Annotated in this window: 55 protein-coding genes, 1 tRNA gene and 1 pseudogene (1 of these 57 cut by a window edge); 18 read left to right on the forward strand and 39 right to left on the reverse strand. The window is 63.0% G+C overall.

What is annotated here, in order from left to right; genetic code table 11:
• Positions 1-26: 26 nt before the first annotated feature.
• The gene (locus CXY70_RS15305; protein WP_158250994.1) at positions 27-1109 is read right to left on the reverse strand and encodes an ATP-binding protein; all 1083 of its coding nucleotides are present in this window, start codon (positions 1107-1109) and stop codon (positions 27-29) included.
• A 568-nt stretch (positions 1110-1677) separates the two neighbouring features.
• Positions 1678-1881 (reverse strand): hypothetical protein, encoded by a 204-nt coding sequence (locus tag CXY70_RS15310; protein WP_233193068.1) that lies wholly within the window; start codon positions 1879-1881, stop codon positions 1678-1680.
• Positions 1882-2575: 694 nt separating this feature from the next.
• Here CXY70_RS15310 and CXY70_RS15315 point away from each other — a divergent pair.
• The 6 genes and pseudogenes from CXY70_RS15315 (at position 2576) to CXY70_RS15340 (ending at position 9221) form a co-directional block, all read left to right on the forward strand.
• The gene (locus CXY70_RS15315; protein ID WP_158251185.1) at positions 2576-3283 is read left to right on the forward strand and encodes a S8 family serine peptidase; all 708 of its coding nucleotides are present in this window, start codon (positions 2576-2578) and stop codon (positions 3281-3283) included.
• Positions 3280-4119, forward strand: a complete 840-nt coding sequence (locus CXY70_RS15320; RefSeq protein ID WP_104082778.1) for a hypothetical protein — start codon at positions 3280-3282, stop codon at positions 4117-4119. The genes CXY70_RS15315 and CXY70_RS15320 overlap by 4 nt, the downstream gene beginning before the upstream one ends.
• Positions 4119-4751, forward strand: a complete 633-nt coding sequence (locus tag CXY70_RS15325) for a hypothetical protein (protein ID WP_092452073.1) — start codon at positions 4119-4121, stop codon at positions 4749-4751. Before CXY70_RS15320 ends, CXY70_RS15325 begins: the two co-directional genes overlap by 1 nt.
• A 533-nt stretch (positions 4752-5284) precedes the next feature.
• Positions 5285-5857: pseudogene (locus CXY70_RS15330) on the forward strand (recombinase family protein); the annotation flags it as partial.
• Between the two features lie 278 nt (positions 5858-6135).
• Positions 6136-8106 carry an AAA family ATPase gene (locus CXY70_RS15335; protein WP_146066152.1) on the forward strand — a complete coding sequence of 657 codons (1971 nt, stop codon included), beginning with the start codon at positions 6136-6138 and terminating at the stop codon, positions 8104-8106.
• Positions 8107-8354: 248 nt separating this feature from the next.
• A complete protein-coding gene (locus CXY70_RS15340) occupies positions 8355-9221 on the forward strand; it encodes a DNA/RNA non-specific endonuclease (RefSeq protein ID WP_104193221.1) in 867 nt (288 codons plus the stop codon).
• Positions 9222-9247: 26 nt separating this feature from the next.
• Here the strand turns inward: CXY70_RS15340 and CXY70_RS15345 are convergent, their stop codons facing one another.
• The 15 genes from CXY70_RS15345 to CXY70_RS15410 form a co-directional block, all read right to left on the reverse strand.
• Positions 9248-9808 (reverse strand): recombinase family protein, encoded by a 561-nt coding sequence (locus CXY70_RS15345; protein WP_104193222.1) that lies wholly within the window; start codon positions 9806-9808, stop codon positions 9248-9250.
• Between the two features lie 454 nt (positions 9809-10262).
• Positions 10263-11027, reverse strand: a complete 765-nt coding sequence (istB, locus tag CXY70_RS15350; RefSeq protein ID WP_104193223.1) for an IS21-like element helper ATPase IstB — start codon at positions 11025-11027, stop codon at positions 10263-10265.
• 191 nt (positions 11028-11218) lie between these two features.
• On the reverse strand, positions 11219-12265 hold the full coding sequence (locus CXY70_RS15355; RefSeq protein WP_199183460.1) for a helix-turn-helix domain-containing protein: 1047 nt from the start codon (positions 12263-12265) through the stop codon (positions 11219-11221).
• A 620-nt stretch (positions 12266-12885) separates the two neighbouring features.
• Complete coding sequence (locus CXY70_RS15360; protein WP_369852850.1) at positions 12886-13251, reverse strand: type II toxin-antitoxin system death-on-curing family toxin; 366 nt, start codon at positions 13249-13251, stop codon at positions 12886-12888.
• A 47-nt stretch (positions 13252-13298) separates the two neighbouring features.
• Positions 13299-13535, reverse strand: a complete 237-nt coding sequence (locus CXY70_RS17625; RefSeq protein WP_134479253.1) for a hypothetical protein — start codon at positions 13533-13535, stop codon at positions 13299-13301.
• A 425-nt stretch (positions 13536-13960) separates the two neighbouring features.
• Complete coding sequence (locus CXY70_RS15365) at positions 13961-14335, reverse strand: hypothetical protein (protein WP_104193225.1); 375 nt, start codon at positions 14333-14335, stop codon at positions 13961-13963.
• A 131-nt stretch (positions 14336-14466) separates the two neighbouring features.
• On the reverse strand, positions 14467-15120 hold the full coding sequence (locus CXY70_RS15370; RefSeq protein ID WP_104193226.1) for a hypothetical protein: 654 nt from the start codon (positions 15118-15120) through the stop codon (positions 14467-14469).
• 416 nt (positions 15121-15536) lie between these two features.
• Complete coding sequence (locus tag CXY70_RS15375; protein WP_104193227.1) at positions 15537-15779, reverse strand: glutaredoxin family protein; 243 nt, start codon at positions 15777-15779, stop codon at positions 15537-15539.
• 256 nt (positions 15780-16035) lie between these two features.
• The gene (locus CXY70_RS15380; RefSeq protein ID WP_233205977.1) at positions 16036-17106 is read right to left on the reverse strand and encodes a hypothetical protein; all 1071 of its coding nucleotides are present in this window, start codon (positions 17104-17106) and stop codon (positions 16036-16038) included.
• A gap of 4 nt (positions 17107-17110) precedes the next feature.
• Positions 17111-18583, reverse strand: a complete 1473-nt coding sequence (locus tag CXY70_RS15385) for an ATP/GTP-binding protein (protein WP_104193228.1) — start codon at positions 18581-18583, stop codon at positions 17111-17113.
• Positions 18580-20250: a hypothetical protein gene (locus tag CXY70_RS15390; protein WP_104193229.1), complete on the reverse strand. Its 1671-nt coding sequence runs from the start codon at positions 20248-20250 to the stop codon at positions 18580-18582. The genes CXY70_RS15385 and CXY70_RS15390 overlap by 4 nt, the downstream gene beginning before the upstream one ends.
• Entirely contained in the window at positions 20247-21695 is a 1449-nt protein-coding gene (locus CXY70_RS17630) for a hypothetical protein (RefSeq protein WP_146066153.1), read from the reverse strand. Before CXY70_RS17630 ends, CXY70_RS15390 begins: the two co-directional genes overlap by 4 nt.
• A gap of 11 nt (positions 21696-21706) precedes the next feature.
• Complete coding sequence (locus CXY70_RS15400; protein ID WP_104193230.1) at positions 21707-22402, reverse strand: hypothetical protein; 696 nt, start codon at positions 22400-22402, stop codon at positions 21707-21709.
• 8 nt (positions 22403-22410) lie between these two features.
• A complete protein-coding gene (locus CXY70_RS15405) occupies positions 22411-22740 on the reverse strand; it encodes a pilin (RefSeq protein WP_233193175.1) in 330 nt (109 codons plus the stop codon).
• Between the two features lie 19 nt (positions 22741-22759).
• Positions 22760-23887: a hypothetical protein gene (locus CXY70_RS15410; RefSeq protein WP_104193231.1), complete on the reverse strand. Its 1128-nt coding sequence runs from the start codon at positions 23885-23887 to the stop codon at positions 22760-22762.
• A 674-nt stretch (positions 23888-24561) separates the two neighbouring features.
• On the opposite strand from CXY70_RS15410, the gene CXY70_RS15415 reads away from it, so the two are divergent.
• The gene (locus tag CXY70_RS15415) at positions 24562-25497 is read left to right on the forward strand and encodes a DNA-processing protein DprA (RefSeq protein WP_104193232.1); all 936 of its coding nucleotides are present in this window, start codon (positions 24562-24564) and stop codon (positions 25495-25497) included.
• A 27-nt stretch (positions 25498-25524) separates the two neighbouring features.
• On the opposite strand, the gene CXY70_RS15420 is transcribed toward CXY70_RS15415, so the two are convergent.
• The 3 genes from CXY70_RS15420 to CXY70_RS17870 all read right to left on the reverse strand — a co-directional run bounded on the left by CXY70_RS15420 (position 25525) and on the right by CXY70_RS17870 (position 28616).
• A complete protein-coding gene (locus CXY70_RS15420; RefSeq protein ID WP_104193233.1) occupies positions 25525-27438 on the reverse strand; it encodes a hypothetical protein in 1914 nt (637 codons plus the stop codon).
• Positions 27435-28175 (reverse strand): hypothetical protein, encoded by a 741-nt coding sequence (locus CXY70_RS15425; RefSeq protein WP_158250996.1) that lies wholly within the window; start codon positions 28173-28175, stop codon positions 27435-27437. Before CXY70_RS15425 ends, CXY70_RS15420 begins: the two co-directional genes overlap by 4 nt.
• A gap of 108 nt (positions 28176-28283) precedes the next feature.
• A complete protein-coding gene (locus CXY70_RS17870) occupies positions 28284-28616 on the reverse strand; it encodes a hypothetical protein (protein ID WP_158250997.1) in 333 nt (110 codons plus the stop codon).
• 205 nt (positions 28617-28821) lie between these two features.
• Between CXY70_RS17870 and CXY70_RS15435 the strand changes: the two genes are divergently transcribed.
• Positions 28822-29445 (forward strand): hypothetical protein, encoded by a 624-nt coding sequence (locus CXY70_RS15435; protein WP_146066154.1) that lies wholly within the window; start codon positions 28822-28824, stop codon positions 29443-29445.
• A gap of 110 nt (positions 29446-29555) precedes the next feature.
• On the opposite strand, the gene CXY70_RS15440 is transcribed toward CXY70_RS15435, so the two are convergent.
• The 4 genes from CXY70_RS15440 to CXY70_RS15455 form a co-directional block, all read right to left on the reverse strand.
• Positions 29556-29918, reverse strand: a complete 363-nt coding sequence (locus CXY70_RS15440) for a hypothetical protein (protein WP_104193237.1) — start codon at positions 29916-29918, stop codon at positions 29556-29558.
• A 60-nt stretch (positions 29919-29978) separates the two neighbouring features.
• A complete protein-coding gene (locus CXY70_RS15445) occupies positions 29979-30341 on the reverse strand; it encodes a single-stranded DNA-binding protein (protein WP_104193238.1) in 363 nt (120 codons plus the stop codon).
• Positions 30342-30775: 434 nt separating this feature from the next.
• Positions 30776-31189, reverse strand: a complete 414-nt coding sequence (locus CXY70_RS15450; protein ID WP_146066155.1) for a hypothetical protein — start codon at positions 31187-31189, stop codon at positions 30776-30778.
• 178 nt (positions 31190-31367) lie between these two features.
• The gene (locus CXY70_RS15455; protein WP_104193240.1) at positions 31368-31577 is read right to left on the reverse strand and encodes an AlpA family transcriptional regulator; all 210 of its coding nucleotides are present in this window, start codon (positions 31575-31577) and stop codon (positions 31368-31370) included.
• 104 nt (positions 31578-31681) lie between these two features.
• Between CXY70_RS15455 and CXY70_RS15460 the strand changes: the two genes are divergently transcribed.
• The 3 genes from CXY70_RS15460 (at position 31682) to CXY70_RS15470 (ending at position 34205) form a co-directional block, all read left to right on the forward strand.
• A complete protein-coding gene (locus CXY70_RS15460; RefSeq protein ID WP_104193241.1) occupies positions 31682-32281 on the forward strand; it encodes a helix-turn-helix domain-containing protein in 600 nt (199 codons plus the stop codon).
• Positions 32282-32359: 78 nt separating this feature from the next.
• Entirely contained in the window at positions 32360-32782 is a 423-nt protein-coding gene (locus CXY70_RS15465; RefSeq protein ID WP_104193242.1) for a helix-turn-helix domain-containing protein, read from the forward strand.
• Between the two features lie 250 nt (positions 32783-33032).
• A complete protein-coding gene (locus CXY70_RS15470; protein ID WP_104193243.1) occupies positions 33033-34205 on the forward strand; it encodes a tyrosine-type recombinase/integrase in 1173 nt (390 codons plus the stop codon).
• On the opposite strand, the gene CXY70_RS15475 is transcribed toward CXY70_RS15470, so the two are convergent.
• The 4 genes from CXY70_RS15475 to CXY70_RS15490 form a co-directional block, all read right to left on the reverse strand.
• Positions 34206-34281: transfer RNA gene (locus tag CXY70_RS15475), tRNA-Thr, on the reverse strand.
• 186 nt (positions 34282-34467) lie between these two features.
• Positions 34468-34692 (reverse strand): hypothetical protein, encoded by a 225-nt coding sequence (locus CXY70_RS15480; RefSeq protein WP_104193244.1) that lies wholly within the window; start codon positions 34690-34692, stop codon positions 34468-34470.
• A 70-nt stretch (positions 34693-34762) separates the two neighbouring features.
• Positions 34763-36298, reverse strand: a complete 1536-nt coding sequence (locus CXY70_RS15485; protein WP_104193245.1) for an alpha/beta hydrolase — start codon at positions 36296-36298, stop codon at positions 34763-34765.
• A 93-nt stretch (positions 36299-36391) separates the two neighbouring features.
• The gene (locus CXY70_RS15490; protein ID WP_104193246.1) at positions 36392-37579 is read right to left on the reverse strand and encodes a DNA polymerase III subunit delta'; all 1188 of its coding nucleotides are present in this window, start codon (positions 37577-37579) and stop codon (positions 36392-36394) included.
• Positions 37580-37815: 236 nt separating this feature from the next.
• Here CXY70_RS15490 and CXY70_RS15495 point away from each other — a divergent pair, with 236 nt between their 5' ends.
• From CXY70_RS15495 to CXY70_RS15505, 3 genes are all read left to right on the forward strand, one after another.
• On the forward strand, positions 37816-38157 hold the full coding sequence (locus tag CXY70_RS15495) for a hypothetical protein (protein ID WP_104193247.1): 342 nt from the start codon (positions 37816-37818) through the stop codon (positions 38155-38157).
• Positions 38135-39379: a phosphotransferase family protein gene (locus CXY70_RS15500; RefSeq protein WP_158250998.1), complete on the forward strand. Its 1245-nt coding sequence runs from the start codon at positions 38135-38137 to the stop codon at positions 39377-39379. Before CXY70_RS15495 ends, CXY70_RS15500 begins: the two co-directional genes overlap by 23 nt.
• A gap of 131 nt (positions 39380-39510) precedes the next feature.
• Complete coding sequence (locus tag CXY70_RS15505; RefSeq protein WP_104193249.1) at positions 39511-39900, forward strand: hypothetical protein; 390 nt, start codon at positions 39511-39513, stop codon at positions 39898-39900.
• 86 nt (positions 39901-39986) lie between these two features.
• On the opposite strand, the gene CXY70_RS15510 is transcribed toward CXY70_RS15505, so the two are convergent.
• From CXY70_RS15510 to topA, 4 genes are read right to left on the reverse strand one after another with little or no spacing between them, the layout of a single operon-like run.
• A complete protein-coding gene (locus tag CXY70_RS15510) occupies positions 39987-40643 on the reverse strand; it encodes a response regulator transcription factor (protein ID WP_104193250.1) in 657 nt (218 codons plus the stop codon).
• Entirely contained in the window at positions 40640-42115 is a 1476-nt protein-coding gene (locus tag CXY70_RS15515) for a cell wall metabolism sensor histidine kinase WalK (RefSeq protein WP_104193251.1), read from the reverse strand. Before CXY70_RS15515 ends, CXY70_RS15510 begins: the two co-directional genes overlap by 4 nt.
• Before the next feature lie 54 nt (positions 42116-42169).
• Positions 42170-42787 carry a dTMP kinase gene (tmk, locus tag CXY70_RS15520; RefSeq protein ID WP_233205978.1) on the reverse strand — a complete coding sequence of 206 codons (618 nt, stop codon included), beginning with the start codon at positions 42785-42787 and terminating at the stop codon, positions 42170-42172.
• Positions 42784-45807 (reverse strand): type I DNA topoisomerase, encoded by a 3024-nt coding sequence (gene topA, locus CXY70_RS15525; RefSeq protein ID WP_104193253.1) that lies wholly within the window; start codon positions 45805-45807, stop codon positions 42784-42786. Before topA ends, tmk begins: the two co-directional genes overlap by 4 nt.
• 206 nt (positions 45808-46013) lie before the next feature.
• Here topA and CXY70_RS15530 point away from each other — a divergent pair, with 206 nt between their 5' ends.
• Positions 46014-46250: a hypothetical protein gene (locus CXY70_RS15530; RefSeq protein ID WP_104193254.1), complete on the forward strand. Its 237-nt coding sequence runs from the start codon at positions 46014-46016 to the stop codon at positions 46248-46250.
• Positions 46251-46281: 31 nt separating this feature from the next.
• On the opposite strand, the gene CXY70_RS15535 is transcribed toward CXY70_RS15530, so the two are convergent.
• From CXY70_RS15535 to CXY70_RS15555, 5 genes are all read right to left on the reverse strand, one after another.
• Positions 46282-46659 (reverse strand): Rv3654c family TadE-like protein, encoded by a 378-nt coding sequence (locus tag CXY70_RS15535; RefSeq protein ID WP_158250999.1) that lies wholly within the window; start codon positions 46657-46659, stop codon positions 46282-46284.
• Positions 46656-47006: a TadE family type IV pilus minor pilin gene (locus tag CXY70_RS15540; protein WP_233205979.1), complete on the reverse strand. Its 351-nt coding sequence runs from the start codon at positions 47004-47006 to the stop codon at positions 46656-46658. Before CXY70_RS15540 ends, CXY70_RS15535 begins: the two co-directional genes overlap by 4 nt.
• Positions 46987-47190, reverse strand: coding sequence for a DUF4244 domain-containing protein (locus CXY70_RS15545; protein WP_104193256.1), 204 nt, complete (start codon positions 47188-47190; stop codon positions 46987-46989). Before CXY70_RS15545 ends, CXY70_RS15540 begins: the two co-directional genes overlap by 20 nt.
• An 85-nt stretch (positions 47191-47275) precedes the next feature.
• Positions 47276-48475, reverse strand: coding sequence for a type II secretion system F family protein (locus tag CXY70_RS15550; protein ID WP_104193257.1), 1200 nt, complete (start codon positions 48473-48475; stop codon positions 47276-47278).
• A gap of 42 nt (positions 48476-48517) precedes the next feature.
• Positions 48518-49711, reverse strand: a complete 1194-nt coding sequence (locus tag CXY70_RS15555) for a TadA family conjugal transfer-associated ATPase (RefSeq protein ID WP_104193258.1) — start codon at positions 49709-49711, stop codon at positions 48518-48520.
• Positions 49712-50151: 440 nt separating this feature from the next.
• On the opposite strand from CXY70_RS15555, the gene acs reads away from it, so the two are divergent.
• Entirely contained in the window at positions 50152-52125 is a 1974-nt protein-coding gene (acs, locus tag CXY70_RS15560) for an acetate--CoA ligase (protein ID WP_104193259.1), read from the forward strand.
• A 207-nt stretch (positions 52126-52332) separates the two neighbouring features.
• Complete coding sequence (locus tag CXY70_RS15565) at positions 52333-53559, forward strand: acyltransferase (protein WP_158251000.1); 1227 nt, start codon at positions 52333-52335, stop codon at positions 53557-53559.
• Positions 53560-53570: 11 nt separating this feature from the next.
• Here the strand turns inward: CXY70_RS15565 and CXY70_RS15570 are convergent, their stop codons facing one another.
• Positions 53571-54041 (reverse strand): RidA family protein, encoded by a 471-nt coding sequence (locus CXY70_RS15570; protein WP_104193261.1) that lies wholly within the window; start codon positions 54039-54041, stop codon positions 53571-53573.
• Between the two features lie 2 nt (positions 54042-54043).
• Entirely contained in the window at positions 54044-54211 is a 168-nt protein-coding gene (locus tag CXY70_RS18055) for a hypothetical protein (protein WP_166806342.1), read from the reverse strand.
• Between the two features lie 71 nt (positions 54212-54282).
• On the opposite strand from CXY70_RS18055, the gene CXY70_RS15575 reads away from it, so the two are divergent.
• Positions 54283-56680, forward strand: partial view of a transglycosylase domain-containing protein gene (locus tag CXY70_RS15575; RefSeq protein WP_233205980.1) — the 5' portion only. 212 nt of this gene lie beyond the right edge of the window; only the first 2398 of its 2610 coding nucleotides appear in the window; its start codon is at positions 54283-54285; its stop codon lies off the right edge, out of view.

Consider the following 56680-nt stretch of genomic DNA (forward strand, 5'->3'; position numbering starts at 1 on the left):
TGATGATTCCTGATTCTCGCCCTACGTCAAACGGCGGACTTGCTGTTAGCTACTGGCCTCACCCAACCCTGGCACGTAGGGGGGTGGAGAGCCGTCTCGGGCTCCTCCACTGCGATGATGACGCCCCGTCGCCACTCATCCGTTTCTTCATATCCTCGCTCAACTTCCGCCCGAAAGAAGCTCAAGAGAACCAGTCTGCGTGTCCCGCTGCCACGCTTCGCAAGGGGAACATCGTTCTCGTCGACAAATTGTAGGGACGAGAATGCCTTCTGCCATACGGGGTCTAGGTTGGCCGGAATCAGCTTGGCCGCAAGATTTGGTGCGAATTCCTCCAATTTCCCAACGACTTCCAGGAGAAGTTCTGAAATCTCAGCCTTAACATCGCTCGTAAGCTTCGTGAGTTCAGCCGTATGGCGATCGAGCACGGCCTTGACTATGAGCTTGGCTGGGTCTTGGGCAACCTCATCGGACTCCGCCCCCAGCCGGTCAGCTTGAAAGAGGTGGAACAGGGGAAAGACACTCTCCAGAGCACTGGCAACGTGCTTCCCGTCCTCTGAGTTCAACGGGATGATCGTCGGTTGCAGCGACGAGAGCCCCTTGGCTTCCCAGGCGCGCCAGATCGCCTGCCTATAGTTCAGGTTCACGCGTCGATCCTCCAGCTCCGCGACAACATCAAGAGTCGAGGCGAGGGATTTGAGTTGCGCGTGCTTCAGGCCGATAAGCGTTGGGCCGCCATCGACGACCGGGTGTAGAGCATGCGCCAAAATCTCGGGGTTGGCTCGCCCCCTGGTCCAGGTCTTGCTAATCACCAAGTGGCCGTTAGCGTCGAGGAGTTTCTCATCCTGGAGGGTCGTCACCGCAGTCTGGTCGATGACCAGCTCAGGGGGAAGGTCAGCGAATGTGCACGTGATGCGAATCGTTCCATGCCCATGAACCGAATAGTCAGAGACGTCCGGCTTTCCCTTGTCCAGGAACAGCCTCATAGCTTCCAGGATGCTGCTCTTTCCAGCGTCATTCTTGCCGGCAAACACAGTCAACGTATCGATCGACACGTAACTCGATGTCAGATATCCGCGAAAACCCTCTAGCTCAATACCCACAATGCGCATTTGTCCCCCTCGACAACAACTTGACATTCAAGTGCCAAGGCTGAGCCTGCCGGATTTGGGCCGACTCCGCAAAAGCGGACTGGTCAAGGCGCAACATGAAGCAGCGCGGCGACCAGCGATGCTAATCACCTCCGAAATAGCACCGACATCAGGCATGAGAGTGAGACACGCGTGGGAGGCAACTCGTGCGTTCCATCGTTCGGATTGTCCTTCCGAATGGAATCTATCGCCTCTACGCACCCGGCATAGCCCTAACCAATCGCCAGCAGGGTCACGCCCACAAGAATGAATGTCAAGGATGTGTCGAGATTAATCTGGGAATTGATTGAGTGTTAGCGCTTAGTGGCGGCGTTCTGTGATCGCTGTTTGGCGCATCGACCCGGTTCTCTGCGTTGCGTCAAAGGGCAGTCAGGGTCTTGTATCTCGTGCGATACGAAACAGGTCAGTTATGAGACACCACAGTCGTGAGAACTGGGGCAGCCTGGTCGACCTGGAACAGGCATTTCTATGTGTGGAAGACTCGAGAGTAGAGGGGATCTCCATGGGTGCGGGCAGCCTTGAGAGCGCATCAGGTCAGTCCCGGTTCGGAGTATTCTTCGTGCGAGATCGCACGGAGGATGCGGATGGTGCCGTCCAGGCTAGTGCCTGCACGGGTGCTGGTCTTGGCAAGTTGGCGAGGGGCTTCCAGCACTGGGAGCGACGTCGTTGTGCTCCGGCTGACCCGGGTTACTCCGCCAGTGCGGGCAGTGAGGTAGCCCTCGGATTCAAGCACTTTGTACGCCTTAGCGACGGTGCCAGGAGCGACATCGAGATCCTCCGCGAGCTGACGAACCAAGGGACGGCGCCCCTCGGCGTGCCCACAAGCGCGCAGTGGAACCTTCTCAGTCGGAGCTGCTCGTCCCCGTCCCTTTGACGATTTGGAGTAGTTGGACCCGCTCGTCGGGCGTCAGGGTTTCGCCCACTGAATGACGAGATGGTCGGATCTGTAGAAGTCGGCATGGCTGTAAATGACAGACTGTCGCGCACGGTCGAGGGACTGATACCGGTAGGTGCTGAACCGCACGATTGAGTGGGTGCTCAAGTCCTCAAATACTCAGTACTCACCGACATCGAAAAAAGAGAGATGCCCATGCTGGGCGAGGACGGAACTCAAATAGCCGCTTAATCGTCGCCCACATGAAAATTCCGTTGACTATTTCCGGATGGAGTTGACGCCGCGAGTTATCTCCGCCAATCTGAGTTTCACACGACATCTGGTTCGTGAGCATCGGGGGGAAAATGATGTTTCGAAAATGGGCGGGTGGATCGTATCGCCTGCGAGACCAGCCATTTAATGAACCGCTGCCCGGGGTAATTGTTCCGCGCGTGAAGTCAACGCAACGCATGTTTTGACCTCTCTCCGAGGGGGTCCCCGCAGACGCCCCGCGTTCCTTTCGACGTCAATCATTGTCGTCACAGCCCTTCTGTTGATAGGTTGCTCATCGGCATCGATCACGCCGGCGGTTCGAGACACAGTCGCGATCGCTCTCGTCGATAGCGGCCTCAACGATGAAAACGTCGACTTTAGCTGTTTTCATGTTTTCGATACTGACGCCGACGACCAAGGGCACGGCACTTTAGTCGCATCGATCGCAGCAGGAATCGATGAGGATAGCTGTCCTGCGTGGGCCCATCGAGTCACTTGGATTAGTTACTCCGTCTTCACTGCAGGAACCGCGTCGGCGGAGGACGTTGCGGACGCTATAGAGCAAGCTATCCGGGACCAGGTGGACGTCATTAACGTCAGCATCGCGATCGGGACGGACACCCGGGCCTTACGTGACTCGGTGAAACGCGCCGTTGAATCGGGAATCGTGGTGGTCGCGGCTGCTGGAAACAACCAAGGGATGGGGGCGGGCTACCCCGCCCGATACCCGGGAGTTATTTCCGTCGGCTCATTAGATGCCGCGGGCCATCCATCAAGCTTCTCGGCTATTGACCATGTGAATTACTTCGCACCCGGTGAAGACATTCCCGCGGTCGACCGCACGGGGGCCCGGCAGCTTGTCACCGGGACGTCAGCGGCTGCAGCAATGACCTCGAATCAAATCTTGAAAAGCTTGCTCGGCGTAGCTAAACCCGATTCCACCCTGTCCGCACTGATCGCTCACCAATCAAAGGAAGACAATCAATGAAAAAGATCGCCATCGGAGTCGTAGCGGCGCTGCTGCTCTCTGGATTCGCTTACTCGCCCGCGTTCGCAGAGACCAGCTCTGCCCCGGTAGAAGCTTCAGGCAGCGGGATGGTTGACGAGGAAAAGCTTGAATCCGCTTTCAACGACGCAGGATTGACACTGGAAGACGTGGACGCCTCGCTCACTAAAATCTCAGTCGAGACGACATCGGATTTGGGATCTGGCGAACCTGTCACGGCGCTGACAACGTTGTCGTTTGAGGACAGTAGCGCTCTTTTTTCTCTAGGGAGCATCGACACCGACTACAACGCCAACTACTCCATCCAGATACAAGAGTTGAACGACGAAGCCACCTCGTTCACCATGACAGACCTGGCCACTGGTGAGACAGAATCATATGCCGATGACGTGGGCTATGCCGCCTTCGTGCCAGTACTGGTTCTGGGAATACCTATCGCTCTAGAGATCTTGAAAACACTCCTGGTGGCATCTGCAGTTGTCATCGTCGCTGGTGTTACGTGGATCGCAGCCACTAACGCAATCGATGCCCTCAATAAAAAGGGATCAAGCTACCAACATTTCCGCGCAATGATTCTAAACGGCAAACTCGTGCTTGCAAATGGTATGTCGCTTTCCGCGGCCATCACATGGGGCCGCGGGGGGAAAGACACGTGGTCTCGCAGCGAGGCCGGCGCGCTCGCAGTTGCGAAAGGAATCAAAAACGGCCTGGCCGTAGTCGGACCTGAGCGCGATTCGGGCGGTCGCGGAAAATTCGCACACTTCCACCCGAGCAACCGCACCCCCGCAATGCACGCCTTTTTCGGACTACCCAATTGATGGACAATCACGAAGCTGACGACCGTTCAGACCTCCTGGCACGGTGGAAGAAGACCAATCCTCAGCGATGGACAACGGACGCCGTTGAAGAACACTTGAAACAGGGTTTTTGTGCATATGAAATCCCGCTCGAGGCCATTACACGCACTGACTATTCGAACGATGGAGAAGTCCGCGAGGACTTGATCTACTCGCTCTACACGATCACTCATCCGGACGTCCTATCCCGCCTGTACAGCGCAGAAGAGAAGGAAATGAAAGATGTTGGTCCTGATACGTACGATGAAAGCTGGCGGGGACTCTTCCTTCAAGAAACTTCGGGCAGTGACACTGACGATCTTGGAACGGCGCCTCTTGGAGACGCGTCTTGGCTGGCATACAACCTTCTAAACACTCAACATTTGGTGGGCCAACGCACCTCCATCGTGCTCGAGCAAGAAGACGGCCTCGTCACTGGTGCCAAGGTTTATGGGATGTCTGACCACCTAACGACGTACATGACCGCGCTGACCGGATACAGAGAGACTGGAACAGAAACTGACCAAAATTACTACTCGATGAAAACTGGCGACGTAAACGACGAAGCCTTCGTCTACTACCTCGACTGCCTCGCGCGACACAGCTTCATCTAGCCCGATACGAACAACACCTGTCAGGCTGCGGATGCTGACCCACGGTGATGCGGCAGAATTATGCTAGCTGCCGCTATCACCCGTTGGTCAGCACCGTAGTCTGACTCGTCAGAGGAACCTGCCAAGAAGTCGCCCTTGATGTGCCTCGCCCGGAGGCCAAAAAGCGGCCTATTCGATCCTGCGATGTCCGCGATCGCATAGTGGCCACCGGCCGCAGCCAGTTAATCGAACACCCCCCTCACGACGGAAATATTTCTCGGCCCATAAGCACACTGTCGTGCCGGCGTAAACGCGACCGTGGCATCAACTGCGGTCGCGACAACTGCCCTGCCCTGGAAAACTCCGCCATTCCACGAAACGGCTGTCTCGAAACCCTAGGGATATAAGACGTCTCACGACATCCCATTTTCGACTTTGCGAATCGGCGGAATTTGGTGGAATTTGACGGCCCGGCGAGTCTTATAACGACGTCGCATAACCTCCTGCTGTAATTGCAGTACACACCGTTAGTTACGAGACATCTCAGGAGCAATGTGACGAAGCTGATCGGCTACGCGCGCGTATCCACGCGCCAACAATCCACCGACCGGCAACAAGTGGATATCCTGGACGCCGGCGTGCGGCGCGACGACCTGTACGTCGACCATGGGATCTCCGGCGCTCGAGCATCACGGCCGAACTTTGATCGCGCGCTCGACGCCCTCGAAGACGGCGACACCCTCATCATCACGACCCTCGACCGGCTGGGCCGGTCGACGCAGAACATGCTCGCTTTTGCTGAAGAGCTTCGCGGCCGCGGCGCCGGCCTTCGCGTGCTGAACCTCGGCGGCGGCGACGTTGACACGGCGACACCGATGGGGTCCATGCTGTTCACGATCATGGCGGCGCTGGGGCAGATGGAACACGACATCAAACGAGAGCGTGTTGTGGACTCCATCAACAAACGCCGCGAAGCCGGCAAAGATCTTGGCGGCCGCCCGCGGCTCATCACCGACAGCCAAATCCGCAACGCCCGCCGACTCATCGACGGCGGAGAGACAGCAACAACAGTTGCCCGCGATCTCGGAATGTCTCGAGCAACTTTCTATCGCCGAGCGCGGGCCTTGGACCTCGCCGGTGAGTTATCGGAGGCGTCCGAACGTGCCCCGTATCGCGTCCCTTCACCGGGCATTTTCTCAGACGGGTCTTACGGGACAATCGCCCTCTCGGCACCGTAGGGAACCGAATCTACGACGGTGATGCGACGGTGCCCCGGTCGCCGTCCATTTCCGGCCGCGTCATAGGCCGTTTACGCGTGACGGACGCCCGATGCTTTGTGATTCCTTCACGTTGTCTGAATCAGTCAATAGACTCTGAACTGATTAGGCCCGAAGGAGAACAACCCGTGAAGCTCGTCGCAGTAACCATCCAGAAGTTCCGCAACTTTGTCGAGCCGCAGCGCGTCGAGATCGAACCGGACGTGACAGCATTCGTGGGCAAAAACGAGTCAGGCAAGACGACAATCCTCAAGGCACTGCATCGGCTCAACCCCGCAAATGGTGACAGCACAAAGTTCGATCTCGTCACTGAGTACCCGCGATGGAAGCTCGCGCGCGACCGACGAGAAAGCGCTGACCTCGGAAAGACCATCCCGGTCCGCGCTGAGTTCACGCTTGAGCCGGACGACCTGGCGGCCCTCAACGCCGTGTTTACGGCAGAGATTCCTGCCTCCACCCAAGTCATCGCGTTTCGGAGTTATGAGAACGAATACGCGACCTACTTCTCCGCGAAGCTGGCGGACATTGTCGAGAGTGCCGCCACGGCTAGCGCAGTGGACTCGGCCGAGCTGAAGGAACTCCTGACTACCTCCACGCTCGACGAGGCAATCGCGAAGGCGAAGGAACTCGCCAAGTCGCTCAAAGACACCCAACCGGCGCGCAGCAAGGCCGTCGGTTCGTTCCCGGGTGTGGCAGAAAAGTATCGGTTCCTCGTCCAGTCCGACCAGATCGACGACGAGAACCGGAAGGTCCTTCGGTCGCGGGTTCCTAAGTTCTTCTATTTCTCCAACTACAGCGTGCTTCCTGGCGAGACCGACCTGACGAAGCTCGCGGCAAGTGTGACTGCGGGCGAAGCACTGGACGAGGAAGATCAGACGGTCGTCTCGCTACTGGCGCACGCAGGTGTTACCCCGGCAGACTTCCTCGACGCGAACTACGACAGCCGAAAGGCCGAACTGCAGGCGGCTGCGTCTGACCTGAGCCGCGAAGTCTTCAAATATTGGAGGGCCAATACGGACCTAGCCGTCGTGTTCGGGGACGACAACGTCAACGTGGTCGAGCCGTCGACAGGACAGCCGGCTCTGCACCGCTTCTTGAAGATTGAGCTTCGGGATGGGCGTCACGGGGACGTCGAGACAAACTTCGCAACCCGGTCGACTGGCTTCCAGTGGTTCTTCTCATTTTTTGCGGCTTTCAGCGAGTACCAGAACAGCGCAAAGCCGGTCATCGTGCTGCTCGACGAGCCTGGAACGAGCCTCCACGGCGAAGCTCAGAAGGATTTCGTGAACTACATCTTCAACGAGCTCGGCGCGAAGAAGCAGACGCTTTACACGACTCATTCGCAATTCATGGTCGATCCGACTGTCTACGAGAAACTTCGCACGGTTCACGACAAGGCGACGCGCGAGAACCAAGAGGCCGGGGTTGATGTGAGCCGCGTCAACCTGAAGGCGGACCGCGATACTGTGCTGCCGGTGGAGTCGGCACTCGGCTACTCGATCAGTCAGCACCTGTTCCTGGGATCTGGCCAGCACCTGCTGGTCGAGGGCAGCAGCGACTTTGTGTATCTCATGCGGATGAGCGCATACATGGAGTCCAAGAAGAAGCCGATTTTGAGCCCCAAACTCTCGATCATTCCGGTCGGCGGCATCACGAACATGCCTGCTTTCGTTGCTCTGATGGGTCGCCGGTTGGAAGTGTCCGTGTTGGTAGACGGTGAGAAATCAGCCTCGGTGCTCAACCGGACGCGCAATGCGGCGAAGGAGAACGATGTCCCCGCCGATCGAATCGTTGCCGTGAGCGAAGTGGACAATTCGCTTCCCAAGGATGGCGACATCGAGGACTTGTTCACCATCGCCGACTACTTGAAGCTCTACAACTGGGCTTTCCCGAATGCGACCGTCACGGAGGCTGATCTGGCGTCCTCCCACGGACGCATCCTGGGTCGGATCGAAAGTCACCTGGGCCACAAGTACGACCACGCCAAGCCCGCTCATGCACTGACTGAAAATCAAGACGACTTCTTCGCCAACATCGACGCGGCGTCAGCCTCAAACTTCGAGAAGCTCTTTGCGACGCTGAACGCGGGCGTCGCTTAGTCAAGTGGGCGAAGTACCCTCGCATCCGACGCCGCAAGCATCGGTGAATCGACTCGACCAACTGATTCGAATGTGGGAGGCCCACGGCGCGTCGGTCAAGGTTCCCCCTACGGGATGACAACAAGAGTCGACGTCGGTGTGCATGAGTTGTGCAGACGAGTACGGAAAATGACAAAATCGCTCGGGCGAAGCACCACCATGTAAGTCCGAAGGCCCCGATTCTCGGCTCTGGCTGCTTGACTATCACCATGGATGCCGCCTCATTTTCTCCTGCTGGATACAACGCCGAATTCCTCCAGATTCCATTGCCGCTCCCGGCCCCTCCCGCAGGAGCCTCGATTCGCGAACTGACGTACACACATTTCACCGTGCTCCTGGACCCCGCGCGACGCTTCGCGATCGCGACCGGCGTCAACATCGACGGCGATCAGCTCGTTAACGTTGACCGAGGTGACGACTGGCACCTCGACTCGCGTATCCCGATTCGCGAACAGGCCGGGGAAGCCGTCTACGCCAGAAACGATCTCGACCGCGGGCATCTCGTCCGGCGCCAAGACCCCGTCTGGGGCGACGAGGCGACAGCCCGGCAAGCGAATTACGATACGTTCGCCTACACCAACGCCGCCCCGCAAGCCGCAGCCTTCAACCAATCGAGACAACTCTGGCTCGGCCTCGAGGACCACGTCCTCACCTACGCACGCACCAACGGTAACCGCATCAGCGTCTTCACCGCCCCCGTGCTCTCAGCCCAGGATCCGACATACCGCGGTGTGAAGATCCCGCAGATGTTCTGGAAGATCGCGGCGTGGACCACGACCATGCAGGGCTCTCCCGCTCTGCACGCTGCCGGGTTCGTCCTCGACCAAAGCCCACAGTTAGAAGACATCGACCTCGACACGGTCCGCACTCAAGCCCGCATCGATGGCACTCCCCCGCCGCTTGGACCGTACCGCACCTATCAAGTACCCATCAAGGACATCATCGACCTCACCGGGCTCAACCTGGCCGCCCTGTCCGGAGCGGACAACTTAGCCCTGGCCCCAACTATCCGGGAAGGCACCGACCGTCGAACGCGCTGGGTCGAACTAATCGACACCGCAGGAATCCACCTCTAAACCACACCGAATCGTCTACAGCCAGCTCAGCCCCCAGCGCGGAGGTAGACATAGACAGTTTCGCGGCTGATTCCAAACTCTCGAGCAAGCACAGCCTTCGGCACTCCAGCGGCAGCCTTTTCGCGCAACTCGACCGCGCGGGCCAAGTCCAGTGACGGGGTACGACCACGGTATACGCCACGTTTCTTGGCTAGGGCAATGCCCTCGCGTTGACGTTCGCGGATCAGGGACCGCTCGAACTCAGCAAAAGCACCCATGACGTTCAGGAGCAAGTTTGCCATCGCGTTGTCGTCGCCCGTGAAGGAGAGTTGCTCTTTCACAAACTCGACCCGGACCTTTTTAGCCGTGAGTCGACGCACGATCGAACGGAGGTCGTCCAAATTGCGGGCAAGGCGATCCATGGAATGAACGAGAACGGTGTCTCCGTCTCTGACAAATTTGATCATCTCTTCTAGCTCAGGCCGGTTCTGGTCCTTCCCCGGCGCTTTATCCTCAAACACGCGGTCGACGTCGACGCCATCAAGCTGGCGGACGGTGTTCTGGTCGAGGGTGCTGACTCGCACGTATCCAACTCGTTGACCCGTCACAGGGCTCTCCTGTCTGTTCTGTCAGGTTGAACTCTAAGACCCGGCAGCGAGAGCTGTCAACTAACTGAAATCGGACCCTATTCGGACAAGCCTGCGTACCTGCACCTGACGCCTAGTTGGGGTACACCCCAAATTGACAGTTCGTTGCTTGCTTCGACGCTTTCAGCCTCCCCATTGACGCTTCTAAATGTCTCGCAACCGTCCTTGCCTACAAAAATGGTGACGCCAGTAAAAACACACGTTTCGAGATACACCGACTCATCCGTCGCCCTCGGACCATGACGCCCCGATCCCGGTCACTGGACGGAATGCGTTCTGCCGCGCTCTCCACAATCGTGCATGGTCGATCTGTCTCGTCAATGTGTCTCGCAGCCCACCGGTTGTGACACTGTTAACGCCAACTGAAAATGGGACCATTTCTGCCAACTGAAAACAGGGCCACTTTCGTGTGGTTCTAGTGTGCCGTAGTTGCGGCGGGTTCGTGGTTCTTGAGTCGGTAGCTGTTGCCTTTGAGGCTGATGACGTCGGCGTGGTGAACGATGCGGTCGATCATGGCGGAGGCGATGGTGAGGTCTCCGAAGACGTCGCCCCAGCGGGAGAACGGCAGGTTGCTCGTCATGATCAGCGACGCGTGTTCGTAGCGGGAGGACACGAGTTGAAAGAACAGGTTCGCGGCGTCTTGGTCGAAGGGAATGTAGCCAACTTCGTCGACGATCAGCAGGCTGTAGCGGCGCAGCCGGGTTAGTTCGGCGGCAAGTTTGCCCCGAGAATGGGCTTCTTGGAGTCGGGTGACCCAGCCCGTCGCGGTGTCGAAGAGGACTCGGTGGCCGGCTTTGGCGGCTTTGATCCCGATGCCGACGGCGAGGTGTGTTTTCCCGGTGCCGGGAGGGCCGAGGAGGACGATGTTCTTCGCTTCGGTGAGGAACACGCTCATGCCTAGGTGGGCGATGAGGTTCCGGTCAGCGGAGGGCTGGTGCTCAAAGTTGAAGTCCTCGAGGGTCTTGAACCCCGGGAACCGTGCGGCCTTGATTCGCAGTGCGGCGCCGGAAGCTTCACGTTCGGAGACTTCTTTCGAGAGCACGGCGGCGAGGTATTCCTCGTGGGACCAGCCCGCGTCGCGGGCTTGATCGCCGAGGCGGCGGAACGCTTCACTGATCCGGGGTGCTCGGAGGGCCCGGGCGAAATATTCGATCTGCGAGGCCGCTTCTGGGCCGATCATGACGCGACCGCCAGCACGGTCGGCGCCGGTTCAAGGTCGACGTTGAAGAGTTCGTCGTAGCGAGTCAACGACGCGATCTCGACGATGGTCGTGTGCGGGGGCCGGCGGGTGCGTTGGGCTTGGAACTGGGTGCGCAGCTCGGCCGCGCGGAGGACATGTGCGGGGTCGGTGACGGTGAGTTGCCGAGCCCATTATCGGTGGTGCGTTGCGATGAGGACACCGTCGTGGTGAACAGTGACGCGGTCCAGACTCGCTGCCACGTCGACGACTCGGCCGATCATGGCCGGGTCGACGGAGTAGTCGTTACTGAACGCGCGAACGTAATAATCGCGTGGCAGCCGGACGCTGTTACGAAACATCACCTCCGGGGCCATCGGCGGCAGCCCGCGCATCGCGGCCCGATCACTGCTGATGAGATCGTTGGGTCGACCTCGGCGGGACCGGGAGAGACGATTGTTGGCCACGGGTAACCACGCGGCGAGCTGCTCGTTGAAATCATCGGGAGAGGCGAAAGTGCGGCCTGACATGAAGCGGCTTCGGAAGAACCGATTCATGCGTTCAACCATGCCCTTGGACTCGGGGTCGCGGGCTTTGAGCAGTTTGATTTGGGTGCCGAGGGTGCCGGCGAAAGCGGCGGCGGGTTCGGTGAGTTTTCCACGGCCGATGCCGGTCTCGTTGTCCCACGTCAACCGCGTCGGAACGGCTTCCGCCTCCTGCAGCAGCGACCACATTCCGCCGAGCAGATCCGGTGTTGTCCGTGACGGCAACATGCGTGCTTGAATGAACCCCGAAAAGGTTGACGTCATCACCAGCACTGGCGGCGCAGCCGCCTGGTCATGCCCCATCGGCAGGTCCTCGTGCGGGAACCAGAGATCGCACTGGATCTGGAAACCGGCCGGGTGCACCAGTCGGTCTGCAGGATCCGGGACGGCATACTCCGGTCGGAGCTCCGCGACTTTGGCCCGAAACAACGACGGAGATCCCGACCAGCCCACCCGCTCTGCAGCTGTCGCGGCCGGCATCGACGGTGTGGCCGCGAGTAACACCCGCACCTGGGCGGCGAACGAGTCAAAACTCGACCCCGTCGGCTCCCGCTGATACGCCGGGGACCTGTCCACGGCCAACGCCCGATCGACCGTCCCGCGAGATACCCCAACCAGCCGCGCTATCTCCCGTTTCGAATGCTTCCCCGTCGAATGCAGGTGGCGAATCTCAGCCCAATCATCCAATTTGATCACCTTCCATAATGGTTGGTGGCCCTATTTTCAGTTGGCGTTTTTGGCCCCGTTTTCAGTCGGCGTTAACATGACACATGACCGCGAGCAAAACTATAGCTCGGCACACATTCACCGCGTCGCTTCCTTGATTATGGAGGATAGATCTAAGCTGCAGTTGCAAAATTGCAGGCAACATGGGCAGAGCTTTTGATAATCGGTCGAGATTTCATCGGTCACGTTGTCGATACGCGTGTACGGTTCGGTATCGCCAAAGATAGCAAGCTCAGCGTCACCGCTGCGCGGCTCGCATGTTGGATCCTAGACTGAGATCAGACCATGGCAGGCTCCGGGCCCTCACGACATCGTCAGTCGTCATCTCAACCTGATGGCAGCACGGAATCGATTCTTAGACGTTACAGAAGGACTTAGGCGCCAGGAAAGGTGCCGAGTCTGCCATCTCGAGCGCCACCCGCAAAAAGGGGCGGATACGCTCAAGATGAAGCTAGCGATCAAGATCGCCGGCTTTAACCGCTTGCAAAGTTCACGTCGCTTGGCAAAGTCCGACCCTTACGTAGGCATCCAGCCCGTTCCCCGGGCGAAACGCCCTGACCGGAGAGGACGTTGGCATCCGCGTATTCTTACTATCTATTAGGTGAGGGAATGTTGCTAGAAACGGGCGACGAATTCAGTTCTAGCCACCGTGCCACGTCGTCGATGGCGATTTTATTCGCGGCGACGCCGAGCAAAAAAGGCTCCGCATCGTCAGCGGATATGTTTCCCCACACCCTCCCGTTGGCAGAGAGGAATACTGTCGCAGACAAAAATGCCGTCCTCTTATTGCCATCCGAAAAGTACTGCGTGGTGGCAAAGCCGTGGAGCAGGGCAGCCGCCTTGTCAAAGACAGTCGGAAAAAAGATAGTTTCCATGTACTGACTCTTCGGGCGATCTACGATTCCACGAACGCCGTTGAGATCTCGTACGCCTGCACCTTCGCCGCAGAACGACATATTAATTATCTCAACAGTCTCAAAATCGAGATAATACGTGTCAGGCACTAGGCCAAGCGGCGCATCAGATCGGTGTTGTCACTGGCGATCCGATGGGCGAAACGCAGTGCGTCTTCTCGGCGAATGTACTTGACACCTGAAGAGAGCGAGCGGTCTGCATTCTCTTTTGCGTTTACTCGACCTGTGGCGTGCATCTTTTTCCGCGCGCCACTCCGCTCACGGTCGAATTCGCTTGGACTTGTCATGTGACAACGGTAACGCACGAAGATACGAATTTGCTCCATGCAAACCGCCGATTCTGAGCTTGCTCCCAACGCAGTCGATTGCTGGCGCGATGTCCTGTCGTCGGACAACGGTCCACAACAATCCTTCGGAACTTTAACGTTTTGTCGGAGCTGGCCCGAGCAGAGATTTGATGCGAGGATCCATGCCAACGCTCGGCGCTGTCACCGCCGCTTGAACCTTCGACAGGTTGTATCCGAGCCAGTCACAGCTGCTTAGCAAGAGCCAAAAAATTGGCGCTGTAACTACCGATGCCCATAGACGGCGACGGACGACGTCGCTCGAGGAACATTCGCGGATTTCGAGGTTGGTATGAGGTCAGGCTTCGACGGACTTCACCAAGGAGATCGCAGCGCCAGGTCTTCGCTCGCGCCCGTGAGGATGACCACTATTGTCTGATATTCGATGGATTCAAAATCACCCCGTCCTACGGCCAAATCGCCCTGACCGACGGTGCCTCTGCCAGGATTTCTGCGAGCTGGATGTCATCGCCCAAGCCCTTCTTGCTGCCGTCGAGGAGCAGGGGTATGAATCGAGTCAGGACGGCGAAGCCACCTGCCTGGTCCGGATACACACCGAGCGACACCAGGTGTGTGCTCCCGTTCGAGGTGGTCAGCTCTATGCAGGGATAGTGCTCTTCCGGCGCGATTCCCTCGCGCACGGCGTCCGCGAAGGTGTTGCTGTCGAGCTGTTCCTCGATCGAAACGACCTGGTCGAGGTTGATCCAGACGTCGTCGGCGCCGATGATCGGCCGGGAGCGGTCGTGTCCGTAAGTGGTGACGGCAAGTTTGATAAAACGCATGAGGGTCCTTTCACGACGGGTAGGCCTTGACGCTAATGCGCGGAAACCGGAGGCCGCCGGCGATCCGGGCGATCTGTGGATAACATCGCACGGCGGGGGTGTGTGAGGGGGACGTTCCCCCTCACCCGGCGTTAGCGGCTGAACTTGTCCAGAGCGGCGAGGGCTATTTCCAGTGCGCGGTCGTAGCTGATTCCTGCGGGTCGAACCGAGCCGGGCACGAATCGCTGCGATTTGGGCAGTCGAAGCGTTCCGGAATATCCTTCGGGAGCGTCCTGCCGGGGCCCATAGCCGGGCTGTAGGAGCAACCACTGACTGAAGGGCTGGTCGGCGTCGTGGAGGACGGCGGCTCGAAACTTGCCGGTCGGGTTCAGGCACAGGGCCCAGAAGCGGTCGGCTTGGCCTCGGGCCGTGAGGCGTTCACTCACCGGGCAGGGCGTCACCCCGGGGGTCGGCAAGCGCTTCATGGTCACGGTATGCACGTACGGGCGGAGCTGGGAATCGTCGCGAGTGGGAATGTCGTTGAGCGCTGCTTGGGCGGCTCGTCCTGCGGCGCGGTGCGCGACGGTGTCGTCGGCGTGGGTTCGGGACCACTCGGTGGCTTCGATGACGCAGCAAATTAGGTTCCAGTCGTAGCTGTAGAACCGGAGGAGGGCGTCTCGGGCGCGCTGAGTTCTGGGGCTGTCGGTGGTCGTATATCGGGCGAAGAATGCGTTTGCTGCTTTGCGGTCGGCTGCTATGTCGTTGCTGGTGCGTTCGGGACGGGTGGTGATGGGGAACTGGTGCATGATTCTCTCCGCTCAACTGATTTTTTTGCCTGGCTGGCAAGAGAATCGATAGAGAGCGGGAGTGCCGAAGTGCACGGCTGGTCGGGGGAAATAAGGGAGCTTGCGACCGCGTCCGACCAGGTGGGCACGTAGGCACGGAAGCGAACTATGATGACCGGCCAGACAGACGAAAAAAGATACAAGACGTCCGCGCAGCGGTCCAAGGACCCCCGCAGAGGCTCCCCCGTGGGTTGCGTCTGGTGTAAGGCAGACTCCCTGCGGCGCTGCCACCGGGGCACGGGGTTGAGCACGCCGCGGTTTACGAGTTCCCACGCCGAGCGGTGATCGCCACGCTGGTCGGTCTCCCCGCGCGCTCGGTTGTTTCCTTGTCGGATGTGCTGCCCTGCTGCCGCGGGCCTTGTCCATCGGCCCGGTGGTTAGTGGCCGATTTTGGCGACGAGGTCGGGACGGAAGCCAGCCCAGTGGTTGTGGTCGTCGATGACGACGATGGGAGCGCTGCTGTATCCGAGTTCGTCTTGCACGTAGGTGAGGGCGGCGGGTGTTTCGGTGAGGTCGACGACGGTGTAGCTGATGCCCTGCTTGTCGAGGGCGAGCTTGGTCATCCGGCACGGCTGGCAGTTCGGTTTCGTGTAGACGATGACGCCGACTGTTTCGTTCATAGCGGGGCTCCTTTCACTCACACTGTCGGGGTGGTGCTGTTCGGTAGCGGAGATTCGCTGCGCCTGGGAGGAAGCGACCATAAGTGCGGGACCGATCCGTGGGGCCAGCGGGTGAGGAAATAAGCGACCGGAGGGAACGCCGAGCCCAGTTGTCCCACCGGTCGGCACACCGTGCGCACGTTGGTCAGCGCCAACCCGGGCCAGCATGCTCCTCGAACGAACAGACACCACCCCTGATGTGGGTGGGGCTCCGCGGTTAGCCAAGGGTCATCGGATCAGCGGTGAACGCGACGTCCAGGTGCAGGTGATTGCAGGTGTCGTCAAACTGGGCGAAGTGCACCAGCGCCAAGTTGATGCCCGCCTCCCGCCGGCAGTCTGCCTGCCCGATCCGTGCCCCGGGCGGCATGATTGGGTCGAGGAGTCCGATTAGGCGGAGGGACTGGCCGTCGGCGCCGGTGAGGCTGCGGCCGCCGAGGGAGTAGAAGTCGACGGCTCCGCCGCCACCGTTGATCCAGTGCGACGACTGAGTGCCGGCGCCGAGGAGTTGCCCGGTGCATTTGCGGTTGATGTCGCTGACGCCGACCTGGTGAAACTGGTTGACGGCCAGGACCATCACCTGCAGGATGCGGGTGTCGATCCCGCAGTCCGGGACAGTTTGCCCGGTGGCGATCCACCGGATCTCCTTCAGGTGGTCCGGGACGAGGCCGCGCAGCTGCCCGTTGTCGGCGGCGGTGACGAGCTGCTGCGCCAGCCCGACAGCATCCCCTCCACCGACACCACAGGCGCCGCCGGCACTGGCGGTGAGCGCGGTGACGACGTCGGTCGCCGGCGCGAAGAACGGTGCGTAGTGTTCCGGGTCGGCGTTGATTTGCACGGCGGATGCTGCCGCCGACGGCGTCATTGTCTCCCACCCCGATAGCGCCACTAGGCGTTGGAAGAACAGCCGTGCCGCGGTGGCGGGGTCCATCCGCTCCGCGAGGGATCCCCAGGTGGCCCGTTGTTGGAACAGGCCGCGGCTGTCGGGGCCGGCGGTGTCGCCGTGGTCGAGGTTGGTCAGGCTCGACTCCCCCATCGCTGTCATCACTCCGAGGGTTTGCGACTGGGTGGTGAGCCCGAGCTGGGCGCCGGCGTTGATGATGTCGGCGGCGTTGGCGAGCTGGTCGCCGCTATACCCGGAGACAGCCGGGTGCTCGGCGGCGTCCGCTCGGCTGACCGCGGTCAGGCCGCAGGTGGTGCCGGTGCCGGAGCCGGAGGAGAGGGCGACGGTGCCGCCGACGGTCAGGAGCAGGCCGGTGAGGCTGGCGGCGAGCAGTTTGACCAGGCCCATGATGTTAGAAGATGGTGCCGACGGACAGGCCCTCGTCGGTGTTGGTCAGCTGCCGCTCCCACTCGGAGCGGATGTGCTCCACGTGCGCTTCCGGGTGCGACCCGAACTTGAAAATGTAATGCCCATCCGCCAGCGTCTCGATGGTGCGCGCCGTCTCCGGAGCGAACCCAAACGTTTGCTGGCACCAGAGGGCGTCTTCGGGGCGGGACTGCCGGTAGACGATGACGGTTTGGGCTTCCTGGATGATGGCCATGCCGGGTGAGTCCTTGGGAATGTCGGTGCCTTTGTGCATGACGAACACGTTCGAGATGCCCAGGCCGCGGGAGAGTTTCTGGTTGGCTTTGATCAGCTGCGCCGACGGCCTGCCGATCATGTGCCAGCCCTCCTCATAGACGACGGTGGTCGCGGAGTCTCGTTCGCTGCGCAGCCGGCCGAGCATCCACATGTTCCCGATCGCCATGACGACCGGCACTGCCGGGCCGTCATCGGGTAGCTGGGAGATATCAAACGACGTGAGCTTGCCGCTGAGGTCGACAGTGGATGATGTTTCGCCCTCGAGGAGGCCGGCGTATTCGTCGAGCAGCCCGTTCAATGTCCACTTCACCGACAGGCCGGCCTTGTGCAGGTCGTCGCGGGCGGTGATCGACAGGGTGCGGTAGTCGTCATCGTCGACGACGAGGCCGAGGTTCGGCAGCACGTCGGCGAGCACCGGCGCCCGCCCGTGGGCCTGGCCGACGGTGCGGCGCAGCGCCGCACGGAGGGCCTCCTCTTCCCATTCACTGAGGGGCTGATCGCCGCGGGCGATGTGAGTGACGATATTCAGCAGCCGTGTTTGCCCTTTGACGCCGGTGCCGCGGGCGATCATCGGATCGAGCAGGTTCAAGGTGGTGCCGGTGCCGTCGGCGGTGAACCGGATCGGTTCAAACCCGTAGTGCCGCACGACGTTGGAGTATTCGCCCTCCCCGTTCTGATCCTTCTTGTCGAACACGACCCCGCGGCGGCCTTGGAGCAGCAGCGGGCGGACGACGTAGTTGCATTTAGTGTGCGCGCTCTTGCCCGCGCCGACGTCGCCCATCACGATCACGTTCGGACTCGACACCTCGCGCGGCTCCGAGTTGTAGGCGGTGACGGGGTCGTGGGAGATCGTCGTCCGCGACAACACGTCCCGCCCGTTGACGACACCGCGGGTGCCGGTCGGCGGGCCGATCAGCGCGGTGTTCAGGATCTCGGCCTGCCGCGTCGTCGTCGGCGCACCGGCCAGGGCGGGCGCATAGAAGCCGCGGCGCGCCGCCGCCGCTTGCGTGCGCAGCGGCGTGCCCGGCAGCGCCCACGGCACAATCTCCACTGAACCCCGACTACCGGCTGCGTCGATCCCGCCGGCTTCGTCGGCGGGCACCTCGACGGGCGGCGCGAAGCGGCGCAGCACGGGCAGCGCCCACAACTTTGAGCGCGAGCTGAGGGGGTCGGGTGTGGTCATGTGAGAGCTTCCTTGTCGGATTTGCCGGCTAGGCGGCTGTAGACGCGGGCGGAGAACGACGGCGCGGACGCGACCAAGCCGCGGCCGATCGGCCACGTCGTACCCGACGCAGCCGCCTGATACGAATCGAGCCAGTCCAAGCTCTCAATGCCGAGACCGGTGGAGCAGGTCTCCTCGAGCTGCCGGGACGCCCGCGCCAGCTCTTCCCGGGAGCGGACGGAGATGGTCACAAAGCCGATCCAGAGAGCACCGTGGTGCTGCGACCCCGACACGAGATCTTGCCGGCGACGACGGGCGGCCGTCATGTGCACGTCGGTATCGTCCGTGTCAAGCTGCCCGGCCTCCCTGCGGGAGAGGGCTTCGGCGGTGTCGCGGACCAGGTCTTGCCGGGCGGCGACTTTCGCCTCCGATGCCGGCACCAGGTGAAGGTGAAAGCTGACCGAGCGGATGAACTGGATGTCCTTCCCGATGAGCAGATCCAACACCCACAGCTGAGTGCGAGCGGCGGTCGCGAGCGCTTCGGCGCGGATCGCGGCGGTACGATGCCACCACCGAACCGGCAGCCCGGTGAGCGGGTCCACGCTGTCGACGATGTGCGCGGAGAACTCTTCCTCCGCGGGTTCGCCGACCCGGTTCGGGTGCACGTCAGCGACGAAGTCGATCGGCCGCGACGGGTTTTGTTGATGCCGCACCACCGCCGCCACCTGCCGCGCCGTCAACACCTCCACCCGGCCGATCTTCGACTCCGTCAAACCACGTTTGGTGGAGGCGATCTCTTGCCGCATCAACGCCCGCCATCCGTCCCGGCCGTCGCCATACTTGGCAGCGGCGTCAAAAAATGACGGTGTAAGCGGCCAGTTGACGGTAACGAAGTGGCGTTGCACCATCGCGTCGTTCCCGGTCAGCCGCAACACCTCCTCATAGGAGGCGACCGCATCGACCGGCGCCGCCGGATCGAGATTATTGAGCACCCAGAATTCCTGCAACGCGGTATCGGCCGGCAACACCCGGGTAGTGATCTGCACGTCTTGGACGAGGACGGAGGGGACGGCGCGGGCAGCGAGGAACGCGCCCCAGCCATGGGCGGCGCGCGCCATGACGCTGGCCGATTCAATCCCGCGCAGCTGACCGCTGACGGTGAACGTCACTGACAGGTAACTTTGCTCACCGACTGGCGCGTGCCATGCAATGCCGGGCTCGCCCCTGCCGTATTGCAGCCAGCCGAGTCCGTCCGACCCGTCCGGGTTCGCCCGCATCGCCACCACGGCCCGGCCCGCCTCCGCAGCCGCCTCCCGGGCTGCCGGGCCTTTCGCTGCACGGGCGTCGGTGAGGGCTTGCTGGAGCTGGTCCCACGCGCCGACTTCGTAGGGCTCAAACCTGGTCGTGCCCGCCCGGGTGCGTTTCTTCCAGCGGGCTCGTTTACGCCGCCGGTCGACGATTGACCCGCGGTGTGTTTTCGCCGTGACCAAGAAGGTCACGCCGCAACTGACCGCAGCAGCTGCGAGGGCGGGCCAACCGATCAGTGGGGTGAACACCATCCCGAACACGAGAGAGCAGGCCAGGAAAATGATCCGAGCGCGAGAGTGCGTGCCGCCGAAGAACGAGCGGTGCCCGCTCTCCCCGCCCAAATAACGAATAACCGTGCGGTTACGCAGATCTGTCGTCATGGGTGATCTCCTCCCAGGGTTGGGGTGTCATCCATTGACTCCGTCGCCTGCTCTCCGGCGGTCTGGACCATGTCCATGCCTTTCCCGACGGCCTCGATGCTCTTGTGCGCGGCGGCGATCCCCGCCGCCGCGATCAGCGTCGGGACGCCGACGACCGCGCCCGCGCCGGTCGCTGATTCCGCCGTCCCAGCGGCGGCGAGCCCGGTCTCAGCCGCGGTAGCCGCTCCGCCAGCGGCCGCACTTGCCCCGGCAGCTCCCGCGGTGGCCGTCGCTGCCCGGCCGGCGCCGATCGGCGCGCCGTCACCGGCGGCGCCGGTGCCCACTGCGGCAGCAGCAACGCGGTTGCCGATGACCTCCGACAGGCTCCCCGGAGCTGTCGAGGACTCTGAGACGCGCTCGGTCGTGGAGTCCGTGGACTCTTTCGTCGTTGTCGAGGAGGTCCGATCCTGGCTGGAGGGGTGGCCGTAGCGTTCGGTGGCTTCGGTCATGTTCTGCGCCCCGATGTGTTTCCCGACGTCCACGGATGGACCGGTGGTACCGCCGAAGGCCATCGGAATGATCGGGGCGAACTTCATCAGCAGCAATGGCGAGAGCGCGGCCATCAGCAGCCCGATGATCGCGACCATAAGGGACACCATCGATTGCAGGCCGAAGTTGTTGCCGAACGCGCTGATCTGGTTCGCCGTCATCGAAAAAGCCAAACCCAGCAGCAAGAACAGCAGCGGGTGGGCTGCCAGAATCCCAATCCACAACGCGGCGATCTTCAAGCCGAAGGACCGCTTGTTTTTATCGATGATCCACACCAGTCCAAGCGGCAGCAACACGCCGGTGAAGTAGAGGGTCACCAGCTGCACGAGCAACATGAGCAGCACCAGGAAGAGTGCAAGGATCATGCAGATCATCAGGATGACGCCCATGACGATTCCGCCGGTGATGCCGACTGGGTCGGCCTGCTCAATCATGGTGGTGAACTGCCCAGTGACGGTATTCGCTGTGCCGGTCAGGCCGGCTGCGACGAAGACGTCCGTGAGGGAGTGGAAGAAGTTGATCAGCATGATCCCGAACATTGGGCCGAACATGGCCCCGAGAAGGAAGGTTCCAAAGTAGAGTCCGACGGACTCGACCAGATCGCGGCCGGCCTGGGCGCCGCGCGCCGTTCGCACAGCTTGCGGGATCAGCAACAGCACGGCGACGAAGATCGCCGTAGCAAAGCTAATCTTGTAGGCGCTGATGAACCAGTCCGCCGTCAAATCCGGAAGCGTCGCACTGGTCAGCGCCGGCATGATGTCACGACTCATCCCCTGCGCCGTGTCGCGGAGCATCTTGAATGTGTTTCCCCACGGGTCGGACCAGTACGACACCACCCCCGCCGCACCATTGATGGCGTTACCGATACCGCCGATGATTCCGATGATTCCGCCTTGCCCATCGTCTGCAGGCTCCATCCACAGCATGGTCAGCACCCACTCGTGAAGGGAGCGCCGATCGAGAAGAGGTCCTCGGTGGTGCGAGTCCCGTCGGACTTCACAAATTTCCACCCGTCGTTCTCCCAGTGGACGGTCACGGTTAGGGATCCCTTTAGCTGCGGGCTCAACGCTCCTTGTTCGACGAGACCCGTGCCGATCGTCGCGACGACTTCGTCGTTCGAAGCTGACTCAATGTGCCAGACGCCGGGAATGGTCGACAGGTAGTACTCCGTCGAGTCGGGGACGAGTCCCCCCGAAAGGTTGGGACTTGTTACAAAGAACTCGCTGAGATTTTTCGTGGGCGCGTCTGCTGCCAGCCCGGTGGCAGCAACCTTGTCTGCGTCAGCCGCGGATGGGTACGGGAATTGGATTAGCCAGCGCACGAAAGCGGCGGCAACCTCGACTCCCCCCGTACTTGTGTGCGGTGCTGCCTGTTGTGCAGCAAGGACCATGGCTGCGTCTCGCGTTTCGCCGCCGAGGCATCCGGTCGGCTCCGCGTCGACCGGTGTGGTGCTCGGCGACGGCGTGCTGCTCGCTATCGGCATTGTCGGCTCGGCAGTAGGTGCGGCGGTGTCGGCTTGGCTGCCGAAGTAGACGGCGCCAGCGATGATGAGTGCGCCGATGAGGATGGCGGCGCCGACGATCACGGGCCAGGTGCGGCGGGTGGGTGATGCGGTCGCGTGCACGAGTGCTCCTATCCGAAGACGGCGAGGATGGCGCCGACGATCACGGCGAGGGCGGCGAGCACCCCGAGGGATATCCCGGCCCACATGGCTTGGTTGCGGGCGGTTTTATATTCGTTGGGGTTGCCGCCGCTGGAGGCGCTGGCCATTTTAATGATCCCGATGATTAGGAACACGATCGCCAGGATGATGCCGATCCCCCATACCCCGGCGAGGAGCTTCTGCCAGAGCAGGGTGAATTCCGCCCCGAAGATGGTGAAGTCCGGCAGGATGCCGTCGAGCGGGTTGTCGATCGTGCGCACGATGGTGCCCACGAGGGTCTGCAGGGATTCTGTGAGCATGACGGTTCGCCTTTCGCGGCTATCGGACGGTGGCTTGCAGGGTGCGCACGACGCCCGCGACCGCTGCGGCAAACGCCCGCCGCGTCTGTGGGGCGAGGTGATCGAGGGTAATCTGCCCGCGCTCGGCGATGTGCGGGTCATACGGGATGGTGAACACCTGCTCGACGCCAGCGTCGGCGATGATCTGGTCGACGCGGTCGACGACCTGCCTGTTCTCCGGCCGGCCGTCGGTCAGCCGCAGGATCGTGGCATGGTCGGCCAAGCTCGCCGCCTTGCCGCCGGCCGACCGGAGTACATCGAGCAGCGCGACCGCTTCCAACACCGCGTCCCCGGCGTTGAACACCGGGATAACCAACGCATCGGCGGTATGGACGGCGCCCTGAAATGCGGACGAGGAGGGCTGGTTGCCGCTGTCCATAATGCGGATGCCGTAGTACTGGTCGACGACCGCCGCAACGGCCACCACATCGTCATGGGTGAGGCGCGGCCGGCGACGGACGGTACCGATCACGGACGCGAACGAGGTTTGCGGGGCTGTGTAGCCGGCGAGCTGCCCGGCGCTACTGATCGTGTCGACGTCGCGGACGAGTTCTCCCATGCCGCGGGCCGGGTTCCCCTCCGCCCGGAACGACAGCGCGCCGGGGTCGTCGGATACCTCGAGGATGCACACCGATCCGCCGCGCGCTGCGGCGAGGACTCCGCCGGCGATGATCGCCGACGGCGTCTTCCCGACGCCGCCCTTCTGATTCGCGACCAACACGCTCACCGCACGGGTCCATGTTGCCTGCCGGATCGTTTCCTCATCGCGGCGCAACGCTTCGGTCTGTTCGCGCTCGGCCAACTCCGCCGGTCCGGGCGTCATCGAGAACCCAAGGCGCGACAGCACGCCGCGCAGGCCGCGCTGCGCACCCTGCGCCTGCGGGGCTGTGGAGAGCAGTCCGAGGTCGTGATCGGAACCGCCAAACAGATCGGCCAGAGCCGGCTCAGACGGGATTCCTGCTGGCCGCTGCGGTGTCGCGCTGGACGGTGCAACAGTCTCGTCGACGGCTTGGCGTTCCGGAAGCGGGGCGACGGGGCGTTCGGGGGTGGGGGCATCCGCTTCGATGTAGCCCTGGGCACGTGACGCACCGCGAAACGCGGTACTCACAGGCGGGTCAGTGTGCTGGTTCGTGGTCGGTGTTGTTGCCTGATTCTGACTGGACACAAGCAAATTTCCCTCTCTAGGACCCCATACGGTGCTCGTCAATCACCACAACGACACAGCGATTGGAATCAGTAACGGGGCTGGCCGGGCGTCGGCGGATTGTGGCAACAGCCGGGCATATTCCTGCCAGCCATGCTGTCGTATCCGTTCGAGCGGATCGGGAGTGCACCGTCATGATTCCCTTCCTGTGCGGCGTCGTTGCCGTCTACGTCGAGAGTAATGCTCACCTCTGACATTGGTGGTGACACACCCCCAGAAGACAAAAAATACCTTCAAAAATCTCGGCCACAACGACCGCCCAGTGCGCTTGGTTGTTCAACCTCGCTGCCGGCGGGCGGTAATCGCCGGACCGCGCAAGGACCTATTTGGAAGCGGCTGGCGCCGCTGCGAACCTCATATTTTGAGCCGCATCCGCGGCCTGTTTTTCACGGGCTTGTTTGACCTTTCCGGCCGGTCATCGTAGCTCGCTTCGCGCTTGCGTTCCCAGATTCTCAGACGCGGTCGCAGGCTCCCTTATTTCGCCTGAGATTCTGGGCACTACAGCTCTCCCGCTCGCTATCGATTTCTCTCGCCGGAAGGCAAACAAAATATTCGGTCCAGGAGAGGGAGCCACCATCATGACCATCGCTGCGGTTATCGAGACCATCAGCACCGACACCACCGTGAGCAGTCCCATCAGCCACGACACCATCGCACGCACCGCCTGGGCCACCATCGCCGAACCCGGCGACCCCCACGTCGGCGCACTCATCGCACGGTATGGGGCCGAAGCAGCCCTGAACGCCCTCCTCAACCTCAACGGCGATACTGCGGCCAGCCAAGACGGGACCCTCGCGCAGCTGCGAGCATCAGTCTTGCCTCGGTACTCGGTTGGCCGGGTCGTCGACACGATCCGCCTCACCGTCGCAGGCGGGTACGAGTTGCTCACGCCATCACACCCGAACTGGCCGGCGTCCGTTGCCAATCTCGGAGAGACAGGACCTTTTGCTCTCTGGGTGCGCGGGGACGCTGCACTTCTGAGCGCGCCGAGCGTGGCGTTGACGGGCACGCAGTTTGCGACCCCGTACGGCAGGCACGTATGTGTGGACCTGGCCTCCGGCCTGATCGAGCGCGGCTGGGCAATTGCCTCCGGCGCCGCTCGCGGCATCGACGCTGCCGTCCTCTCCACCGGTCGGGCATTCGCGGGCCGCAACGTGGTTGTTCTCCCCATGGGCATGGACGACACTTGCCCTGCGGAAAACGTGGAGCTGGTCGACGGGGTCGCGACGCGCGGTGTTGTCGTGAGTGAAATTCCACCGGGACAAATGTCCTCGGCGTGGCGGTTCCAACGTGGCAACCGACTCCTCGCGGCGCTCACAACCAAGACCATCATTGTCGAAGCGGAGCACGAGTCCGGGCACCTCCACACCGCGGAGACCGCCATCGCACTCGGCCGACCGTGCGGCGCCGTGCCCGGGAGGACTTCGACCGTGTCTAACGCGGGATGCGACCGGCTCATCCGTCAGTTCGGCGCCCAACTTGTCGCCACCATTGACGACGCCGACCGACTCTGACCCTGGCGGGAGCGCCGCCCGCATCGGTCAGGCGGCGCTCCCGGATTCATCCATTTCGACGACGTCGAGCCGCACGACCTCCTCGTCACGACCACGCTCGACATCAGCCGGCACCAACACCGGCGTGAGCGGCGCGGATGCTGGTGTCTGCAGTTGCCGGTTGGGCAGTGCTCGGAACGGAGCGATCGCGCCGCCCTGCACGATCCAGAACGCTCCGTCCGCGGCTTCCCGCACGTCTTGCGGAGGGATGACGTAGGTGTGTTGGGCGCGGGCGCTGCCGAGCTCTTCGCCGGTGGCGCGGCCGGCGGATTCCATCCGCATCACCGTCCCGGCATACTTCACCACCTCTTCCGGGTCTTTGGACCGGCCAAAGATCAGCGCCGCGCCACTCGTGAGTGCACGGCGCCGGCGGACCTCATCGTTAGACAGACCGGCCGGGCTCTGCGTCGCGAGGACTAGGCCGACGCCGGCGCTGCGCGCCGTCTCAAACAGGCTCCCCGCGGTATCACCCGGGTCCTGCGCACCCGTCACCAGCTGGGGGAACTCGTCAACGATGACGACCACCGGGGACTTGTCGCGGCGCTCCAACCGGGTGGCGAGAAAGTTCCGCAAGTCCAGCAGGAGCAGATCACCCAGCCGCGCCTGAGCATCGTCGACCGGCGACAGCGGAATGACCGTCACGTCAGCTTTCGGCGCGTTGTAAGACCAGCCGTCCTGGCCGATCCAGCGTTGCATCGGCCGCAGCGCCACAAGCAGGCTCTGCAACGCCCGTGCTCCCGCGGTCGACCCGTCTCGCTCGACACGCTTGTTGATCAGCGGCAGGTCGTCTGTGTCGTCTACGAACCGGGCTGGGTAGGTCCGCCGCTCGCGCAGGTCGGCGATGCTGCGCAGCGGAGACCTGCCTTGCACCATTTGCAGCACCCCACGAATCTCATCGAGATAATGCTGGTTGGCACCATCAGGGACAGGCATCAGTCGCATCAGCTTCGCCGTGATCTGGTCGCCGGTGCCGTTGAACAGGTTCCACGTACCGCCGGTTGTCGCCGTCCGGCCGTAAGTCTGCGCCACGGCGACCAGATTCTCGGCGTCAGCCGGGTCACCTTTCGCGTCTATAACGAACACGGGCCACCCGTATTCCAATGCACACAGCACGAGTCCGTTGATCAGGACGGTTTTGCCGCTGCCGGACTCAGCGATGATCAGTGCCCGCACCGACGATGCCGTCGGCGGCAGCACCAGATATTTGCCGGTGGCATCGACCCAGTCGCGCACGCGGCGCATGTCATAGAAGCGGTCAGCAAGGGTCCGAACTGTCACCCGGCTCGTCACCCCGAACGCCTGCCGCTGATCTCCCACAGCCAGCGGTACGGTGACCGCTTGGCGAGTGGTGCCGACGATGCGGCCTGTCTCGGCTTCGAGGCGCACGCCGATGCGGCGGGCCACGCTGCTGTCGGCGGCACGTTTGCGTGCGGTCTCAATCTTCTCCTGCCGCACCACGTTCGATACTCGCCGGGACCGCACCTGCTCGGCGATCTTCCGCCGCCGCAACGACCACGCTGCCGGCAGCAACAGCACACCGGCAAAGAAATTCGCCACCACCCAAAGACCAAACATCGGCCAAAGCTGCGCCCACCACTCAGCGTCGTCAAAGAACTCGGTCGCGGCCCCCGAACGGATCCAGTCCGCCAGCAGGATTGCCTCCCACGTGAGGAGCGCGGCTACGAGGAGGATGCCGACGGTGTTGACTGTCCACTGCCACCGCCACACCACCCAGAACCGGGTCTTCGTCGCGATAACGTCGCCGGCAATCCGGCTCACCACGACCGGCACGACCAGCGGCAACGCAATCAAGACCATGACGACCGCGAACGCGGCGCCGAGCAGCCGCGCGATCGTGTCGCTGGTGGCGTCCGTCTCTATCGGAGCGGCCGTGTCGCTCATGCGTGGACCTGCGAGGATTCGCCCCACTCGCTGGTGCTCTCGAGCTCGACCAAAAGGGTGGCTCTTCCGTGTGCAGTCGCGTGGGCGCCGGCGCCCAGCTCGTCGCCGGTCCAGTACCCGCGTGCGTCGAGGGAGTGTTGGGAAACGAAACGGGGACGGTCGGTGCGGACCAGGTGCTTGTCAGCCTCCCGCGTCACCGCCCGATCAGCGTCCGCCGTGCAGAAATACGCGATCCGATCAATCCCCTCATGCGCCAAGCGATACGCGTGGCTCTGACAAATCGACTGATACCGCTGCCACGTCTTCGGCGTCAACTCCACCTCCACCAACTCGACAACCCCGTCACGCTCGGCCACCCCATCGGCCTGATGCTCGCGCACGCTGTTCGGTTTGCGATCCCGCCGCCACGTGAACCCCTGCGCCAGATAGCGCGCCGACACTGTCGCGACCGCTACCTCATGCCGGGTCGTCTGCCGAAACAGATTCGGCGCCGGCTTCCCAATCGCCAGATACGTGGCCCACACTATCGACCCGTCCCGATACGCCACCCGGCCCCGGTCCAGCAATCCAGTCCCGATCATCCGCGCCGCCCACTGCTGCGCCCGGCGCAATGACACCGGTTCACCAGCACCCGACAGGGCGCCCAACGCCCACCGCACGGCGTCCATATCGGCGAGCCGAACAACGTCCAACCACGCCAAAAGTGCCTCGTCGCGCTCCGTCACCTGCACCATCACTCAGCCTCCGAACTGACAACGTTTCAGCTTTCCAACACGATTCTGCACCCAGCCACCGACACAGCCCCGCATGCCACACCGCACATCGTCCACTTCAACTCATCGACCTCACCGCTTCTGCTCGTCGTTTTTCTTACCCAATTGCTTCCTACTTCCTGCCGTCGGCTCCCACATTTTCTGCCGGCTTTCCCTAGCTTTTCTCGTCACTTTTTTCACTTCTTCTCTGTCTTCTCTTCTTGTTCTCCCTCTTTTTTTCTTTTCAGTTTTCTTCTTTTGTGTTTTGTACCTCTGTTTTTTTCTTCTACTCTTTTCTTCTCTTTCCCTGTCCCACCACCACCCCTTTACTTCCCAACCTCCTACACACTGAGGAACGATGGGTGTGGGAGGTTGGGAAGCAAGCGCAGCGAGGGGGCGGCGGTGGGGCAGGGAAAGAGACCCCATACCTATTCGTTTACCTATTCGCTGCCAGTGAATAGGCAAACGAATACCTGCCAGCCACTATTAGGTTTGACTCCGTACGGTCTCAACGCCGTCCACCAAGTGCCTCATGAACGTCGCTACCTCGACTCGGCTCACTCCGCCTGGATCAACGGCAGACGTTACGGCCCGAGGGTTGACGTCATTGACTGGCGTATACGCTCATCCTGTGGACCTAGATCTTTCAATAGCCCTACTTGCCGGAGGATTCGCCTTGGCTGGCGGTGTCGGTGGCGCCCTCCTCACTGGCTTGCTCGGCCGCGGAGCAGAAAGGCGGAGGTTGACCGCCGAAGATGAAAGACGGTGGCTGGCGGATCGACGAACTGCGTACGCAAAATTTCTTGCAATGTCAGTATCTCTGCACATGGAGATCGACACGATTGGGATATTTCTGCCCACTGAATCGAGGCCGATCAGCGCAGATGACGAGTTGATCCTCGCCGACTTATACGAGTACACGAGGATGTGGGAGACCTCCTTGCAGCCGCTGCTCGGTGAAGTCGAACTACTTGCCTCGCCCGAAGTAGTGGATCTCGCGGATCGTGTCTCTGGTGCACTCCTCGCCGTGACCGCACCGATCGAGTTGAGACTGAACTTCGATGACTATTACCCCGTATGGTTTCAGACACGCGACCTCATTCACGTTCTTCGAGATGCCATGCGCACGGAACTCGGCCTCCCCAAAATCCTCAAGGTCTTAGCGCCCTTCCCACGTGAAGACGACTGGCCTTGGCTCGATTCACGCCCGCCTGTTGACTCCTACATCCAAGGGAAACGTCCCAAGGCGCAATAGTCGGGGAACCTACTTTGGCCTACGCGACCAAGCTATCGGTGTGCACACCCTCTCAGGGGCAAGGTCGGTGATCCGATACGGAAACCCTTCCTCGACGCCATGACATCCGACTAAACGCCGTCGAACCAGCGGACGACGCTGTTGGCGTTGTGAGCTTGCAGGAGGGCGTCCTCGACGATGCCGGCGAATTGAGCGGCGTCGCGGAGGCCGAGTTCCGCACGGGCGACTCCGGGTGCGCAGCCGGCGCCGCAGCCGTCTTCACCGTTGCACTGGACGCCGTCGATGACGTTGCCGTGCCAGTTGGCGAGCTGGTCGTAGACCTGGCCCAGCGAGCGCTGCGTGGCGGTCAGGCATCCGAGCAGCAGGTACGAGTCGTAGGGCCGGTCGATCGCCCGAGTCGCGTGCGCCAAGCTGCGTGCGATGTCGGCGAGCTCGTTCGCCCGGCTGATCAATTCGCTGTCGTGGTCGTTCATGGTGGTGCTCCTTTCACGAGGTTGTGTGGGTGGGCCGCGCGTGCGGCCCACCCGGGATGGCTATTCGGTGTCAGGCTTGGAGTTACGGCGAACGGTGGCGACGGCCCGGTTGAGGTCGGGGCCGACGTTGTCGGCGTCAATGACGCGGCCGTATTGGCGTGCTTGCTCGTCGCCCCAGCTGTCGGTGTGCTCGCGGCCAACGACGATCACGGGGTCGCCCTTGTGCAGGGTGGCGGCGACGTTCTGGCCGAGCTCGAACTTGGCTTCCACGAAATGTGTTGTGGCGGCGTCGTGGGCGAGCCATTTGCCGCCCCGGTATTCGCCGGTGTTTTCGATGACGCGCAGCTTGGTGATCTGGATGCTGCCGGCAGTGACGACTTCGGGGTCGAGAGCCAGGTTGCCGATGATGGTGCGTGTGGTCATGAGTGCTTCTCCTTCGATGAGTGCTGCGTTAACGTGCGGTGGGTGTCGTTGGCCTTGGGTTCTTCGACCAACTGTTTCTGGTGCCTTCCGGCGAGAAAATTCGATAGCGAGCGGGAGCTCCGCGAGTGCACAGAATCTCAGACGAAGTGAGGGAGCCTGCGACCGCGTCTGAGAATCTGGAAACGGTAGGCGCACAGCGATCTATTGTGGTCGGTCGGACAGGTCACAAATTGTGTTCACGCGGTGGCGATGCGCGCCGATTGTGGCCGCGATCGGGCGGCATTCGGCGGCCGTTTTGGCAAGTTATCCACAGGCGTTTTTCGCGCGCGCGTACTGTTAATGTTTTGTTTGTCCTGTTAGTACTGTTAGGGGGGCCGATCACCGGCCCCCTATAGGGCCAGATCTGGCCCCCTATCGGTACGCTAAACGGCCCCCTACGGGGGCCGGTCACCGGCCCCCGAACCTCCGCGCCGAAGCATCGGAATGACGTTGGTTTCGTATCGTCGGTGACCGCCCGGTTTCGCGCTGTCGACGAGCAGATTGAACTCGGCATTGTGGCCTCGACTGCCGGAGCTGACTCTCTCGATCGCGCCGCTGGCGACGAGTTCTGCAATCGCCCGCTTGACCGAATGATGTGCCGATTCTGATCCGTTGTCAGGAGCCAGATAGCCCAGGGCGATCGCCGATGATTCGCGGGATGCGAAGTATCGGCGCGGCGGTTGATTGCCGGGGTTGTCGGTGTCGTCCCAGCTTTCCAGTGCCATGTGCAGCAGCAACCGGGTCGCCGCGTGCCCGAGACCCAAACGCGCAGCCACAAGAACGGCGCCCTTGGCCGCGTATAGGCCCACGCTGCTCTCACCCACCGGGTCGGGTGCGAGGCGTTGCGAGATGGCAGAATTTTAGTATTCTGGTCATAGATCAGATCCTTTGAGGGTGTTCGATCTTTGCCCCGGGGTGCAACCCGGGGCTTTTTCTTTGGCCTGCCGCCGGCCCGCCGTTTCGGCGCTGGCAGCAGGAGGAGCGGCCTCACCGTGTCACGAGGGCGGGTTCGCCGGTTTGCACTTGGGCGCTCGCCTCAATCCAGGCGATGATTTCGGACCTCTTGTAAAGAACCTTCTTCGGGGTTGGCTTGTAGAACCGGGGCCCGCGTCCGTTATAACGCAGCTGAGCCAGACCGCCGACTGTTAGGCCCGTCAGTTCCGCCGCGACAATCGGGAGAACGAATTCTTCACTCATCACTACTTCCCTTCGTTGACACGAGACACTCGTTATCTCGTGTTGCGATCACAATAAAACGTTTTTGACTGTTTGACAAGTGTCAATCCCTGTACGGTGTCGACATGACAGGTTTTGTGAGGCAGTCCGGAATTGGCGAGCGGATCCAAGCCATCCGGAAACGGCACGGCATCCGCTCCGCCAAGGACCTCGCCGACCTCATGCCCGGCGGCAACGTCACCGAGGCGATCCTGCAAAACCTCGAAGCCGGCCGCAAACAAGACCTCTCGGTCAGCCAACTCCTGAACATCTCCCACGCCCTCCGCGTTCCACCGGTTTTTCTCCTGGCACCGATCGGACGCCCCCAGGACCCGCTCGACCTGGTCAACCTCAGCGATACCTTCGAGGGCATGACCGTCGCTGAATTCGATGCCTGGATCTCCGGGGAAACGAATGGCACTTACCGGTGGCGTGACCTCACCGAACGCACCGAACGCTCCCAACTCGAAGCGATGCGAGAACTGCTCGCCAGCCTGCGCGAGCGCCACCGTCTCACCACCAACATGCTCATCGAGGCGCAACTCACGCCGCCCGACGAGGTCAACACCGGTCCTGCGATCTGGGACACCACTCAGGAACGACTTGCCGAGGCAAACCGGCGTATCGACCAGCTCAGCAGCTATCTCTCTGCCGCGGGCTGGGACCTCGAAGGATGGGTCAAGTAGACCGCTCCGTTCGGACCGAATGAGTGTCATCCGCGTGTGAGCCGTCAGTGTGGCGGCCTCCAGTTGTAGTCCGTGCGCGTGACGAACTTTCTAGCGCAGGTTGGGATCGGCGACCGCATTTATGCGATCCGCAAACAGCACGGCATCCGTTCGGCCAAAGCTCTGGCCGAACTCATCCCCGGCGATAATGTCACCGAATCGATCCTGCAGAATATCGAAGCAGGCCGCAAAGACGACCTTCTCGTCAGCCAACTGCTCAACATCGCCAAGGCCCTCCGCGTCACGCCGATTTTCCTGCTCGCCCCGATCGCCACACCATCGGCCCGGCTCGACATCGCCAACCTCAGCTCGAGCTTCGATGACATGATCGTGGTCCAGTTCGATGACTGGATCTCGGGTGAGCCCGACGGCGCCTACGACTGGAACACCCTCGCCGGCCCGCCCAACTGCACGGCATGCGAGAACTGCACGAACGGATCCGTGAGCGCAGGCGACTGGTAGTCAAACTCGATGCAGCGATCGACTCAGGCGGAGGCGACTACGCCGGGGACATGACCAAGGGCCGCCTCGAGGATGCTGACCGGCGCATCGCCCAGCTCACGTCCTACTTCGCCTCGGCGGGTTTGGATCTTGAAGGCTGGGCAGACTAGCCGCCGCAACGGAGTGTCGGTGGCTGGATGCATCGTTGGATCAGCAACGATAAGTTCCGACCCGTCGGGCGCAGTCTCGTCGGAGAATCCGAGGTGAACTCATGGCAACAATTTCCGCGTACCAGTCGGCGAACGGACGTCGATATCGGGTGCGGTATCGAACGCCGGACCGTCGACAGACGGACAAGCGTGGCTTCACCAGCAAGCGTGAAGCTGAGCGATATCTGGCTAGTGTTTCCGTCGCGAAGGACAAGGGCGAATGGATCGATCCAACCTTGGCGCGCATCTCCGTCAACGCCTGGTCGCAGGTCTGGCTGAGCGCCCACTCAAATCTCAAGCCGACTACTCGCGGCGCGTATGCGTGGATTCTCAAGAAGCACATTATTCCCCGATGGGGCCGGGTCGCCCTCATCGATGTGACCCACACCGCCGTGCAGGCTTGGGTCACAGAGCTCAGCGATTCCCTCGCCCCCTCGAGCGTGCGCAAGGTTCATGTCGTGCTGTCCGGCGTCATGAAATACGCCGTCCGGGATCGTCGCATCCCACGCAATCCGTGTGACGGAGTGCGCCTTCCTCGCGTCGCTGAGAGTGACCGGGGTTATCTGACGCCCGAACAAGTGGATGAGCTAGCCGCGCTCTGCGCGCCCTCTTCGACGGTGATCTACCTGCTGGCCTATACGGGCCTCCGATGGGGCGAGATGGCCGCCTTGAAGGTCAAGAGGCTCGACTTGGGGCGCCGACGCCTGGACGTAGCTGAAGCCATTACAGAGCCAACGGGAGCCATCCTCTGGGGCACCCCGAAGAACCACGAGCGACGGTCAGTACCGTTTCCGGCGTTCTTGACCGAAATGCTCCAGGCCCAGTGCGCAGGCAAGTCTCGGGAAGAACTGGTGTTCACCTCCCCGGATGGCGACGTACTCCGAAGCGGAAACTTTCGACGTCGCACCTTCACGGCGGCCGTCACCGAGCTCAGGCGTCGCCAGCCAAACCTGCCCGCGATCACCCCGCACTCGCTGCGGCATACAGCGGCGTCGTTGGCAATTTCGTCAGGCGCGAGCGTTCTGTCGGTGCAGCGAATGCTCGGACACGCCTCAGCAGCGATGACTTTGGATGTCTACAGCGACCTCTTCGAAGACGACTTAGACGCCGTTGCAGACGCCCTCAATAACCGCGCACTTAAAACAAATGTGGGCAAATTGTGGGCAAATCCGTCAAATTCGAAGACACATACCGCTGAGACGGTTTTAGAAACCACGTCTGACCAGCATATTTAGTGGAGCCGCCTGTCAGAATCGAACTGACGACCTTCTCATTACGAGTGAGATGCTCTACCAACTGAGCTAAGGCGGCGTTACCAGAACGCCCCATAAGGCGCACGGTGACACAGCCACCAAGCCTAGTCGTTTCTGCGGGTGATTCTGTACACGTCTGCGAATGACGCATCCACGCGGACCGACAACGGGCTCGCTCCATCGCCCGCAGACCAGCACCGCCAGGCATGACGGATGGTGGCCACGGCCACGGGGCCAGGGCGCGCTAGTACCGCTCGGCCTGATCTTGGGCGAGAGCCGGCGCATCCGCCGTAAAGCGTCGCTTGCTGGTCTGTTGTACGACGTCTTCAAGGTCGCGCAGAGTAGCCGTGCGCATGCCGAAGAGGTAGACGTTTTCCTTTATGACCGAGAGGCGCTGCTCGGGGACCTTCCGGTCTGCAGCCGTGCACTGCAAGCACTGGGAGAGCAGCACTGACAGGTCGACCAGCACGTCGCTGTCAGGGCACTTCAGCTTCGATCGACATGCTTCAGCTACTTCACAGCACGCAAAGCTGCCTGGGTTAACACTGCGGGTCGGATGCCGGCACGATACCGTCGACAAGATACGAGTCGACAGCATCGTTCACGCAGGAATTCGACTTGTTGTAGGCGGTGTGCCCCTCACCCGTGTAGGTCACCAGGCTGCCACTGTCGAGCTGTTCGGCCAGCTTCTGTGCCCAGACGTACGGGGTTGCCGGATCGTTGGTGGTGCCGACAACCAAAATGGGCGCCGCCCCGGACGCGTGTATCTCGGTGCGTTCGCCGGTGAACTTGTAGGGCCAATTGGCGCAGCCAATGTCGCCGAAGCTCATGAACGGGCCGATCACAGGGGCCGCGGCTTCGAGCTCGGCGGCTTGGACGCGCATTACGGTCGGGTCGGCGTTGTATGAATAATCGATGCAGTTGATGGCTATGAACGATTCGGTCGAGTTGTCGGTGTAATTACCGTCGGCGTCGCGGCCGTTGTAGGCATCTGCGAATTGAAACGCGCCCTCGGCGCTGCCGTGCAGTACGGTATCCAACATTGTGCTCAGTTGCGGCCACGCTGTGGCCTGGTAGAGCGGGTAGATGATCGCCGTGAGAAGCGCGTTTCCGCCGAGCTGGCGGCCGTCCGTGGCAGTGATGGGGCTCGCATCCACCGAATTCAGCAACGCGCCGATCGTCGACATCGCACTGTCGACGCTTCCTCGGAACGGGCAGTCCTCACCCTTGAGACAGTCAGTGAGGTAGGCGCGCAGGGCGTTTTCGAAACCCACCGCCTGGGTCTTGGTCACCTCGAAATTGCTGGTCGACGGGTCAACGGCTCCGTCGAGCACAAGACGGCCGACCTTCTCGGGAAAGAGTTCGGCATAGGTGGCTCCGAGAAAGGTGCCATAGGAGTAGCCGAGGTAGTTCAGCTGGGTATCGCCGAGCACTGCGCGCAGAAGGTCGAGGTCGCGGGCGGCGCTCTTCGTGTCGACCGTTCCGAGCAGTGGCCCGGTCTGCTGGGCACATGCCGCCGCGAAGGCGTCGGAGGAGGCCCCGAGCTCGGCAATCCAGGCGTCCGTTCCGCGCTCTGCGGTCGTCAGCCCGTAGAGGTACTCATCCATCGCCGAGGAGTCGTAACAGGAGACCGCCGAGGAGCGCCCAACGCCACGGGGGTCGAACCCAACGACGTCGAAGCTCTCCTGCAGGGTGGCGTCGGTCGCAAAGTCGAGAGAATCCTTGATGAAGTCATAGCCGGAACCACCAGGCCCGCCGGGATTCACCAACAGCGAACCGATCCGGTCGTTGCCGGTGGCGACCTGGCGTACCAAAGCGAGCGAAATATCCCCGGCGGCCGGGTCGCTGTAGTCGAGCGGCGCAGAAGCCTCGGTGCACTGCAGGCCGTCGCCACAGTCGTCCCACTGCAGCACCTGGCTATAGAACGGATCGAGGTTGTCCGCCACCTGCTCGCCGGTGGGGGTGGAATCAGTGGGCGCGGAATTCGCGGTGAAGAGGGTGGCGCATCCGCTGAGAGCGAGTGTCAGAGTCAGGGCTGCGGCCGCGATGCTGGTAGCGCGATTGCGTCGGTTCAACGTGTTCCTCTTTCATGGCGTCAAGCGGATGCTGCGATTCAGGCTACCGAAGGCGGCTGGGAGTCACTGTGGGCGACGTCACTGTGCGCGACGTCACTGTGGCTGATGCAACTGTGGGCGACGGATCGCCGACACGAGCATCGCTTCGAGGGCGAGGGCCGGGGCAACATTGGATTGAATCCGCTGGCGTGCCACGGCAATCGCGTCTATCGTGGCGACCGTGGCTGCTGGGGCGCTGGCCATACTCGCCGTGCGCAGCTCGGCGAGCAGCTCACGGTTGATCACAGCTTGTTCCCGGCCAAGCTGCACCATGCAGACGTCCCGGTACAGCGAGGCCAGGTCAACCAGAATGCGGTCGATGCCGTCATGCAGGCTGCGTTTCGCCCGACGCTTTTGGTCGTCTTCAAGATCTTTGATCTGGCCGCGCAGCCCCGGCGGCACGGACTGCCCGGCCTCGATTCCGAGCGAGCGCAGCATGCCGTCGCGCTCGGCGGCATCCAGTTCGAGGGTGATCGCCTTCGCGTCGTCTCCTGCGATCGCGAGCAGCCGCGCGGCCGCATTGACGGCCGACGACACCGAGCGGATGCCGAGGGCCGCGCGCAGGGTCTCCTCGCGACGTTCCCGCGCATCCGCATTGGTGGCAAGCCGTCGAGCCATCCCGATGTGGCTTTGGGCGAGCCGGGCGCTGAGCTCTGCAACGGCGGGGTCGACGCCATTGCGGCGAACGAGCAGGTCGGCGACATCGGCAACACTCGGAACGCGCAGGCGCACGGTGCGCACGCGGGACCGGATAGTGGGGAGCAAGTCTGCCTCGCTCGGCGCGCACAAAATCCACACGGTGCGTTCGGGTGGTTCTTCGAGGGCTTTGAGGAGCACGTTCGACGTGCGTTCGACCATGCGGTCGGCATCTTCGACGACGACGACCCGGTAGCGACCGACCGATGGCGAGTACTGCGAGCGGGCGACGGCTTCCTTGACGGTCTTCATCGGGATAATGACGCCCTCAGTACTGAGCACGCTGAGGTCGGGGTGGGTGCGCGCGTCGACCTGGCGGGCGGCCGCGAGGTCGCCGTCGGGGGTACCGGGGCTTAGCAGGGCCGCCGCAAAAGCGAAAGCGAGGTTAGAGCGGCCGGAACCCGGCGGGCCGGTGATAAGCCAGGCGTGGGTCATGGAAGACGATTCGGCGGTGGCGGTACCGGTGCCGGACGGTGCCCGCTGCGCCGCTGCCCGAAAGATGGCGATCGCGTCGGCCTGTCCCGTTAGGTTGTCCCACACTGCCATGAGTCAAGGGTAACCCGCCCCGCCGACACCGCCGTGTCCTCCGCACGAAGCGATCGAGGCCCGGGCCGGAACGCGGACCCGGGCCGGAACGCGGGCCCGGGCTAGAAGCTGGGCCCGTTTTCGCAAGGTGGGCCCGGAATGTGCGCAGCACCCTTGCGCTGTGGTCGCGGCTCAACATGAGAACCTTCTCATCTTGCTCTCGGCGAACACGCGCGGTGGGGCCCCACACTGGAACAATGCAGACGCTCTATAAGTTGGCCCTCGGTGCCGCAGTCGTGCTCATCCTCAGTGCCGGGTCCGCAGGGGCTGTCGCGTTGACGTCTGCCCTGACCATCGACGACCAACCCGGCCTCGTTCAGCTGACCGATCCCGTAAGCACCGTCGCAGACCCGAACGCGACCGGTGCAGGCGCTCTGCCCGAATCTTCGCCGACGGCCAGTCCGACGGCACCCGTCGCTGTGCCCCCGGCAGGATCGCAGACCATCGATGATGATGATGACGACGACGACGACCTCGATATTAACGATGTTGACGACGTTGACGTTGACGACGTTGATGTTGACGTTGACAACGACTGACCCCGGCGGGCCGCATCCGCTCGAACAGGCGCCCGATATCCTCGAGGCTGTCGCGGAGTCACTCGGCATGACCTTGGTTGGGCTGCACCGGTTCAGCATCGAGACGACCGCGCGCGGGTTCACCGCCGGGTACACCATCGAGTTGAATTCGGGCACGCACGATCCCGAATCGCACACCGTCTACCTCGAATCCAATCCCACAACACGGGACCGGCCCGGCGTACTCGCGTTTCGTGACGAGCAGACCGGCGAGAGCGTGGCGGCCTGGTTGTACCCGAACGATCCCGAGTTGCCGGCGCTGGCCGCGGCGGTTTACCCCGATGCTGCCAGCATCCTTCTCGACCGCCTCGGCCTGCACTCCAGCAGCCTCAGCGTCACCGTTGCGGCCTACCGCCCCGGAAAGCGGGCCGTCGTGCGCATGATCGCGCCCGAGTTCACGGTGTATCTCAAGGTCGTTCGCCCGGCCGCTGCGGGGCCGCTGCACGCCCGCCATCTGCTCTGGGGAGCCGCCGGCGTTCCTGTACCGCGCAGCAGAGGCTGGAGCGCCGATGGATTTATCGCGCTTGAGTCCGTTTACGGCGTCGAGGCGAGCCAGGTGGTCGCGCAGCTACCCCTCGGCCCGTTTCTCGATGAGCTGGATCGCCTCACGCACGAGATTAGCCTGATCGAAAGTTCTGACCCGGCGCGAGCGTCACTGTCAGAGCGTCTGCCCTGGTACGTGCAGCGGGTGTGCTCCCTGCTACCGGCCGAGGCGCCCCGGGTCACCGCACTCGGCGCCGCCATCGAACGGATGCGCGCCGCTGCGACGCCCGGCGAACCAGTCACGGTGCACGGCGACCTGCACCTTGGCCAGATCTTTCTGGACCCGAATTCGCTCGTTTCCGGTTTCGCATCACCCAACCGTCCGCGCATATCCGGCGTGCTCGACATCGACACGGCCGGGCTGGGCGACCCGGCCGACGATGCCGCTGCCCTCTACGCACACCTCGTCGTGAGCGCCCTACACCACGACGACCAGGCAAGCCCCGCGGCGGCCGAGAGCTGTCGCGCTTTGGCAGCCGCCGCACGCAGCCGGTGGTCTCGGCGCGACGATACATTTGCTTACCGAGCACGATACATCGCGGCAACGCACCTTCTGGGGCACGTGTTGAGTCCCGGCGCGCACAGCACACAACTTCTCGGCGCGGTCGCCGAACTCGTCGGCGACCCCTCTCCCTCCTAAGACCAGCGGATGCCGCCGGCCAAAATGAGAGTCCTCTCACGTCCGGCACCGAGGCTTCTCATCCAGGGGCACGAATCTTGAAGTAACCGAAGACGAGCACACGCTTGGCTCAATACCCACAAGGAGACACCATGAACCTCAAGATGACGACAAAAAAGCGTTGGATCGCCATGGGCGCCGGATCCGCACTCGGCATCGGGCTGCTCGCCGGTGGCGCAGTGACCGCAGCAAATGCTTTTGAGATCGAAGACCGTTCGGGAGCTTCGATTGGTGTGCAGCCGGTGGGGGCCGTCTCGCCCACCACCGCGGTTCCGTTCAGTACCCCGAACGTCTCGACGTTCGACGATTCAGACTCATTCTCGAGCGACTCGTCCAGCACCTCGAGCATCGATTCCACCCCGAGTGCGGCGAGCGTCACATCAACGGTCTCCGCCCCGTCTGTCGTGACCCCGGTCTCCGCCCCATCTGTTGCGTCCCCCGCCAGCCCGGTGTCTGTGCAGAGCCCGGCGTCTGTCGACTAGGCAGAACATCACCACTGCGTAACGCCTAAGAAAGCCCGGGCCCGAGCCCGGGCTTTCTTGCGTCGCCAGGGCGCACCGAACCGGCCTTACTTGAGTCGATATCCCATCCCGCGTACCGTCTGAATGCGTTCGGGCCCGAACTTCGCCCTGAGGTACCTCACATACACGTCTACGACGTTGGATCCCGGATCGAAGTCGTAACCCCAAACCCGACTCAACAGCTGCTCCCGGCTGAGCACCTGATCCGGGTGCCGAAGAAACTCTTCAGCGAGGGCAAATTCCCGGGCGGACAGTTCCACCGTTCGCGCCCCTACTGTCGCGCGTCGGGTGCGCAGATCAAGCACGAGGTCCCCATAGGCCAGACCGGTCGGCGAACTCTGCTCGGCAGCACGCAGGCGCAAGCGGATGCGTGCCAGCAGTTCATCGAACTTGAACGGTTTCGCGAGATAGTCATCGGCACCGCCGTCGAGGCCGGCGACCATATCACTGGTCTGAGAGCGAGCCGTCAGCATAATGATCGGCAGCGGCAGCCGCTCTGCCCGGATTCGTTTCATCACCTCGAACCCGTCGATGCTCGGCAGCCCCACATCAAGCAGCAACAGGTCGAAGGTACCGGTCTGGGCGTAGCTCACCGCGTCGAGCCCGTCACCGACCACGGTCGATGAGTATCCGGCCGCCCGCAGACCCTTGCTTACGAACAGGGCAATGCGCGCCTCGTCCTCGGCGATGAGAATGCTCGTCATTTCGCTGGCACCACGTCGACAACGCGGCGCGGCAGGAGGATACCAAACCGCGACCCGTCCGGTGACGTCACCAGATCGACATAGCCGCCATGCGCCCGCGCAATGGCGTCGACGATCGGCAGTCCGAGACCGGAGCCTTCGACCCCCCGTCCGGAATCGACCCGGCCGAACCGTTCAAAAATGCGGGCCTTCGCCTCCGCCGGAATACCAGGGCCGTGATCGCGGATCCAGAACTCGACGGCGTCGGCATGTTCGGTACAGCCAATTTCGATGCTCGTGCCGGGTGCCGAATGTTTGGCGGCGTTGTTCGCCAGCTGAATGAACGCCTGCGTGAGGCGCGCGGGATCGACGGGAACGACAACGTGCGCCCGCTCGGCCAGGATCCACACGTGGTCAGGGAGCGCACTGACCTTGAGGTAGAACTGCTCGGTAAGGTCGGCGGCATCCGTTGGTACTCGCTGCAGATTGCCGCGCTGAGCATTGGCGAGTGACTCGATGTCGTCGATCAGCCCTGTCATGCGGTCGAGTTCGTCGATGGCAATTTCGCGAGCGGATGCGACATCGTCGGGATTGCGCGGATCCAGCAATTCGAGATGGCCGCGAACAATGGTGATCGGCGTCTTGAGTTCGTGGCGTACATCGTCGAGTAGTTGTCGCTGGGCGGTCAGCGACTCATCGAGACGCTCGAGCATGTCGTTGACGGTTCGGGTGAGCTCGGAGATATCGTCGCGGCCGATCACCGGGATGCGCTCGTGCAGGTCAGATGCGGTGATCCGCGAAGCCGCGGTCTGCAGCTGGCGCACCGGCCGAAGCAACCGGCCGGCGACGAACCACCCGACCAGCCCGATGGCCACGAGCGCCGCGGCCGCTACGGCCGCATAGATGCGAAACGCGCTCGTCAATTCGCCGAGCTCGGCATCAAGGTCGAAGGCCGTGACGAAGATTCCGACTTCCCCGCTGCCCTCCACGGTCACCGGCGCGGCGATGTAGCGCAGGTTGCCGAGTTCGGATACGGCCGTGCCGCGCACGACATTGACGCCGGCGACCTCGTCGAGGATGCGCAGAATGAACCCGGCGTCGTCTTCCAGGTGAAATGACAATTCGGTGCCCGGAATCAGCGCCGGAACACCGTCGATGATGCCGAGGGTGCTCTCGTTGGGGCTCGGAACGAGTCGAGCCATTACCGCCTGCAAGGCTGCCCTGGTCGAGGAATAAGCCGAGCCCGAAGCTTCAGGCAAAGCGTCAACCTCGTTGAGATTAGTAGTCTGCGCCCCGGTGACAATGAAGCGCACACTCTCCACACTCGTCGCGAGACGAGCATCGACGTCGTGTAGGGCACGATCGCGCTGCACGAGGTACGCCGTCCCGCCGGCTACGGCCAGGCCGAGGCCGGCAACGACCAAAATGGCGGCGAGGATACGCACCCGCACCGACCAACCGGATCGCACAGCGGCCGATGAAGACGAGCTCATAGTTTCAGTATCCCCAAACGGGGTGACGCACGTCAACGATCCGGGCCTTAGACATTAGAGGAGGGGCGCTACCCGAGCTCTGATGCTGGCGGCGATGTCGGCTGCCGGTGCTGCGGCATCCAATACCAAGAACCGGTCGGGTTCGGCGACAGCCAATTCGAGGAACGCAGCGCGCACCCGGGTATGAAAGTCGTTCTTCTCGGCCTCGAGCCGGTCGAAGACTTTGTCGTCAGCATCGAGCCGGGCCCGGGCTACGCGCGAGTCGAGGTCGAGCAGCACGGTCAGGTCGGGAAGCAGACCTTCGGCCGCCCAGAGCGACAGGTCACGGACCTCAGTGGCACCGAGCACCCGCCCGGCCCCCTGATAGGCGACAGAGGAGTCCAGGTAGCGATCCTGCACGATCACGTCACCGCGGGCGAGCGCCGGCCGCAGCTTGGTGCCCACGTGCTGGGCGCGGTCGGCGGCGTAGAGCAGCGCCTCCGCGCGCGGGTCGACCTCCCCGCGATGGTGCAGCACGATCTGCCGAATCTCCACGCCGAGATCTGTTCCCCCGGGCTCGCGGGTGCGCACGACAGTGCGCCCCCGCTCTTCGAGCCAGTCGGTCAACAGTTGCGCCTGCGTGGTCTTGCCAGAGCCGTCGCCGCCCTCGAGGGTGATGAACAGACCGGTCACGACGCCTTCGGCGCGATCGTGGTCGTGGCAGCGGATTCAGCAGCCGAACTGGCCGCTTTCGTCACGGCCGGCTTCTTGACCGCCAGCTTCTTGACGGCCGGCTTCTTGACCGTGGGCTTCTTGACCGTGGGCGTGCCCGCCAACGCCGCCTTGGCTGCCGCGTTCGCGGCCCGGGTCGCGGCGGCCTTCTTTGCAGTGGCCGCCTTCGCTGCTGCAGTCGGCACCTTCTTCACCGCTAACTTCTTGACGGCGGCCTTCTTGGCCGGTGCCTTCTTGCGCGGCGCGGCCGGACCCTTGGCCCGCTTGTCCGCGAGCAGCTGCACTGCACGGTCGAAGTCGATCTCCTCGATGTCCTCCGACTTGGGAATGGTCGCGTTGGTGACCCCGTCGGTCACGTAGGCGCCAAACCGGCCGTCCTTGATCTTGATCGCCTTGCCACTTTCGGGGTCGGGTGCTTCGAATTCCTTCAGGGCACTCGACGCCCGGCGCGCACCGTACTTCGGCTGCGCGTAGAGCTCGATCGCGCCCGGAAGGTCGATGTCGAAGATCTGGTCTTCGCTCGTGAGCGACCGGGTATCGATGCCCTTCTTCAGATACGGCCCGAACTTGCCGTTCTGCGCCAGAATCTCGGTGCCGGTCTCCGGGTCGAGCCCGACCGTGCGCGGCAAGGCAAGCAAGCGCAGCGCCGTTTCGAGGTCGACGGTGGCCAGGTCCATAGATTTGAAAATGGATGCTGTACGCGGCTTGTCAGCTAAGGCCACCTTTTTCGCGGCCGGCTTGCGCTTCGGCTTCACGACGGTGACCTCGCCGGTGGCGGGGTCGATGGCTTCGACGGGTACGTCGACAACGGCCGGAACGTCGGGCTCGGCCGGAGCCGGCGCGAGCTCGGTGACGTACGGTCCGAACCGGCCGTCCTTGGCAACGATCTCCTTACCGTTCTCCGGGTTGAGTCCGATGACCCGGTCCGTGACGACGGGAGCGTCGATGAGCTCGCGTGCTTTGGTGGCGGTCAGTTCGTCGGGCGCGAGTTCCGGTGGGATGTTTACGCGGCGGGGCGGGGCATCCGCTGCAGCGTCGGGGTCGATGACCTCGAGGTAGGGACCGTACTTGCCGATACGCAGCGTGATGTCGTCGCTGATGGCGACCGAGTTGATCACGCGCGGGTCGATTTCGCCGAGGTTGTCGATGACCTGACGAAGGCCCCGGTGCTTGTCGCTGCCGAAGTAGAAGCTGTTGAGCCAGTCGAGGCGGTTGGCTTCGCCGCCGGCGATGCGGTCGAGGTCGTCCTCCATCTCGGCGGTGAAGTCGTATTCGACCAAGTCGCCGAAGAATTCTTCGAGCAGGCGCACGACCGAGAACGCGATCCAGTTGGGAACGAGTGACTGGCCGCGCGGCGTGACATAGCCGCGCTCGGTGATGGTCGAGATGATCGAGGCGAACGTCGACGGGCGGCCGATGCCAAGCTCTTCGAGCTTCTTCACCAGGCTGGCCTCGGTGTAGCGGGCGGCCGGGGTCGTCTCATGCCCCTTGGCCTCGAGGTCCTGCAGAACCAGCTTCTGGCCCTCTTCGAGCGGCGGCAGCTTGGACTCGGTCGCAACGGCCTCCGCGTTGCGCTCCTCGTCCTTCGACTCCTCGTAGGCGAGCATGAAACCACGGAAGGTGATGACGGTTCCGCTGGCCGAGAACTCGGCGAGCGCGCCCGACGCCGAGGCATGCTCCGATGTGCCCGTCGGGCCGGCCGCGATAGTCACAGAGGCCGTCGACCCGGTGGCGTCCTTCATCTGCGAGGCGACGGTGCGCTTCCAGATCAGCTCGTACAGCCTGAAGTCGTTGCCACGCAGGCTCGGCGCGAGCGACGCCGGGGTGCGGAAAGTGTCGCCGGAGGGGCGAATGGCCTCGTGCGCTTCCTGTGCGTTCTTGCTCTTACCCTTGTAGGCGCGCGGGGCGTCCGGAACCGTCTCGGCGCCGTACAGGGCAGCGGCCTGGGTGCGTGCGGCGGTGAGGGCCTGCTGTCCGAGCGATGGCGAGTCGGTACGCATGTAGGTGATGTACCCATTTTCGTACAGCGACTGGGCCACACTCATGGTCTGCCGGGCGGTGAAACGCAGCTTGCGCGCCGCTTCCTGCTGCAGGGTCGAGGTCGTGAACGGTGCGGCGGGACTGCGACGATACGGCTTGGAGGTGACCTTGGTCACTTCGAGCTTCACACTGGGACTCTTCAGAGCGATGGTCAGGGCCTGCGCAGCGGAGGCGTCGAGGGTGACGGCCTTCACGCTGGGCTTGAGCGCACCGGAATCGTCGAAGTCGCCACCGGTGGCAATGCGCTCACCGTTCAGGCGCACGAGCTTGGCATCGAACGCCTGATCAGCCTGCGAAGCGGATGCCGCCAGTCGCGCGAGCAGATCCCAGTATCCGGCGGAGACGAACGCGAGGCGCTCCTTCTCTCGGTCGACGACGAGGCGGGTCGCGGCGCTCTGCACGCGGCCGGCGGACAGGCCGGGGCCGACCTTGCGCCACAGCACCGGGGAAATCTCGTAGCCGTAGATGCGGTCGAGGATACGGCGGGTCTCCTGCGCGTCGACGAGGGCGGTGTCGAGGTCGCGGGTGTTGTCCTTGGCGGCGAGGATGGCGTCTTTGGTGATCTCGTGAAACACCATGCGCTTGACCGGAACCTTGGGCTGCAGCACCTGCAGCAGGTGCCAGGCGATGGCCTCGCCCTCGCGGTCCTCATCAGTTGCGAGCAAGAGTTCGTTCGCATTCTTGAGGGCCCGCTTGAGCTCACTGACGGTCTTCTTCTTGGCGTCGGAGACTACGTAGTAGGGTTCAAAGCCGTTCTCCACATCGACCGAGAATCGGCCGAGGGCGCCTTTCTTGAGCTCAGGCGGCAGGTTTTTCGGCTCGATCAGATCGCGAATGTGACCGACCGAGGACAATACCTCGTAGCCGTCGCCGAGATACGCGGCGATCGACTTCATCTTGGTCGGTGATTCAACAATGACCAGCTTCTTAGTGCCTGGCACCAGACTCCTCTTTATACGTAGTGACCAAAAATGGGCCAAGGCACACCATACACACCGGAATGGAGTGCCCGCCTAATCGACGGGCACGTCTCGGCGCGTCACGCTCACGCACACGGCACTCCCAGCCACCGCCCAGTTCGCTCTGAGCGAGACGCCCAACAATCCCGAACCCTTGCCGTTTGCCCGCCCAAGTGCAGAATAGTCCCATGGGTACAATGACGGCCACATACACCGCGAAGTTGACGGATGGCCCCCTTCAGGGCAAAACAATCACAACGACCTTTCTCGACTCGGGCGATCCGCAGCCGCGCATCGAGATCCCGGCCGAGTCCGGCAAGCGCTATCTTTACGCCCGCGGCGCCGGCCTGGAGTTCGAGGGTTCCGATTCCCCCGGCCGGCCGAGCGCGGTCGAATACCATTATCTTGAGGTGCTCCTCTCCTGATTCGCCCGGCCCGGCTTTGAGCGGGAGTACATCAGGGCGGCGGCCCGGCCCGGGCATTCGCGAAAATATCTATGCCCTGCACCCGCAGCCCCACCGAAACGGATGCGATCAGCCCCGTTACCGAGCAGTGCGTGACGGCAGTCCCATTCAGCGAGGCCACAGCCCGCGCAGCCTCGCACGGGTAACCTGCGATCGCGCCGGAGGCGGTGTCTGCGGCGGCGAGCGCGGCCGCGTCGGCCGCGTTCGCGACGGACCGGCCAGCCGCGAGCAGGGCGAGAACCGATACGACGAGCGTCGTCAGTAACACTGTCGCAGCGAGCAGCGCGAGGGCGAGGATCGACCCCGCTCCCCGCTCGGAGCTTTCGCCGGCGACGCCGGGCACATTCGCCGTGTCGCCGCATGCGCTCATTGACCGCCGGCCAGGGCACATGAGTGTGCTTCGAGATTCAGCCCGGCAAAGATCCCCGGCAGGCTGTGCGTGGCAACTCGAGCACAGACAAAATCGCCGCGACGTTCCGAAACCAGGCTGGCCCCCGGCACGCTTTGAAGGACGAGGCCGGCGGCGCGCGCCGCGGTGTCGCCACGGGCGAGCGCACGAGCGGCGCTGGCAGCGGCATCCGTCAGCCGTACTTGCACACCGACCACCTGCACTGCACCGAGGCAGCAGGCCAGAACGAGCACGACCGCCGGCAGTGCCGTGGCGAATTCGGCGGTCGTGCTGCCCCTGTTGTTTGCGCTACTCGATGCTGAGGGCACGTCGCACCAGATCGGTGAGCATTCCCCGCACTTCATCACTGCGCAGAATGACGATGAGCAGCCCGGCAAACCCGACCGCGGCCATCGTGGCGACAACGTATTCCGCTGTCGCGGCTCCGGCTTCGTCGGCCAGGGTTTTCAGGGTGTTCTTTGTATACACAGACTCGTCTCCTTCGGCGTCCATCGACGCGGGTTGGGCGGCACGAGCACGTTCATCCTGCTTCCATCCGCCAGCGCGCGCCGCGGCATGCGCTTATCTGTGGAGAGTTTCAGAACGTCGTCAGGGTGGAGGAGAGCACGCTGAGCAGCAACGGCACCACGCCCACCAGCATGAACGCGGGCAGAACGCAGAGGCCGAGCGGCAGCATGAGCGTTACCGAGAGAGTTGCGGCCCGACGTTGTCCAGCGCTTCGGGCATCGCGACGCAGCTGTTCCGCCTCGCTGCGCAGCAGCTCCGCCGCGGGAACTCCCGCACGCGTCGACAAGCCAAGTATCCGGTCAACGGAACCACCATCAGCGCCGGGCGCAATGCCGTATCGCTCGGCGGCCGTGTGTACCAACGCCCGCGAACGGTCGATCGACCCGCCACCGGACATGGCAATTGCCATAAGTTCCAGTCGCAGCCCTGGTGTCAGGTCGGTCGGGCCCGCCCGGCGCACCAGCGCACGGTTCCAGCCTGCTGCGGCGAGCATCAGAAGAGCGCCGCCACCGAGACAGACCAGCCCCGGCACGGTCAAAAACAGGGTATGCAGGGAATCGAAACCCATCAGGCTGCCGAACACGACTCCGATCACGGGCAGCACCATCACCAGTCGTGCCGTGGCCCGCGGCGCGGCCAGCGCCACCTCCAGATCGCGCTGCACCTGGGCGAGTTCGCGCAGCGACCCAGCGAGCTCACGCAGGCACCCGGCCAGCGGCGCACCAGCCTGCGTGGCCACCTGCCAGGCCGCAGCGAGCCCGAGCCAGGCGCGCTCGGCTTGGCCCGCCGCGTCGTCGCGTCGCCGAGCAGGCCGTCCAGCGGAGGCCCGCGCGGCGACGAGCCCCTGCGGAATGTCCCGTGGTTGCAGACGCGCCTCGACGGCGATCGCATCGGCCACGCTGTCGCCCCGAGCCGCGGCGCGCGCTGCAGCACGCAGGATAGGCGCGGTGGCCGTGCCCGCGTGCTTCGAATCGGCCGCCCGGGGCTTGATCGGTGCGGTGACCGGAGCCGCCTCCGCGTCCGTCGCTGGCACGGCCCCCTGCCGGCTTCCGACCCGCCCACGAACTGACCTCTCTGGTCCGCCCATCCCCCGAGGCAAGCCGACATTCTGCTGGTCGGCGCGAGGCGCCCGAGGCGCAACCGCGCCGTGCTCCGGCAACAGGTAGCCCCAGGCCGAGACCGGGGAAACACCGGCCGACAGCAACACGGCCAGCCGTTGCGTGACCGCCGCGACCTCTTCGATCGGCGGTACCGTGTCAGCGCGACGCATCGTCGCACGTTCTGCGAATCGTGACTGATCGATCTCGGAGCATCAGATCGCTTCGATCGAGAGACGGTCACGGCTATCGAGGGTGAATCGGCCAACCGCCTCGAGCCTGCGAACCCCGTCGGTGCGTTCCAGGTGCAGCACCAGCCCGATGGCACTTACCGTTTGCCGCGCCACGGCCGAAGCGCTCATCCCGGCGAGTGAACCAAGCGCCTCCAGTCGAGCCGGCACGTCGTCAAGCGAATTAGCGTGCAGCGTGCCCGCTCCTCCGTCGTGCCCGGTGTTGAGCGCGGCGAGCAACTCCCGAATCTCCGACCCCCGGCATTCGCCGAGCACGAGGCGATCCGGCCGCATGCGCAGTGCTTCCCGCAGCAGCGCCTCCAGGCCGATGCGCCCCGCCCCCTCCAGATTGGCCTGCCTGGCCTCGAGGGCCACCACGTGCGGATGCCGAATGCGCAGCTCCGCGACGTCTTCGATCGCGACGATGCGCTCGTCTGCTGGCGCTTCCCCCAACAGGGCCGCCAGCAGCGTAGTTTTTCCACTCCCCGCGGCACCGGTGATGAGCAGATTTTGGCGGCCGTGCACCGCAGCACGCAGCCGATTCAGCCGGGCAGCGCATGCCTCCCCCGTGCCAAACAGTCCGGCGTCAGCGAGTGCACCGAGGCTCCGGTCGGCAGCGTGCGGCAGCCGAATTGACAGCAGGGTTCCCGTGCTCGATACCGGCGGAAGCACGGCGTGCACCCGAATCCCGTCGGCCAAACGTACGTCGACGCAGGGGCTCGCCTCATCGATGTGTCGCCCACCAAGTGCGATCAGGCGCACAGCCAGCTCACGAACCTCGGCCTCACCGAGGTGCCAGGCCGACACGAAGGCGAGGCCATGTCCGGCATCGATCCAGAGCCCGGACTCCCCGTTGACAAACAGGTCCGTGGTGTCCGGAACTGAGGCATAGCTGGCCAGCGGACCCAGCGCGCGCACGTTCAGGCGCTCGCTGCAGCCCGCTGCCGAGGCTGCTGCTGCCGCGTCGGCTGGCGGCAGGGTGCCAGCGGCATCCGGTTTTGCAGTGCGATGCCGAGCTAAATTCGCCGGTGGTGCGACTGGTGAACGTGAAGTGTCCGACCGCGCAGACCAGGGATCTTCCACGGGTGCCGAGGACGACGCTGCAGCAGCCGGCGCGGCAGAAATCGTCTCGGCAGCTGGCACGGCGTAGGACGGAACGGCAATGAAAGGCTGGCCCATGCCTCGACGGTACGGTGAGCCGGCCCGGTGACAGCTTCCCCGGCACAATCCGTGCACAGCCTGTTGGTCAGGTCCGCTGGGGAGGAGCCGCACCAGCATGAATCCACAACCACGAGCCCTGAATCGCTTAAATAGAAGGGGCGGCACCTATTGGGGGGAACAGGTGCCGCCTAGCGTCGCGCAGATTGGGGGGAACCGTACGCGATGCTGGTCAAAACTTTCGTTCAGACATGGTTCAGTTTACGCAGACGTGCTCAGATTGCAAGTCCAATGTCCTCATTTGTGAGGACACTCGGCCGGGGGGTGCAAAATCACCCCGAAACAAGGGTTCATCTCTCAGTTTTTCGTTTGTGTATACAGAGATTGGCCCAGTACCGGTAGTGTTCAGTTGAGCTGGCAATGTCCTGCATGCACGTACCGCAAAGGAGCGAATTACACATATGACGGTTAAAATTGACACCCTCCTGCACGAATCGCGTCGATTCGCGCCCACTGCCGAGTTCGCCGCACAGACGATAGCGACACAGGACCTGTACGCAGTCTCACAGAAGGACCCGGCCATGTTTTGGGCTGATCAGGCGCGCAATTTGCTGCACTGGCACAAGCCATTCACTAAGACTCTGGACTGGACGAACCCGCCATTCGCGAAGTGGTTCGAAGACGGCGAACTCAACGTCGCATATAACTGCCTCGACCGTCATGTTCTCGCCGGCAACGGCGACCGCGTTGCGCTGTACTTCGAGGGCGAACCCGGTGATTCGCGCAGCTACACCTACTCCGAACTGACTACCGAGGTCAAAAAGGCCGCCAACGTGCTGCTCGGGCTCGGCGTCACCGCCGGCGACCGTGTGGCCGTCTACCTGCCGATGATCCCGGAGGCCGTCATCTCCATGCTCGCCATCGCCCGCATCGGCGCCGTGCACTCAGTCATTTTCGGCGGGTTCAGCGCCGAGAGCCTGCGCTCGCGCATTGACGACGCCAACGCCGTGCTCGTCATCACGGCCGATGGCGGCTACCGCAAGGGCAAGATCAGCGCCCTCAAACCAGCCGTCGACGCCGCCCTGCAGACCAACGATTCCTCGGTGAAGAACGTGCTCGTGGTCAAGCGCACCGGCCAGGATGTGCAGTGGAACGACCGCGACATCTGGTGGTCCGACGCAATGAAAACAGCCTCTCCCGAGCACGAAGCGGAGGCTTTCCCGGCCGAGAACCCGCTGTTCATTCTGTATACATCGGGTACGACCGGCGCACCCAAGGGCATCCTGCACACCAGCGGCGGCTACCTCACCCAGAATGCGTTCACCCACCAGAACGTGTTCGACCTCAAGCCTGAAACGGATGTCTACTGGTGCACCGCCGACGTCGGCTGGATCACCGGACACAGCTACGTGGTCTACGGCCCCCTGGCCAACGGCGCAACCCAGGTGCTCTACGAAGGCACCCCCGATTCTCCGCACACCGGTCGCTGGTGGGAAATCATCGAGAAGTACAAGGTCTCGATTCTGTATACAGCGCCGACCGCCATCCGTACGTTCATGAAGCTGGGACGCCAGATTCCGCAAAAGTTCGACCTGTCGAGCTTGCGCGTGCTCGGCTCCGTGGGCGAACCCATCAACCCCGAAGCGTGGATGTGGTACCGCGAGGTCATCGGCAGCAGCCTGACCCCGATCGTGGACACCTGGTGGCAGACCGAGACCGGATCGATCATGGTTTCGGCCCTCGCGGGGCTCACCGAGACAAAGCCCGGCGCCGCGCAGGTACCGGTGCCCGGAATCACCATCGACGTACTCGACGACGACGGCGTGCACGTTGGCCATGGAAACGGCGGGCTGCTCGTGGTCACCCAGCCCTGGCCGGCGATGCTTCGCGGCATCTGGGGCGATCCGGAGCGCTTCAAGGAGACCTACTGGGACAAGTTCGAGGGCACCATCGGCGCGAAGGACGGTCCGCTGTACTTTGCCGGGGACGGCGCTCGGCTCGACCACGACGGTGACATTTGGTTGCTGGGCCGGGTCGACGACGTGATGAACGTGTCGGGCCACCGCCTCTCCACCGCCGAGATCGAGTCATCCCTCGTGGCGCATTCGCTCACGGCTGAAGCCGCCGTGGTCGGCGCCACTGACGAAACCACCGGTCAGGCGGTCGTCGCGTTCGTGGTGATCAAGTTCAGCCAGTCCGAGATCGCATCGCACGAGGACATCGTCAGCATTCTGCGGGCCCACGTAGCCCAGCAGATCGGCGCAATTGCCCGTCCGCGTGACATCTACATCGTCGACGAGCTGCCGAAGACCCGCTCAGGCAAGATCATGCGGCGTCTGCTGCGCGACGCGGCCGAGGGGCGTGACGTCGGCGACGTGACGACCCTCGCCGACACCATGGTTATGAACACCATCACCGCGCAAATGAAAAAGTAGTCAACCACTACCCGCACCGCCAACGACGGCCGTCTTCCATTCGGAAGGCGGCTGTCGTTCGTCCCCCGGCACCGTAACTCCTGCACTGTGACGCCGCAGCAGATCTGGCCCCCTGATTTCACGTGGATGTTTCGCGCAGCCCCCACAAATTGCAGGAGTTATGCACGTTCCCACCCTGAAACCAGCGGGTGGTTCTACTGTGTGGGCATGACCGAAGCAGCGGCACCCGTGCGCGGTCGCCTGGGCCGACTCGATGCACTGCGCGGAGTGGCCGCCCTCGTCGTGCTGGCGCACCATGTGTCCATGACGGTGCCGGAGATCGCCGCCGCCTACGACTCGAGTACCGGCGTCCCGCTGTTTTCCGCCGGGTGGTGGACCACGCTGTCCCCGCTGAAGGTTCTTCTCGCCGGGCCCGAGTTCGTACTGGTGTTCTTTGTGCTGAGCGGCTTCGTGCTCGTGCGTTCCCCGCTGGCCGCCCGCGAGGCCGGGCCACGCTACGACTGGAGCGCCTATTACATGCGCCGCGTGATCCGTTTGGCGGTACCGGTCGTGGTGTCGGTGGGCCTGGCTGTCGTCTGGATTGTTTTGGTGCCACGCACGGTCGGCGCGGCGGGCGGGCCCTGGCTGGCCCGGCAGGACACGCCAGACCTCGGCCTCGGCAACCTACTGCGCGAAGCCAGCATCATCGGCGTAACCCGGCGGCCCGACATCAATCCGCCGCTCTGGTCTTTGGTCTGGGAATTGTGGTTCTCCCTGCTGCTTCCGGTGTTCGTCGCCGTCGCAGCGTTCACCCGCAAACCGGTCAGCGTTCCCATTCGCCGCATTCTGCTCTGGGTCGTCATACTGTGCGCGCTCGCCGGTATCGGCTACGTCACGACGACCCAATCGCTCATGTATCTGCCGCCGTTCGCTCTTGGCGCTCTTCTGGCTGCCAACTATGACGACCCGCAACGCTGCAGCGACCGGCTGGTCGAGAGCGCCAGCGGCCGGGTGCTCGGGTGGACGCTGGCCGCGCTCGGCCCGTTTCTGCTCGTGGCTTACTGGATGCTGCGCCCGCTGACCAGCGGAGGGTGGAGCGACATCACGCTTTCGCTGCGGGTGGTCGGCGCATTTGTGATCGTGGCGACGGTGGCTTTCTGGCCCGCCTCGACGTCGGAGCGGGGCTTGGCCCTTGCGCCGCGGACGCGGCGAACACTCGACTGGCTCGGGTCCGTCAGCTTCAGCCTGTACCTCGTACACTTTCCCATCGTGGTGGCCTTCGCAGTGCTCGCCGGCCCCGCCCACTGGTGGCTGGGCGCCCTCGTGTCGGTGCCACTCAGCCTGGTGGTCGCCCAGCTGATGACGCGGTTTGTCGAGCAACCGGCGCAGGTCTATGGCACGCGAGCCGGGGCATCCGTTTCACAGCGGATGTCCCGGCTCGCGAGCCGCCCGTAGGCGCGGGTCAGCTACGCGAACGCCACGATGAGCTCAACCTCGACCGGGGCGTCGAGCGGCAGCACCGCGACGCCGACGGCGGAACGGGCGTGACGGCCGATGTCGCCGAAGATCTCCACGAGCACGTCGGAAGCACCGTTGACGACGATTGGCTGGCCGGTGAACGCAGGGTCGGAGGCGACGAAGCCCGTCACCTTAACGACCTGGGTAATACGGTCGAGCGACCCGATCACGCTCTTGATGGCAGCGAGACCGTTGAGCGCGGAGGTGCGGGCGTACTCCTGGGCGTCGGCAGCCGGCACGAGGCCGTGACCGTCGCCGACCTTGCCGGTGGCGGGTAGGGCACCAGAGACCATGGGCAGTTGGCCGGCGGTGTAGACGAAACCATTGCTGATCACGGCGGGTAGGTACGCGGCGACCGGCGGCACGACGCTCGGCAGTTCAATGCCCAGTTCGGCCAGGCGTGCTTCGATGTGGGACATAATTACGCCTCTTCCTTAGGGGTGAGCGGGCGCTTGAGGTAAGCGACCAGGCCGCCCTCGGGGCCGGTTACGACCTGCACGAGTTCCCACCCGTCAGAGCCCCAGTTGTTCAAGATGGCGGCCGTGTTGTGGATCATCAACGGCGTTGTGAGGTACTCCCAGGCGGGCATGTGACTCCTATTGAGGCGGGCATTCAGATTTGTCGCTTACGCTCAATTGTATGTCTGCCAAAAATCGAACCGTGAGCGGGGCTCTGGGGGGTTTCCTGGGTTTCGTCGGGATGAGCGCCGTTGCCGGCATTCTCGTGACCGCCGCCGTCGCCCCAGCCGTTGCTCTGTCCGGCATGGCCGCTACGAACACCATCAACGTGTTCGATAGCCTGCCCGAGTACCTGTCCATCGATCGGCTCGCCCAGAAGAGCAACATCTACGCGTCGACGAACGCCGAGGATCCGGTGGGCACCCGCGTGCTTCTGGCCTCGTTCTACGAGCAGAACCGGGTCGATATCCCCTCCGACGCGATCAGCCAGTTCGCCAAAGATGCCGCCATCGCCGGTGAAGACCCACGCTTCATGGAGCACGGCGGCGTAGACATCCAGTCCAGCTTCAACGGGGCAGTGCAGACCCTGGCCGGCGGTGAAACCCGCGGTGGATCCTCGATCACTCAGCAATACGTCAAGAACGTGCTCATTCAAAAGTGCGAGGTGATGACCGACGAAGAGAAAGCCGACGCCTGCTACGACGATGCCACCAAGACGACCGCTGACCGCAAGCTGCGCGAGATGCGCCTGGCCATCGGCATTGAGAAAAAGTACGAAAAAGCAGACATCTTGCGCGGCTACCTCAACATCGCCGGCTACGGCGGAACGGTATATGGCATTGAAGCCGCCGCAAGTTACTACTTCAACACCACCGCGCTCAACCTGACACTGCCGCAGGCGGCGAGCCTGGTGGCGATCGTCAACAACCCGGTCAAGTTTCAGCTTGACCGCCCCGCCAGCGAGACGAACGGCGCCGCCAACGGCTACGCCGACAACAAATCTCGGCGCGACTATATTCTCAACGAAATGCTCAAGTACGACAAGATCACCCAGGTCGACCATGACGCGGCCGTTGCAACACCGATCGAGCCCGTCATCACCGTTCCTAGCACCGGCTGCCAGACCGCCGGCGATAACGCGTTCTTCTGCGACTATGTGACCAAGATTCTCAAGAACGACGTGACTTTCGGTGCCACCGCAGAGGAACGCATCGACAACTTCACCCGCGGCGGGTTCGACGTCTACACGACGCTCGACCTCGACCTTCAGGCCACCGCCGTCGCTGCGCTCAACGCGAGCGTCCCCAAGGTCGTCAACGATTGGAACGTTGGCGGCGTGGTGTCGAGTGTAAAGGTCGGAACCGGAGCCGTTCTCGTAATGACTCAGAACAAGGATTACAGCCAAGACCCCACAGTGCAGGCAACCGGCGCCAATTACACGGGCCTGAACTACAACACCGACTTCGCCTACGGCGGATCGAATGGGTTTCAGCCGGGTTCTACCTACAAGGTGTTCACCTTGGCCGAGTGGCTCAAGGAGGGCCATGCGCTAACGGAGCGGGTCGACTCTCGGCGCAAAGCCAACTGGGGCGACTTTCAAGACAGCTGCCTCGGTGTGCAAAACTGGGATGGCCGCTTTAACCCGCGTAATGACGGCGGCAGCAGTGAATCGAATCCCAATTATTCGGCGTTGCAGTCCACGACCAACTCCATCAACACGGGCTTCATCGGCATGGCCAAGAAGCTCGACCTGTGCGGCATTCGCAAGACCGCCGAATCGTTTGGCGTGCACCGCGCTGACGGGGCCAACCTCGATCAGGGTGCCTCCTCGGTGATCGGTACCAACGAGATCGCACCGCTGACTATGGCGGCGGCCTTCGCTGGAATCGCCAACAACGGCATGACCTGCACTCCGATCGCCATCTCAAAGATGATCAGCTCCGACGGTACCGAATTGCCGATCCCCAAGTCGACCTGCACGCAGTCGGTGGAGCCCGCGGTGGCCGCGGGCATGCAGTACGCCATGCAGACCGTTATGACTAACGGAACCGCCCGAGCGTCCAATGGCAGAACGTCACCGCGCCTGCCGATGATCGGTAAGACCGGAACCACAGACGCCGCCAAGGACACCTGGATGAGCGGTGCGACCACTCAGGTGGCCACCGTCGTCGGCGTGGTGAACGTCGGCGGAAACAACTATAAGAACCAGCGCAACAGTTCCTTCTTCGGCAGACAGGCTTCTGACGTGCGCCACACCATCTGGCCAAAGATTATGTCGGCTGCCAACGCAAAGTACGGCGGAGACGACTTTCCCGAGGCCTCGTCGAGCGTAATCAACGCGGTCGCCGTTCCGGTGCCGGACGTGCGCGGTAAGTCGATGGCCGAAGCCAAGACCACCCTTGAGGCGGCCGGCTTCCTGTTCGTCGACGGCGGCGTAACCAGTTCGGAGATGCCAGCGGGAACCGTGGCCAGCACGGATCCGGCCGGCGGGTCGGCATCCACTCGCGGTGCCACCGTCACGGCACGCTCGAGCGACGGCACGGGGGTCACGATCCCCTCGGTGATCGGCAAGACCGAAGCGGATGCCCGAGGTACCCTCT

It is taken from the genome of Cryobacterium sp. Y82, from assembly GCF_002929495.1.
GTDB classification, from domain to species: Bacteria; Actinomycetota; Actinomycetes; order Actinomycetales; family Microbacteriaceae; genus Cryobacterium; species Cryobacterium serini.

What these genes read in the sequence shown, in the direction of transcription:
- CXY70_RS15305 (WP_158250994.1), bottom strand. Translation starts at nt 1,109, where the DNA reads ATGCGCATTGTGGGTATTGAGCTAGAGGGTTTTCGCGGATATCTGACA.
- CXY70_RS15550 (WP_104193257.1), bottom strand. Translation starts at nt 48,475, where the DNA reads ATGCGTCGCGCTGACACGGTACCGCCGATCGAAGAGGTCGCGGCGGTC.
- CXY70_RS15500 (WP_158250998.1), top strand. Translation starts at nt 38,135, where the DNA reads ATGTTGACGTTGACAACGACTGACCCCGGCGGGCCGCATCCGCTCGAA.
- CXY70_RS15385 (WP_104193228.1), bottom strand. Translation starts at nt 18,583, where the DNA reads ATGACCACACCCGACCCCCTCAGCTCGCGCTCAAAGTTGTGGGCGCTG.
- CXY70_RS17870 (WP_158250997.1), bottom strand. Translation starts at nt 28,616, where the DNA reads ATGGGGTCTCTTTCCCTGCCCCACCGCCGCCCCCTCGCTGCGCTTGCT.
- acs (WP_104193259.1), top strand. Translation starts at nt 50,152, where the DNA reads ATGACGGTTAAAATTGACACCCTCCTGCACGAATCGCGTCGATTCGCG.
- CXY70_RS15405 (WP_233193175.1), bottom strand. Translation starts at nt 22,740, where the DNA reads ATGCTCACAGAATCCCTGCAGACCCTCGTGGGCACCATCGTGCGCACG.
- CXY70_RS15420 (WP_104193233.1), bottom strand. Translation starts at nt 27,438, where the DNA reads ATGAGCGACACGGCCGCTCCGATAGAGACGGACGCCACCAGCGACACG.
- istB (WP_104193223.1), bottom strand. Translation starts at nt 11,027, where the DNA reads ATGATCGGCCCAGAAGCGGCCTCGCAGATCGAATATTTCGCCCGGGCC.
- CXY70_RS15495 (WP_104193247.1), top strand. Translation starts at nt 37,816, where the DNA reads ATGCAGACGCTCTATAAGTTGGCCCTCGGTGCCGCAGTCGTGCTCATC.
- CXY70_RS15445 (WP_104193238.1), bottom strand. Translation starts at nt 30,341, where the DNA reads ATGACCACACGCACCATCATCGGCAACCTGGCTCTCGACCCCGAAGTC.
- CXY70_RS17630 (WP_146066153.1), bottom strand. Translation starts at nt 21,695, where the DNA reads ATGGAGCCTGCAGACGATGGGCAAGGCGGAATCATCGGAATCATCGGC.
- CXY70_RS15370 (WP_104193226.1), bottom strand. Translation starts at nt 15,120, where the DNA reads ATGCACCAGTTCCCCATCACCACCCGTCCCGAACGCACCAGCAACGAC.
- CXY70_RS15415 (WP_104193232.1), top strand. Translation starts at nt 24,562, where the DNA reads ATGACCATCGCTGCGGTTATCGAGACCATCAGCACCGACACCACCGTG.
- CXY70_RS15375 (WP_104193227.1), bottom strand. Translation starts at nt 15,779, where the DNA reads ATGAACGAAACAGTCGGCGTCATCGTCTACACGAAACCGAACTGCCAG.
- CXY70_RS15570 (WP_104193261.1), bottom strand. Translation starts at nt 54,041, where the DNA reads ATGTCCCACATCGAAGCACGCCTGGCCGAACTGGGCATTGAACTGCCG.
- CXY70_RS15555 (WP_104193258.1), bottom strand. Translation starts at nt 49,711, where the DNA reads ATGGGCCAGCCTTTCATTGCCGTTCCGTCCTACGCCGTGCCAGCTGCC.
- CXY70_RS17625 (WP_134479253.1), bottom strand. Translation starts at nt 13,535, where the DNA reads ATGGAGCAAATTCGTATCTTCGTGCGTTACCGTTGTCACATGACAAGT.
- CXY70_RS15380 (WP_233205977.1), bottom strand. Translation starts at nt 17,106, where the DNA reads ATGGGCCTGGTCAAACTGCTCGCCGCCAGCCTCACCGGCCTGCTCCTG.
- CXY70_RS15390 (WP_104193229.1), bottom strand. Translation starts at nt 20,250, where the DNA reads ATGACGACAGATCTGCGTAACCGCACGGTTATTCGTTATTTGGGCGGG.
- CXY70_RS15440 (WP_104193237.1), bottom strand. Translation starts at nt 29,918, where the DNA reads ATGAACGACCACGACAGCGAATTGATCAGCCGGGCGAACGAGCTCGCC.
- CXY70_RS18055 (WP_166806342.1), bottom strand. Translation starts at nt 54,211, where the DNA reads ATGCCCGCCTGGGAGTACCTCACAACGCCGTTGATGATCCACAACACG.
- CXY70_RS15535 (WP_158250999.1), bottom strand. Translation starts at nt 46,659, where the DNA reads ATGAGCGCATGCGGCGACACGGCGAATGTGCCCGGCGTCGCCGGCGAA.
- CXY70_RS15360 (WP_369852850.1), bottom strand. Translation starts at nt 13,251, where the DNA reads ATGTCGTTCTGCGGCGAAGGTGCAGGCGTACGAGATCTCAACGGCGTT.
- CXY70_RS15565 (WP_158251000.1), top strand. Translation starts at nt 52,333, where the DNA reads ATGACCGAAGCAGCGGCACCCGTGCGCGGTCGCCTGGGCCGACTCGAT.
- CXY70_RS15490 (WP_104193246.1), bottom strand. Translation starts at nt 37,579, where the DNA reads ATGGCAGTGTGGGACAACCTAACGGGACAGGCCGACGCGATCGCCATC.
- CXY70_RS15545 (WP_104193256.1), bottom strand. Translation starts at nt 47,190, where the DNA reads ATGGACGCCGAAGGAGACGAGTCTGTGTATACAAAGAACACCCTGAAA.
- CXY70_RS15320 (WP_104082778.1), top strand. Translation starts at nt 3,280, where the DNA reads ATGAAAAAGATCGCCATCGGAGTCGTAGCGGCGCTGCTGCTCTCTGGA.
- CXY70_RS15515 (WP_104193251.1), bottom strand. Translation starts at nt 42,115, where the DNA reads ATGAGCTCGTCTTCATCGGCCGCTGTGCGATCCGGTTGGTCGGTGCGG.
- CXY70_RS15530 (WP_104193254.1), top strand. Translation starts at nt 46,014, where the DNA reads ATGGGTACAATGACGGCCACATACACCGCGAAGTTGACGGATGGCCCC.
- CXY70_RS15510 (WP_104193250.1), bottom strand. Translation starts at nt 40,643, where the DNA reads ATGACGAGCATTCTCATCGCCGAGGACGAGGCGCGCATTGCCCTGTTC.
- CXY70_RS15505 (WP_104193249.1), top strand. Translation starts at nt 39,511, where the DNA reads ATGAACCTCAAGATGACGACAAAAAAGCGTTGGATCGCCATGGGCGCC.
- CXY70_RS15460 (WP_104193241.1), top strand. Translation starts at nt 31,682, where the DNA reads ATGACAGGTTTTGTGAGGCAGTCCGGAATTGGCGAGCGGATCCAAGCC.
- CXY70_RS15325 (WP_092452073.1), top strand. Translation starts at nt 4,119, where the DNA reads ATGGACAATCACGAAGCTGACGACCGTTCAGACCTCCTGGCACGGTGG.
- CXY70_RS15340 (WP_104193221.1), top strand. Translation starts at nt 8,355, where the DNA reads ATGGATGCCGCCTCATTTTCTCCTGCTGGATACAACGCCGAATTCCTC.
- CXY70_RS15365 (WP_104193225.1), bottom strand. Translation starts at nt 14,335, where the DNA reads ATGCGTTTTATCAAACTTGCCGTCACCACTTACGGACACGACCGCTCC.
- CXY70_RS15455 (WP_104193240.1), bottom strand. Translation starts at nt 31,577, where the DNA reads ATGAGTGAAGAATTCGTTCTCCCGATTGTCGCGGCGGAACTGACGGGC.
- CXY70_RS15470 (WP_104193243.1), top strand. Translation starts at nt 33,033, where the DNA reads ATGGCAACAATTTCCGCGTACCAGTCGGCGAACGGACGTCGATATCGG.